Consider the following 56,306-nt stretch of genomic DNA (forward strand, 5'->3'; position numbering starts at 1 on the left):
GTTCCTGGTCCCATTGCAACTTTACTATGTTGAACAGCATTGTCCTAGATGCAACAGTATGGTCGGTAATTGGCCTGCCGGTAAGCTTGTATATAACATAGTCTTTGGGCTGTAGCCCCTTCTTTGCCCTTTTAAGTACTTCGGGTTCATTCTCCTTGTACCACAACAGCTTTGTAGCTGTAAACGTGGCGTCGACAACCAGGCCTGTCCTCCGGTAGATCTCCCTAACATCATTCTCATTCTTTATCCTCTCAGCCTGGGGAGCGCTACGCCTATCCATCCATATTGGGACTCTTCCTAAACTCTTTCCGTTTGAGTCTATTAAAGCTAGAGTCTCTCTCTGGCTACTAACATTGATACCTGCTATTCTTGAGGGGTCAATGTGGGACTTCCTGATAACAGTCCTTGTAACCTCTACTACAGTTTCCCACCAGTCTTCCGGGTCTTGTTCAGCCCATCCCGGTTTAGGATAGTACGTTGGGTATTCCTTACCATCTACAGCTAAAAGGTTTCCAACCGAGTCAAAAAGAGCAACCTTTACAGTTGTCGTGCCTATGTCTATTGATAGTAAAATATCTTTATCCACAATTATATTTTTTACATTTTTGGAAAATTAAACTTGAGTATTAACATACTGTAAAGATAACCGAGTTAATCTTTGCTATCCTTTGCCCTGGCGACTCTGCTGTGAAGCTCTCTCGATATAGAAACTTCCCTACCACAGTGCAGACACTTTAAAAGCACACTGTTTTCGGTCTCCCGTATAACCTCCTTGAGCGGCCTACCACAGTAACAGACAAAACCCACAAGTCTCGCCGGATTGCCCATGACGAGCCCGTGGTCTGGAACATCCTTTGTTACCACGCTACCCGCCGCCACCATCGCGTACCTTCCAATGGTAACTCCACACACAATGGTAGCGTTCGCCCCTATGGATGCCCCCTCCTTTATCGTTGTCTTTACTACTTCCCAGTCAGTCGAAAATGCCCTCGGATACTTGTCATTTGTAAAGACTGCGTAGGGGCCAACAAACACATTGTCCTCAATTATTACGCCCCGATACACGGATACACCGTTCTGTATCTTGACATTGTTGCCTACTACTGCTCCTTGGTCAATATATACATCCTTCCCTATGTTACAGTTCCTGCCTACCTTTGCTCCACTCCTTATATGTGCAAAGTGCCAGATACGTGTGCCTTCTCCTATTTCTGCGCCGTCCTCAATGATTGCAGTTGGATGAGCAAAGTACTTTTTGGATAGTTCGACCATGTTGTCGATATGAAAATACTTCCTTAATTGTTTTTCTGGTTTATAGCCATAACTGTATTGAGACGGCTACTTACCTAGGAGTTTTTTCCACGAGTCCCACTCTTTTCTTGCGATGGGTGGCGGCTCGGGGTTTTTCTTTAGCCATTCAACAGCAAATCTTTTTGTCTTAGGGTCGCTTGGATAGCCTGAGCCAAAGTCTCCATATGTCTTCTTTAGCTCCTCGATTATGCTGTCCCTCTCAACCTTTGCAACTATAGATGCGGCGCCGACGATTATGTATTTTTCGTCGGCATGGTTTTCAACCACGAGCCGGACAGGTATCTTTAGAAGGGATTTTACAGCTTCGGCGTATCTATCTGGGACGGGGTCTGGGCTATCTATGTAAACAGTTTCAAGGGGAATGCTTTGTGCCACTTTGTTTATGAGCCCAGCTGCCATAGCTGCCTCTAGGTAGTTTAGGTTCTGGTAGCATTCGCCCTTGACGGCGCAGTCTATTAGGTGTGGTTCAACTATGACCTTCTCGACGCCGCACCCGATACTTGGGAGGATTTTTGCCAGCCTTCTCCTGGTAGATGGTGCAACCTTCTTTGAGTCCTTGAATCCGAGGCTTGCGAGTAGCTTTAGCTTTTCTCCTGGACAGTAGACCATAGCTATAACCATGGGCCCAATCATTGGGCCGCGTCCAGCCTCGTCTATGCCTGCAATGAAAGACACAGAACCCAGTACAACTCTAATTATAAAAACTGTAATGGTTTGGGAACTGTATCAGCCTTGAACAAGAACCTTGACCGAGATTAGTCCTTTTGTTGCTAAGCTGTAAAGTGTCCTGAGAACTTCCTGCGTCGGCATATTTGTCTTGCGGGAAACATGTTCAAGTAGCTCGGTCAGGGGGATAGGTTTCCTACCCAAGATGTTTGTGTATCTAAGTGTTTCCTCGTAGACCTTTATTTCCAGCTCTGACAGGGCAGTGTTTAGGAGGCTCTGTGCTTCGTTCTTTATTTTCGCCAGCTCTTTGTAGATGGCATTTGGATCTATTGGCTGGGGGTCCTGTTTTGCCTTTGAGAGGTATTCTTCTATCTGTTTCAGCCGGGCCTTGGATTGTTCTATCTTTGCCCTGTCTTGGAGTGATGCGACGACTTCTGCTTTTGCCAGTACTTCTTGTGTTGTTGCGACCTCTCCTTGCAGGATCGATACTGTTTTGTTGTATTCTGTCTTAGTCTTAACATACATCTGGTATAGTTGCTGTTTTATTTCTTCGACGCGCTTATATAAGTCGTTGAAATCGTTGTAGTCTTCTTGTTGGATCTTCTCGGCTTTGCGGAGCAATCTGACCGCGTCGGAGTAAAGCGACGGGTTGAGATTCTGGATTACGTCTGTCCACTTTTCCAGTTCATGCCTGTTCTTCTCTATTTCATTCATGGAGCTTTCGATGTGGTCGATTTTTCTGAGAGCATCCTCGATAGTTGTAATTAGTGTATGAAGCCTGGTAGAGTATTCTTCAAGAGAGCGTGCTGTACGCTCAACCTCTTGGAGGGCTGGCGGCTCAGGAATATTTAGGAGAGTAAACGACTTGTTTAAGATTCTTTCTAGAAGTGGGTTTCTTGAGGCTCTTTCCTTCAGAGACTTGTACAGTGCTTCTAGACGCTCTATCTTTTCGGCCGTACTGGAAGAAGTTTTAGATAAATAGTATAGCAAGTCGTTTTTCTTTTTAGTTGTTAGAGCAACCGCTTCTTGACTCATATGAACATAGATAGGCGTATTTTGAAAAAATTATCATTGAAAATAACTTTTAGGGGCCAACTTTAGATTAACCCCTTTTCTTTTGCCTTTTCTATGACCTCTTTTACTAGGTCTTCCTTGGTCTTTCCCTCTGTCTGCACACCTAGTTTTTCTGCGAGCTTCTTTAGATCCTCATCTGAAATTGCAGTAGTTGTTTCCTGTTTCTTTGATGCTTCTTCTACTGAGGAAGTGACCTTTTGTGTTTCTTCTCGGAAGACTCTGACTGCTTCGCCTGCTGCCTTCGCAAGCTCCGGAAGCTTCTTGGGGCCGAAGAGTATAAGGGCGAGGATTATGAGTAGGATTATCTCAGTTGGTCCAATCTGGAACTGTAGTGTAACGACTTGCGGTGGGTATACGGGAAGCATCTTTTCGCCCAAAAAGATTGTTAACGCATATTAAAAAACTTTTTCAGACCAAAGAAATATCGAGAAGCAAAAGAAATTTTAATAGAGCATTATATTCATGGGTGTGAAACACAAGCCTATAATTGCTGTTCATGGTGGCGCCGGCAGAGCGCGAAGAATGAGCGATGAGGAAAGAAAAGAGATAGAAAATGCATTGATGGATGCTCTTAAATCTGGCCTAGATGTCTTGCGGAGTGGCACGGCTCTTGACGCTGTGGAAGAAGCTGTCAAAACAATGGAGGCTTCTGGACTATTTAACGCTGGGAAAGGCGCCGTGGTCAACCTCAAAGGGGAAATAGAGCTAGACGCTGGCATAATGTGGGGAAAAACATTGTCGGCAGGCGCCGTGGCCGCGCAAAAGTATACTTGGAATGCTATTTCCCTAGCAAGAATAGTCATGGAGAAGACGGACCACGTTCTCATCGTAGGTGAGGGCGCAGACTTCCTTGCAAAGAAATTTAATCTAGAGCCGCACCCGGGTCCTACAAGAAGAGTGCTGGAGAGATACAATGAGTACAAGACGCAGGTAAACGAGAAGAGATTCGAGCTCTGGAAAAATAATTACGAAGTTAAAGACCTCTATGCAGGGGACACTGTTGGGGCAGTTGCTTTTGATTCTGAAGGAAACCTTGCCGCCGCAACAAGCACGGGAGGCTTGTTCTTGAAGCTACCTGGCAGGGTGGGAGACTCCCCTATACCTGGGGCCGGCGTGTACGCTGAGAACGGCGTCGTAGCTGTGTCTGCCACGGGTGTTGGCGAGGTCATGATGAAGCTGTCCCTTGCGAGTAGAATAGCGTCCCTTGTTAGGAGCGGCTTGGCCCTGGAAAAGTCTTTAGATGAGGTTGTTTCGCTTGCAAGTAAGCTCTTTGGCGCAAACACTGTGGGCATCATCGCTATAGATGCTCAAGGTAACTATGCTGAAAACACAAATGCCGAGGTTTTCTTTCGTGGCTGGGCGTCTCCAAGCGAAGGCTTGCTGAGGTCGCCTTCGAAGTAGCTCATCTTCCTTTATACAAACAGTAGAGCGATTGGCAAAAACACGAATGTAGATATGAGTGTCGATACAAAGACTATTCCCGACGTGGTTTTCGGGTCTAGTCCAAGTTCACGTGCAATAACAACACATGAAACGGCGCTGGGCATAACTGACTCTATTATTGCTACTTTAGAGTCTATCCCGCCGATCAGCCCAAGCCAAATTAAGAGCCAAGTTATAGAGATGGCTACCACGAGCCTCAGGAAGTATGTTTTTATTCCGTCTAATAGTGAGAAGTCTAGATGCGAGCCAACCTCTACACCTAACTGTACAAGTGCGACTGTCGAGGCAACATTCCCAAGAGTGGAGATGGGTTCCAGAACTATTTCAGGTATTTGTAGCCTAAGAGACGCAAACAAAACAGCTAACAGTATTGCATAGGTGAGAGGGTACTTTAGCAACCTCTCTAAGGGGCTCTCTTTTCTATCATTCGCCAAATAAATTGGGGAAAGAATGTTCGAAGTGATATTGTTTCCCAATATATAGAAGCCAACACTTGCAACACCGGTATTTCCCCAGAGATTTTGCGCTATACCAAGAGGAATATATCCAGCGTTTGCATACATCGAGGTAAGTATGAGCTCTTTTCTCTTGAAGAGCTTTCTCCCTATAGCAAAGGTCACCAATACGAGAATAGAGCTCAACAAGCTTAGATTGACAACTGATAAGTCGTGTTTTCCGCTTAGCCTGGAATACGTAGAGGTGAATAAAAGAGGCGTAAGAAAAACATAGAGCACGATCTTTGCAAACAGTCCTACCTCGTTCTCTTTTGGCTTATAGAAATAGCTGAACAATAGTCCGGAAAACAGCGGGAGATATATGTCTAGCAATTCTTGAAGCATCGCTTGATAATAAGCAACTTTTTAATTTAAGCAGTGCTAATAAAAACTGATAAAAATGTTTGCAGTTTATTTTGCAAAGGGAAAGACAGCTTTTACAGCACACTTTCCCTGGAGGGTAAGCATAGTGGCCTTCATGGCTAATCCCCCTGTCCTTAAAGAGGATGTTCCAGCCCTTAAGGAGACATTCTCGGCTCTGACTAGTGACGGTTTCTTCGACATGATCGAGGTTCAAGCCTTAAGCCAGGAAGCCTGGCAAGCCGTCAGCCCAATCTTGTCCTCGAGCACCGTTGAAGTTGCGTTTGGCGTGCAACCACTCGTATTGATGCAGGGCTATAATCCTTCTTCACTCAAAGAAGAGGAAAGGAAAAGGGCTGTAGCAAAACTAGTCGAAGTAGTTAGGACTGCGGCTAGCAGGGGCGTAACAAAGGTTGCGTTTTCAAGTGGTCCTGACCCTGGGCCGGAAAACCGGGAGGCCGCAAGGGACTCTCTAGTTAAGAGCCTTAAAGAAATAACGGCAGAAGCGAAAAAACTAGGAGTCACAATTATTCTTGAGACGTTTGACAGGGACTGGGACAAAAAACAGCTTATAGGACCGATACGTGAAGCGGTAGAGGTAGCGAAAGAGGTCAAAGCTGACTTTGACAATTTTGGTTTATTGTGGGACCTAAGCCACGGACCCATGCTCAACGAGAAGCCAGGAGACATCAAGGTCGCGAAGGACTACCTTGCACATATACACATCGGCTGCACAAAGAAGTTGCCAGACGGCAGGCTGGTAGACTGGCATCCAGGCTTCTATAGGCCGGGAGCCATAAACGGGGTCAACGATGTTGCAGACCTGCTCAAAGTTCTCCTCGAGATCAACTATGGTGGAGCCATAGGCTTCGAAGTCAAGCCTGAAGAGGGCCAACACTGGCTTGAAACTGTGCAAGCCGCAAAAGGCGTCCTGTACTCTGCGTACCACAAGGTCTTGGGTGAAATGATCCATGGCTAAGCTTAGGATAATTTTTCCACAAAGCATAGGCGTAGTAGAAGTAGAGCTTACAGGCAAAAACCCGAAGACACTCCAAGCACTTAAATCAGCCGCACCGTTCGAGAGCAGGGTAAACCTCTGGGGAGAAGAGATTTATTTTTCGACGCCGGCACGTGTAGCCCAGGAAGTGGCACAAGATGTTGTTGACGTTGGAGATGTTGCCTACTGGCCACCCGGAAGGGCGCTCTGCATCTTCTTTGGGCCAACACCTGTAAGCAGGGGTAGCGAGATTAGACCAGCGAGTCCAGTCAACGTTATAGGAAAAGTGATTGGCGACACAGAGAGACTTAAAAAAGTAAAAGACGGGGAAGTCGTCAAGGTGGAGTTTGTAGAATGAGTGGAAAAAAGCTTAGATTAAAGAGGCTTTTTAGAAATGGAAGAGCCCTTATAGTTGCACTCGACCACGGAAGAAGACACGGACCCATCCCAGGTGTTGAAAACCTTGGAGAAACAATTTCCCGAGTCATGCAGGCAGAACCAGACGCCGTCATGGTTACGCCCTCAATGATTGAGCACTACTATGAACTTCTTTCTGGAACCTTTGTAGTTGCAAGGATAGATGGTACTGGGACTGTTAAAAGCCTAGACGAGACTGACGACAGACTTATCTCGACGGTTAATAGAGCTGTGAAAGCTGGGGCCGACGCTGTAAGCGTAATGGTTTATCCAGGTAGCAGGAACGAGAACTATCTCTGGGAGAAACTGGCAAGCGTAGTTGAAGAGGCAGATAGCCTAGGCATACCAGTAATGGCAGAGGTCGTGCCAAAGCCTCCACAATTCACCGAGTATGGTGCAGACGTCGTCGCCTATGGCGCAAGGATAGCCGCTGAGCTGGGAGCAGACATAGTTAAGACTGTGTACCGCGAAGACTTTAAACTTGTAACGAGGAGCGTCCCTGTTCCAGTAGTTGTCCTAGGCGGCCCAAAGTCCTCCTTTAAAGACACATTGCTTATGGTTCAACAGGCAATTAAGAGCGGTGCTTCTGGTGCGGCTATTGGCAGGAACATTTTCCAGCACAGCGACCCGGCAAAGGCGACAAAAGCATTCATGATGGCAGTCCATACAAATAAAACGATAACTGAAATCCTAGAGGAGCTGGCCATCCCAGAATAGTGACACAACTGCTGGGTTATCCTTTTTTCCCAACATGCTTTAAGGCTTTATGCTGAACAGGGTATTTACCAAGCATTTTCCTACATGACTCAATGTTTTCGCTTTGAGTTGAGGAAGTATTATGTAAAATAAACTTTATATATCAGTTCTGGATTAATAATTTGATGGTGAATGGCAAATGTTGAAGATGCAGAAAAACTGTCAGAGGTGTTGCAGGTGCTAGCGAACCCTATAAGGCTTAAGATGCTTGCCCTTATCGCTGTAAGGCCACGCTATGCCTACGAGCTCTCCAAGTACCTGAAGCTGTCTTACCCATTGACCCACTTGCATCTGAATCTTCTCGAGAAGGCAGGCTTTATATCCGGGAGCTATGTTGAGGGGCCTAGAACAAAGAAAGTGTATCGTCTAAACGACTTCCAGCTTGTTATCTCTGGAGAGATTTTAAGGAAAATAGGTGAGAAGCTTGAGAGTCCCTAACTATGCAGTTGTAGTCGGTATTATTATATCATTAATTCTGCTCGTTTGGATACCTTACAACGTTATCCAGGCTGTATCCAACAAGACACTTGACACGCTGTTCGGCGCGATTATAGTTTTAGTCAGCATGGGGGCCGGCGGGACCCTAGCATTTTTCTCGATTGCTTTCGGTTTCACAGAACCGTTTGTCTCCACTGGAGATGTTGACAGAAAGAGACGCGAATTAAGAGAAATTGAAGAGAAAATGAGAATCTATAGGGCTCGTCAGAGGGCTATGCTGGAAGAGCTTGACGAGATAAAGAGGCTTCTAGAGGAAATAAGAGACCTGCTAAAGGAGGGTATGGCTGTATGAGTTCAGAGAAAGAATTGAAGTATAAAGACTTGTCAGACGAGGAAGTTGAGGAGCTTATCCAGAAGAGGCTTAGAGAGATAAAGAATGTGCTCACGGAAATCAAGGAAATTCTGCAAGAGGCAGGTGTCAAGTGATGGCAGAGCTATTCGACAAGTATGAGAGGACTCTTCGCGGACAATCCACGGCTTCTAGCAAGGTTGACAGTGTTCATATTGCCGGTAGCGGTGTGGTTGCTGGCGGCAAATACAATAGGATATCCATCTCTGGCTCGGGAAAGGTGACAGGAAATGTAGAAGCGGAGGAAATAAAGGTTTCCGGGTCTGCACGCTTCATGGGAGACGTAACGGCACAATTTTTCAAGTGTGCTGGTTCGTGCAAGATAGAGGGCAATGTTAAAAGTGACCTTTTCAAGTCTGCCGGGTCTATTTCTATAAGCGGCTCCATCGAGGGAAACGAGGTAAAGATTGCTGGCGCACTGAAGTCCTATGGGATAAAGGCTAGAATATTACATGTCTCTGGGAGCTTTAAGGCAGAGAGCGTTGAGGCCGAGGAGGCATTCTTTGAAATATCAGAGGAAGCTGTTGCTGAAAAAATAGTTGCAAAAAGGATTACAGTTAGGCCTTCCCGAGGCGAAAATATGCTGTCTCTTGGAAAGATACTTAAATATGCTTTGAGACGCCATGCTCTACCAATATTGGAGGCTAGAGAGATCTCAGCGGACAGCGTTACCGTGGAAGACGTAATCATAAAGGGAAACATTGTAGCTAAGGAAATTGTCTTGAGGGGTAAAGCAGATATTGTTGGAAGCATTCAGGGAGAAGTAAAGAAAGAAAAATAATTTTTATTCTTTTGTAGTCCTTTTCTCTATCATTTCTTCGAAAGGCTTTAGGAACTTGAAGAGTTCTAGGGGTAGTACAAATTTGGTTGAAGGCGAGGAAGCAATATCCTTGAGGGTTGTGAAGTACTGGAGCATCAGGGTTTTCTCGTCTATGAGTTTTGCCTGGTCATCTAGATACTTCAGTGCCAGCGCTGCTCCCTCAGCCCTAAGAATCGCTGCCTGTTTCTCTCCTTCAGCCTTAAGTATCATTGCTTCTTTTTCTCCCTGTGCCACCTTTATTGCGGCTTCCCGTTTTCCTTCCGCCTCTGTAACCATTGCTCTCCTGTTCCTCTCTGCGGACATCTGCTTGATCATTGCGTCTTGGACTTCTCTTGGCGGGAGTATTTCCCGTATTTCCACCGCAGTTACCTTCACGCCCCACCGGGCGGTCACTTCGTCTAGTTTTTCGCGTAGAACCTCGTTTATGTATTCTCTCTTGGCAAGTACTTGATCCAGCTCTATATCCCCAACGACGGCCCTGAGGGTAGTAGTAGCTATTCCTACTGCTGCACCGCGGAAGTCAGAAACCTCTACGACGCTCCTCTTTGGATCTATTACTTTAAAATAGATGAGGAAATCTATGTCTACTGGAGCATTGTCCCTTGTAATACATGTCTGCTTTGTTACTTCTATATATTGTTCCCTAAGGTCGACCGTTATGCCCTGCTCTATAAATGGGACGAGGAATACTAGTCCTGGCCCCGCTATCCTGACTACGCGTCCAAGCCTTAGTACGACGAGGCGCTGGTACTCTGGAACTATTCTTATATAGCTTGCAATTATCCATACAAAGACGAAGAGCAAAACGAAGAGGAGTATTAGTGTTACTGGGTCCATGGTTTTTCGTTTTTTAATCTAGCCACTTTAATATATCTTTTATTCTTTAGTGGGTTCTTTTCCTTGCCCGCCTAAGGGCTCTACTTTGAGTATGAGGTTTTCTATGCCTCTCACAATAACTCTGCTTCCCTGGGGGATGTCGGTATCCGATTCGGCTGTCCAGTCTTCTCCCTCGACATAAACTATTCCTCTTCCTCCCCTGGGAATAGCTGTTTTGGCATAGCCAACTTTTCCCATGAGTTTGTCTTGAAGCGTAGGCGTCTTCATTTTTAGTGTTTCGAGCGCTTTTGCGATTACGAATGCTAGCAGGATAACTATGAGTAAGAGACCGATAGAGACAATTGTTATGCTGGGGGAAAACATTGGGTAAGGTCTCGACAAGTATTCAAAAATTAGTGCAATGATTATTAGGGCTATTCCTGATACGCCCGCAAGCTGAATGCCCGGCTTCTTGAACTCGAGAAATACTAGGGCTATCCCCAGTATGCTGAGGACAAATGTGGTAATATTTATTCCCGTGACGTTGAAGGTATAAAGTGCAATGATTATGAAGGCTGCTCCAAGTATGCCCCAGCCCTGGAAGCCTGTCACCTTTAGCTCAAGGAAAATAAGTAAAACTCCTAGTAGCAGGAGCAGGATCGCGACTGCCGGATCCAGAATTATGGATAGAAAGTCGCTTACAACGTCTCCTGAAACATAGACTTTTTCTGCTGTCTGCAGGTTTTCCTTTGACAAAAGCTCCTCAATACTGTTAGCATTACCTTGGGTTATCCCTAGTGCAGAGGCCTCACTCTCTGTAAAGCTTTCTGCTCCCTTTACCAGTCGTTCAGCTATACCCCTTGAATCATTTACGCCCTTCTTGGACAGAAGACTTGAAACCCTGGCCACCATGTATTCAACAGTTTTTGGATCGTCTGGGTAAGGCTTTATGGAGCCGATAACTGAGCCTTTACCCATGTAGAGTTTGTCTGTAGCCATCGCTATTACTGCGGCTGCGGATGCGGCTTTCCCTCCTGGTGGAATCCAGGAGATTGTTTTTATATCCGATGAAACTAACAGGTTGATGATTTTATCCATTGAGTCCAGGTAGCCTCCATAGCTATCGATTACAAGGATAAGTATGCCTCCTTTTGCCGACTCAACGCCTCTCTTTACAAGGTAGTAGGTCCCCTCGTCTATCCTGCTTTTTAACTCAACTATAACGACTGTTTGCGGGTTTTCCCGGGAAAGAGTTATAAAAACTAGAATAAATGTAATTAGAATAAAGAGGAACAGCCGAAAACTTTTCTTCCTCATCTTGCCCAAATTAATTTATGCCTGTGTATAATTAAACTTTTACCTTGAGTGCTTGTAAAAAGCTAGAGGAGCTCTAATGCTATGGCCACTATGCTTACTACAGATGTCGCGATGATGTTTGTAACCTCGTTCGTGATATAGGTGTATCCAGATACATGAATTGTTTCGCTTCCGCACCCGTGGATCCTCTTATCTGTCAATGTGTTGCACTTTGGACAATAGTATTTTACCTGAAGTGTCGCACCAACTAGTGAATCGACGACTTCTCCCAGCCACCCCAATATGAATATCACGGAAAATATCTCGATCTTTGCTAGCGTTGGATGCTCAACCATACTTATAACCATGGCTACAGCGGCAGTCAGAAATGACCCCAAAAGAGAGCCAAAGGTGCCCAGCAACGTCACACCGCCGGACGTGCCCGCCTCTACGACCTGTGAAGGCCTCGTGATTAGTCTCGGCTTTGATTTGGAGAGGGAACCTATTTCTGCCGCCCATGTGTCTGCATTTGAGGAAGCTATAGCTACGTAGACTCCGACAAGTAACGCGTTACCTATGTTATGAGGGGAGAATACGTAGAGAACAGAGAACAGAGCTGCAACTCCACCTGCACCAATTACTTGTGCCAGGCTTCTGCCGCTTTCCTTCTCAGAGGCGCCTATGCTTCTCTTATATTCGAAGTTGAGCCTGGTTAGCATAGATGAAGAGAAAAAGAAGAAGAGCGAGGTAATAAAGACACCAACACCCGCCAAGAGGTAGACACCAGAAAAAAGTATGCTTAAAACTGCCGCCTTCTTCTCGAGGTAGGACTTCTTGTATGCATAGGCCCCGAGGGGTATGCCGATCAGTATACCGATCAGGAAACGTGAGACTTCTTCAATTATCACAAACCTTGATGAAGATTTGCTGGGTATAAATAGGTGTGTTAGTTACTAGTCTTTACACAGTCAACAATATCTCTACATATCAAGAGATTCTACTCAAGAACTAAAGAGATTTTTATAGCGACTCGAGAAGAACAAGGCTCTTGACAGCATGGAATGTATAGTCTAGTGCCGATGCTCCAAGCTCTCTTGAGCGTCTAAACCCGCCGTTAGCGTTCTGAAGACTTGTTACGTATTCGAGATGGCTTGAGACGTACTTGGGCCTAGACCCAAGTATTTCTAAGGAACGCAACGCGTAGTAGAGGTTTTCAATAAATGCGGTCTTCGAGCCCGGTGTAGAGCTAAATCCTCCATCTATATTTTCACATGCATAGATCCACTTAACGAGATTACTTGTCTCTGGTAAATGATCAACAGTCGAGAGAGCCTCAAGTGCCCAGTAGGCCACCTCTAAGGAGACCGGCGTACCTAAGCCACCATTGCTCAATGCATCTTTTAATAATGGGTATGCTTTTTCTTCCGCTTCTCCATCGAGGCCTCCCAGCTTGTGAAGTGCGAGAACAATCATCGACGTCCTAATTGGGACAGGTGTCAAGTCTGCTGAAGTCAAAGTAAAAGTTGCATCTTTAGATTTGAGAACGCCTGACTCATCTATCAGCTGTTCTGCCTCGAAACTTGGGAGAATATAATCCCCATTCATGTTTGAGGCTAACGCCTTCATTAGATACTCTGATGCGCCCCTAGGGTCTCTCGGAGAAGCACCAAGCAAAGATAAAGCCATTATCGAATAAAATGCAACTTCGACACTACTATAAGTCCCATCCTCGTGCTGTAGGTGCCTCAAAAATTCTACCGCCCTATCTCTACGGGGAGGCTCTACGCCCAAAGTCTCTAAGATCGAAAGAGCGTAGTAGGTATCCTCAGCCGAGGACTCAAACATGTCTAGGTACTGGAAGGACAGGTAGCCCCCATCACTGCCCTGCTTTGATAAAACGTATTTTATAACAGCGTCCAGGTTAATTCTGGTCAACGACTTAGTCAGCATATATAGCCACCTCCAACGACTTCTAAAGCCGCCGACTTAAAATAAGGCTCACTTAATATGCTTTGTTAAATCTCTCTTTTTGTGCTTTCTTCCCGCCAGAACAAGATTATTGGCGGAAGACCATGTAACATGAACATAGCCTCTGATAATATTGGAACTTCAAATAATCATTGCTTTGAGTGTTTTCCTTTAGGCTTGAGCTGGAACAGTGCTGACCAGCCGGATCCAACCAGTGCCTCGATGGCTTTCGTCCACGACTTTGCCTCGTTCTCGGTAATTGTTCCAATGTATCTGTAGTCGTGCTTTTCTATGTAGGAACGAAGCTCGCCCAAAAGACTGTTTAGTTTCTTTAGCTGTATTTCTTTCAGTTTCTGAGCGGTTGCTTCGGGGAGCCTTGAATATATCTCCATAAAGTGTTTGTAGCAGAGTATCGATTCTGGGTTACTTTCGTAACGGCTAAGCAAGTTTGTCGTATCTAGCTTAGAGACAAAAGAGGCAATGTAAGACTCCTCAGTTTTCTCGAGCTCAGAGCATATGTAACATTTCGTTGAAAGTGGAGTATCCGTATTTATGCTTTCTACAAATCTGCTTAACAAGTCTTCCACTATGATTGCGGGTCCCAAGCCTCCTATTAGGGGGTCTTGCTTAGCCATCTCTATGACTTTTTTATAGTGATACCCGCAAAGACCGTTTCCTTTGTTTATTTTTTCCCTTACGTATGGGTCATTTACGTGCTCGTATAGGATTATCCATATGAGGTTGTTTTCAGATTTTTCTAGCGTTCTGCAGATGGGGCATCCGCCCTTTGATATTGAGTCGACAAGTGCCAAGTAGATTACGTCTTTTTCGCTCGTCCTAGGCTTTTTGAGAAGCATTTTGTCACCTTTCACTTGTGTTATTTTGCTCTCTTCCCAGAATACTCTTGTATTTTTGAAGAGTCTCTTCGATGGACTGTATTACTTCTGCATCATTTATTTCGGGGGAGTTTTCCTCTTTCCTAGAGGCAAGAACATATTGATCCAGATAATATTTGACAGTTGCATGCATCTTGTCCAAATAATTATCCATGTTTTGATCCTTAATACCGTACCGTTGGAGTAAATGTTCAAGGGTACTTACGACGCTAGAAAGAGTCATAGCTAGTGACTTCATTTCCTCGTAGATGTCTCTAAGTTTAAGCCTGTAATAGATGTATGCCGATTCGACTTTGAGAAAATAGTATCTTCTGTCCCATACTTCCCTGTCATGTATGTATTTGTCATATTTTTTCTCCAGTTCCGAGTATTCGTAGCCTTTTTTTAGTAGTTCTATAACAGCTTCTTCAAAGCCGATGTTGTTGCTTATTGAATAATTCGTCACTAGCTGATGAATATCTTCGGGGATCTTCAAGCTGACCTTCTTCTCTTTCTGGTTCATTTTCTCGACTGCCCTATCTTTGGGTTCATAAAAAATGTTGTGCGTTCTTCGTTAATTTGCGACTGAGAGCATTAAAAGCTCTTGGTATTTGTTCTGATTGTTTCGTGAAACTGGCCACATAGATTATTGAAGATGGAGGCTATGGGCAATAAAACCAGGGAAAAGGTTTGAGTGGTGGTGGGCTAGAGCTCGAACTCTATTTTTTCGTAGCCGTAGACCTTTTCTCCCTCGTTGAGTCTAAGTATCAGAATGTTTGAGCCTATTATTTCTACGGTTCCGCTCATTTGGACGTCTGTTATTCTGCTTTTCAATGGAAAGTACCAGTATGCTGTTATCGGGTAGTCAGCGACAGTATTTTCATAGATATTTTCATAGTAGTTTTTTCCTTTGAGGGGTTTTCCCTTGAAGAAAATAAAATAGGTGATGAACGGTTCTTCTGGGACAGATTTGAACCCTATATCTACTCCAACGACTCTGGGGCGTACCCTTTCGCCGTTAAGTATGACTTCTTCCTCGTCCAGGAAGCCCTGCATGTTGGAAGCCAAGAGTTTAAGTTCTTTTTCGAGCTTTTCTTCGTCTTCTACGAGCTCGTGGTAGACGCCCTCGCTGTCAAAATAGTCAAAAACGATTGTTTGGTAGACTTCTAGCCTTCTCGTCACAACGAATATGCCTGTAGCGCTCATTGGCTCTAGTTCTCCCACATACACCTACGATGAAAAGGCTCTTTAAAGACCTTTCTGTCTAGGCATCTTTTTTCCTTGGGTCCTCTATTTGTTTTAAAAATTTTAGAAGAGATAAAAATATCTAATTTTTGTTTCAAGACTAATATTAGTAGTAAAAAATGATCAAAACTGCTGTCATGCTTGCTGGGGGTAAGGGGACACGCCTAAGACCATTAACCTATACGACTCCCAAGCCTCTTCTTCCCGTGGGAAACTTGCCCATTATGGATCACATATTGACCCTTCTCCATCTACATGGATTCAAGAAAGTAGTGATCGCGGTAAACTACCTTGCAGAAAAGATAATCAACCACCTAGTAGCTAAGTGGGTCGATACAGACCTAGAAATCGTTGCGCCACTTATTCATCCTGCAGACACGGCCGACGCAGTCAGGAAACTCTCAAACTACATAGACGAAGACTTCATTGTAACCATGGGGGACGTCATCACAAACATAAATCTCAGATCGTTCGCTGACCATCACGAGAAAAATGGTACACTCGCAAGTATCGCTCTGATAGAGGTCCCCTCTCTGAGAGACTTTGGCGCAGTCCTCGTCGACCAGAACGGCTACATTTATCATTTCCTCGAGAAGCCCGATCTTCAAGAAATGTATGTGACCTCTATTGCTTTCGCAATGCTGAGCACTAGGCGTGTAAATCTCTTTGCGAACCTTGCCAATAGCGGTTTCTACGCATTCAAACACGAAATACTAGAGATACTGGAAGAAAACCCGCATCTTATGGACTTCGGAAAACATGTGTTTCCCTGGCTACTGGAAAATGGATACAGGATATCGGGATGGTATGCCTCTGATGTCTACTGGGTTGACGTTGGGCGCCCCGCAACGTTCTTGAGGGCAAACTTTGACCTCTTGGATGGATACGCTGAGCCGCTGAAGCCCTATGGTAAGGCTGTTGATGGAAACTTCTTTGGAGAAAACGTTGAGCTCCGGCATGGGGCAACGATAATTCCGCCCGTCGCTTTGGGGGACAATGTAGAAATAGATGGGGGCGCAGTTATTGGTCCCTATGCTGTTGTAGGTAGCGACACATTTATAGGAAAGAAGACAAAAATCAGGAACTCCGTGATAATTGGTAAGACGACGATCCTTGAAAACGTCTTAGTTGAAAATAGTATTTTGGCAAAAAATATTTTAGTCGAAAATGATACTGTTATAAAGGAAAATAGCGTGATTGGAGATGGTGTCGTCATTAGGAGAGGTAGTGTTTTGGGCCCTGGAGCTACTGTCTACATCTCGCAGAGGTGAATATACATGAGAACTGGTCCATTCCCAATATATAACAATAGGATCTATGGCATAGCTAATTCCCAGCTTACACCGGAAAACATGGCCGAACTTGGAGCTGTTCTAGGAACAATCCTTGGAGAGGGGGCTCTCGTAGTCGCTGCCCGAGACCTTTATCCGCCCTCGAGAATGCTTAAGAGAGCCTTCACATCTGGACTAATGTCTACAGGAAACTCTGTAATTGATTTCCACTCTGCGACTCTTCCAGAGCTGGCTTTCGCAGTAAAGCGTTTTGGTGCAAAAGCAGGTGTCCACTTCTCTGTGGCCCCGCACATGGACTCGGCTATCCAGGTGAAAATAATTGATGCTGGAGGCGTTGAGCTGTCCTATGAGAAGCTTAGCGACCTTATTGAGATGTATGAAACAAGGCACATTGTTCGAAGCATCCCGAACAGGATTGGGTGGGTAAGTTATGCCGAGTACATTCACGACATATATGTTTCTTCGGCTAGCAGTTTTGTGGACTCTTCCCCAATTGTAGCCAAAGAGCCACTCGTTGTCACCGACCTAAACCACGGGCCGGCATCTGACGTGTTGCCCAGCTTCCTTGGCAGTATAGGTGCCAGGTTAGTCGCGATAAAGGCTGGGAGACCACCCTCTGCCCTCAAGCCTCGACAGCTCCCACCTGTCCGAGACATATTCATGCTACAGGATATAGTTAATGCTTCTCAGCCGGCCTTCGGAGCGGCTTTAAGCACTGACGCTTCACAGGTATTCATCATAGATGATAAGGGAAGATACGTAGATCCAGACAAGCTCGTCGCCGCAATTGCCTTAATGCTTCCCGAGGGCTCACGCCTAGTAGTCACAGACTCTACAAACAGGCTTGTCGATCTAGCCGCTGAGAAAAATAGACTGTATCTTTTGAGGATAAAGGGGCAGGCAAGCGACGTTTCAAGGGGAATACGTAAAGTTAAGGCGAGCCTTGCGGCTACTGATTCAGGCGAGTTTATATTCTCACAGTTCTCGTTGTCCCCCGACGGAATGCTCTTTATAGGAAAACTTCTCGAAATACTCTCGACTGAGGAGGTAAAGCTTTCAAGCATACTAGATACCCTGCCAGAGATCCAAGAATACAGGCTTGATATAGACGTAGACGAAAATCAGGGCAGAAAGATAATCGACCATGTAGCCTCACTCTACACCGAGATAGTTGTCACACCTTTGTCGATAAAGTACCGCTCAAATGGTGTATGGGTAAAGCTAGAATACGACCCACAGAAATCCAGGCTAACAGTGTGCGGCGACGCAACGAATAAGGCGGCCATTGAGATAGTCAAGAAAGAGTACGAGAAGATAAACCAGCTTATTCAAAGCCTGAGCTAAAATGATATTTTTTGACTCTAAGAGAGTTGAGGAACTAGCCAGACTGCTCAGCCAGTCTGGCAATGATTTTTACGAATTCTTTATAGAGAGAGACCCACAATACACTGCCGTCAGAGAAATATTATCAAAAATGGGCTTCTCGGAGGGCGCCTTCTACATAGTTGGTGTAGCCATTGTAAGCTATATGCTTGCCACGAGGGGGGAAGATCACTGGATGACGGCCGCGAGCTATGCTTCAGGCGACCCAGACCAATCCTTGTTAAGCTTTGTAGAGTGCTCGGCCTCGCTTAGAAAATTTAGAACTGCAAGGATTAAACGTATCCAGAAATATATCCAAAACAAAGAGGAAATCATTGAAGCCTTTAAAGGTGAAGAAATAGACCTCGGAGAGTTCAGCTATAAACTTGCCGAGATTTTGGATGCAGATGTAAATGACAAAACGATTCTCTTTGCCTCTAAAATGCTTCTTTATACATGTCGGGCGGCAAATAAAGGCTTTAAAAACTTTGAAAAACTTCTAATCCCAGTCGACTATAGAGTTTCCCTTGTAACGCTTACTTCTGGCATAGCCAAGGGGTGGAGGTGCAACGAAAATCTAAGGAGCTTAGCTGGAGACCTAAGAAGTAGATATAAAAAAGAAGTCCAGGAGGCATGGAGACGGGTTGGAGAAGCTTCAGGAATACCTCCAATCCTATTAGACGCACCAATATGGCTTGTGGGAGGCTGTATTGATAAAGCAGAGTTTAACCCGCAGGAGATTTTGAGGTGTGTCCGAGAAAACTTGGCACCGAGTCCAAGCGTGTTAGAAGCCTTGAAGGAATTTTGGCGTGAACTTGACAATTGTAGAAACAATACGCGTCAATCCTTACTTTTCTTCGAGTAGATCGTAGTCTTCGGGCTCTAGGTAGAAATTATTTTTCCCCGTCTGCCAGTCCCGTATAATTATCCTTGCGGCTTCTTCAATTATTGGTTCGCCTCCCTTCTTTAAAAGCCCCCTTTTCTTTGCAAATTCCTCCAAGAACTGGTAGGGGTTATCCGACTCTATTCCGTACAGATCCTTTAAAAATGACGGCTTCTTTTTATAGATGAACTCGATAAGCTTCACTGCGGCTGGTACAGGGTCTTCTAGGGCCTCTGGCCTAAGTGCGCCCCGGAGGGCGAGCTCCTCCGCGGAAAGCCGTGGGACTATGCCGGGTGTATCGTAGACCCGTAACCATTTTGAGACCCTTAGCCTTGTCGTAGTCTTGGTGTAACCTGGGATTGGCGATGTACCCACGCTGTGAGACCCCTTGAGATAATTTATTAAGGTGGACTTCCCGACGTTTGGAATCCCTACCACGGCTACGAGTACTGGTTTGTTCTTGCTTTTCTTGGGGGCATGATTTCGTAGGATTTTCCACAGGTTTCTTGTTCCCAGCCTTTTGGCTACTGAAATAAATATAACTGGATGTCTTTTTCCTAGAACTTTTTTCCATTTGGCGAGAACTTCCTTTGGGACGAGATCGCTTTTATTTATAACGAGTATAATCGGCTTTCCAAGCTTCTCTGCGTATCTCTCTACTTCTATGCTTCTAGTCCCCCATGGGTCGCGTGCATCTACAACCTCTAGGACTAGGTCTACCTTCTTTATGAGCCGCTTAACCTGAGATAAGCTCATGTGAAGAAAAGAAAAAACATTGATTTATGGATTTTCCCTTTATATCATTTTGACTTTTTCTAGTGGTCTAATCTTTAAGACTTCCTTGTTTACTAGGGCTGGGGGCATTTCACCTTTTAGAACTGCAATGAGGTTTCTAGCCGCAAGTTCTGCCATTCTTTGTCTAGCCTCGATGGTTGCGCTTGCAATGTGTGGAGCAAGAACAACATTGTCAAATTTTGTCAAAGGATGAGTTGGAGGCAGAGGCTCCTGCTCAAACACGTCTAGTGCGGCTCCAGCGATCCATCCTTCCCTTAATGCTTTTACGAGGGCTTCTGTATCTACTACGGGTCCTCTAGCTGTATTTATAAGGTAGGCTGTCTTCTTCATTTTCTTCAATTTCTCTTCATTTATCAAGTGGTATGTATCCTTTGTCAGTGGAACATGTATTGACACGATGTCGGACTCGCTGAGAACTGTGTCTATGTCTGCGAACTGCATGTTTGGAAGTACTGTTTCTACGTCCCAGCGTCTCTCAAGGTCATAATACAGTATTTTCACCTCGAAACTAGAGAGTCTCTTAGCAGTGGCTACGCCTATCCTTCCGAGCCCTATGAGTCCAATTGTTTTTCCTTTAAGCTCTGGACCTGTCAGGAAATATGGGTTCCAGGGCTTGTCCCATTGTCCGCTCCTAATTATTTTGTCTGCCTCTACTATTCTCCTTGTAACAGCCAGGATTAGCCCTACTGTGAATTCTGCAACAGCATCAGTGAGGACGCCTGGAGTGTGCGTCACGTAGATCCCTCTCTTGGTGGCTTCTGGAATATCTATGTGGTCGAAGCCGACGGAATACGTGCTTATGACTTTAAGATTGGGGGCGGCATCCATTACTTCTGCGTCTATTTTGTCTGTCAAGAGGCATAAGAGGGCATCCTTGTCGCGAATCTTTTTGATAAGCTCTTCGCGGGACGGTGGATATTCTTTTGACTCGTGGAGCTCAATTTCACAGCATTCTCGAAGCATTGAGAGGCCTGGCTCTGGTATAATTCTTGTTACGTATACTTTTGGTTTTGGCACGAAATAATAATTATCTGGGAAAAGTATAATTGTTTTGCTATAAGTTAAAAATAAGAAAGATAATTTATAAACGAGTTATCTTTAGTACTTAAAGTCTCCAGGGTTAGGCCAGACCTGTGGAACTACTCCTGGAGGATAAGTTTTGTGTAGCCACTCGATGAACTCCGTTATTCTCTGGATCGCTGTTTCTACAACGACCTCTCCCTTTTCTCTGCTAGCCTTACTTGGGAAACCAACGCTTCCCTTCGGGTAATAGTGGATCTCCATGTAGGCGCTTATATCGTACCAGCCGAAGGGTCTTCCATAGACGTTTCCAGCCTTGTCTGCCCATTTGTCAGGGATTACTCCTACCATTTTTTCTGCGTCGCTTTCCTTTAGCTTTGCTGGGTCGACTAGTTTGGGTGCAACGTACCAGAGAACACTTGCCTCGAGTTCGTCGGCGTGTATGAATGGTGTCTCTAGGACAAGTCCTGGTTTGAGTTCTGTTCCCTGCCTTAGTATGTCTCTTACCCAGGCCCACCAGCTTGTAACTAAGATGAGGGCTTTTACTCCTTCCTCAATTATTGCCTTGTCCTTGACTATTGGTAAAACATATTCCTGACCGTGGCTGTTAAAGAGAATGATTTTTTTGAATCCTGCGTTGCTTAGCCATTTAACTACGCTTGTGACGTAATCGATATAAGCTTCTTTCTTAACGGGGATAGTTCCTGGCATGCCGTAGTGGTGCGATGGGTGCGAGCCATAGAATATCGGAGGGGCTACAGTTATCCCAGTCTCAAATGCTATACGTTCAGCAATGTAGGAACCGATGATTGTGTCCTCTCCGGTGGCTTGACCTAAACCATGTGATTCTGTTGATCCACATGGGACAAGTATAATGTCGTTCTTTTTTACTCTCTCAAGCAATTCAGCCATAGTCATTTGGTCTAGGTAGATTTTTTCGCCAAACTTGTTGTAATAGGGCTTTGAGAAACGTGCTTCGTATTCAACCATCCTTATCACCTATTTTATGCCATTGTCATATTTATTTGTTACGGCTTTATCGTTATCTTTCCATCTATCCTCTGGTGTGCACGTTCAAAAGCCTTGTAGACGTCGTCTAGGCTGAATCGAGAAGTAATTATCTGTGTCATATCTATCCTGCCAGCGGCCATAAGCCTTATCACGTTGCCGAAGTTCCCGAAGCCGCTGTGCCCCTGGCTACCAAATATTTGACCGCGTCTCACCTGGAAAACTTCGAGGTAAATTGGCACTTCTTGCGGGGCACGGCCAATCTGGATAATTTTGCCATTTATTGCCAGGCTTTTCTGCATGTGGGGAACTGTACGGTGTGGTGCACCCGCGGCCTCTATGTGGACGTCTGCTCCTTGCCCGTCAGTTATCTCCATGATTTTCTCCCATGGCTCTGTGCCATTCTTAGAGAGGTCAACTGGGTTAAACACGTAGTCGGCTCCAACTTTCTTTGCAAGTTCACGTCTTTCTGGGCTGACCTCGAAGGCTATAATTTTCCCGGCTCCCCCGGCCTTGGAAAGAGCAATAGCTGCTAGGCCTATTGGCCCAGCTCCCCAGACAACAACGTATGCTCCTGGTTTGAAGCCGCCGGCTCTCGTGAATATAGCGTGATAGGCGACGCTTGTTGGCTCTACCAGGCTTCCGGCTTCGAAGGCTTTTTCTTCGCTACCATACCTGTCTACTAAAGAATCTATTTTCCATGCATACTTTGCTTTTACAACAACAAAGTCAGCCATTGCGCCGTCGTGGGTGAAGCCGAGTTCACCAAATTCTAGGTCTGCCGGGTCATTTAGCCGTATGCAGTGGTTAAAGTCGACGCTTCTGCACGCGTCGCATTCACCGCACCAGAACATTTCTTCGCTTGTCACCATGTCTCCTGGCTTGTAGTTTTTCACGTTTGTCCCGACCTTTTCTACTACGCCGCTGAATTCATGTCCTATGACTACCGGGAATCTTGTGAGACCTGGGTAAATAATGTAGCCATCGTTGTCTGTCTCGAGGAAGTGGATATCACTCCCACATATGCCTACAGCTTTTACTCTTATAAGTATCTCGTCTGGCTTTGGCTCTGGGACTGGGTAGTCAGTCCTCAGTACGAGTTTTGGATTTTTCCATACTTTTGCACCTTCCCTTACCTTTCTCGTCCGAATTTCATCCTGTGATATTTTGTAGCCTGGGCGTGGAGCAAATTCTGCTGTTACTAAAGCAGCTCTCATTGTTGTCATTTTCTTTCGCCGTCTATGTCTGTCTAATAACTCTTAATATTTGATTCGGAAAATGTTTAAAAAAGGGAACTATAAAGGATATAATAACTCAATAATAACAATCCTTATTAAGATAGGTAACCACCTTAGAACATCATGCCGTCTAAACCAAAATTATCCATGGTTATTGCATACGCTAGGGCACGTTTCGAAGCAGTCGCCAAGGTGGATCCTGAGCCTGCTGTACGTCTTTTGAGCGAGCTGGGATATGATGGGGTAGAAATTTCTGTCCTTGAGCCAGAGGAAGTAGGAGAACTATCAAAAATAGTTAAAGATCATGGGCTAGAAATTCCCGCAGTTGGGACGGGGCTTAACTACCTACATTTTGGGCTTAGTCTCACTTCACCTGACGAAAGCCTTAGGACGAGAGCCAGAGAAAAAATAGGAAAAATAATCGACGCCGCTTCACGTAGCGATATCAAGGGCGTAATCATAGGGCTAATCAGGGGAAAAGGCGAAGAGTGGGAACAAATCGACCAACCAATTAACCTCCTGCTAGAAGAAATGAAAAAAATTGCCGAAGAAGCCTCCAAAAAGAATGTACTCGTGTACCTCGAGCCACTCAACAGGTATGAATCAAAGCTTATCAACCGAGTAGAGGAAGGATTAAGGTTCCTAGAAGAGCTGGGAGCAGACAACGTCTACTTGTTGCTAGACACCTTCCACATGAATATAGAGGAAAGAAGCATAGAAGAAGCAATAAGGCTTGCCGGGGAAAAAATTGGGCACTTTCATGTAGCTGACAGCAACAGGCTTGCGCCCGGAATGGGCCACCTAGACTTTGTTAGAATCCTGGGGGCATTGAGAGACACTGGTTACATGGGATACGTATCAGCCGAAATACAGACAAAGCCAGATTTTGAGGCTGCCGCGAAGATCACTATATCGACTCTGAGAAGAGCATTAGAGGTGCTAGAGTAATCTTAATTAAACATTCTTTATTCTTATGAATGATTATAGATGGTTGAAATAGTCTTTTTGGGAACCGCTGGAAGCACTTTTTTCGGGGACAATTTTACTCCCTCGATCCTTGTAGACAACATTCTGCTTGACTGTCCCTCACCCTGCCCATACACTCTTTCCAGGCTAGGCTGGCTGGATAAAATCCAGTTAATTTTGCTGACACATGTACACCCGGATCATTCTCTCGGTGTTTTAGAGCTTTTGTGGCACTTATGGATAGAGGGTAAAGGAAGACGCATCCAGGTAATTGGTCCTACAGGAACCCATAAATTCTTTGAAAATCTTCTAAGAGAAATTCATCCATCCAAGTATCAAGACATACTTTCACACGGTGTTTTCTTCGAGGCGGAGCCCTCCACAAAAATTGGTAATATCAGCTTTTACCGTGCAAAACACACAGTTAAAGCCCTAGCCGCTAGACTGGACTTCCGAGACGCTTCAGTATGTTACACGGGGGACACCTCTCCCACTCGTGAACTCGAAGAGGGCTTCCGGGACTGCGACCTCCTAATACATGAGGCAACTTACCCTCCAGGCATGGAGGAAGAAGCAGAAAAAGACGGCCACTCAACACCTATACAAGCGGCGAATACTGCTAGAAAAGTCAACGCAAAGTATCTGGCGCTGATACATTTGCCGTATGCTAGGCTTGGTCCTCAAATCGAAGAAACATACCTTTCTTCGGCAAAGAAGATTTTTAGCAACACGTTTATCCCTAAACCCATGGATAAATTTATCCTGGAAGGTGGAAATCTTGGATATAAAAGTTAGAAAAATCGAGCCAGGAGACCTTTTCTACATCGCTGAGATCGAGGAAAAAGTATTCGGCCTAGACGCGTTCCCATTCTACTACCTGTTTGAACTCTACGAGAAGTGCCGAGACTTTTTTCTGGTGGCAGACTACAAGGGACTAACGATCGGATATATCGTCTCCTGCATCGAGAACCAGAGCCTACATATACACAGCGTGGCAGTTATTGAGGGATTCAGAGGAAAGGGTATCGGAAGAATGCTTCTCGAAGAAACTATAAAACTAGCCAAAAGCATGGGAATCGAAAAGATCCTTTTAGAGGTCAGCACCCAGAACACTGTAGCTATAGCGCTCTATGAAAAATTCGGCTTCAAGAGGGTAGGTATGAGAACAAACTACTATGCAGATGGTTCCGACGCGTACATCTACATGCTTGACTTAAAGGAAAACAATTCACAACACGTGCGCTAATACGCCTTGGCCACATATACTATTTGTCTTGCAGGTGCTCCGCACCAGGCACACTTGCCGTAGTCTCCCTCCTTGAAATCTATCTCGGTCCCCCTTATCTTTCCACCGTCTGTGGCCTCCTTCAGGTCGTTTGCACATTCCTCCCGTCCACAGAACGGCATCTTAACTATTTTTCCGCTTCTTAGGGCTTCCTTCACCTCTTGCCTGCTTGTAGCATTTACGATTCTGCTTTCAAAGAAGTTCTTTGCCCTATTTTTGAGTTCTTCTAAGATGGCTCCCTCGAGGTATTTAATATGTTCTAGGAGTTTTTCGTCTGGGACTTTCTCCTTTCGCAACAGGTCGCGCCTAAAAACAGTCACGGTGTTTGTTTCAACCTCTTTGACCCCTACTTCGAGACGTATTGGTACTCCTTTAAGTTCCCATTCGTTGAACTTGTATCCTGGCGTGTACTCTTCGCGCGCGTCTACTTGAACCCTGTAGCCGGCTCCTTTTAAGAGTTCTTCTAGACGTCTGCATTTCCCCAAGACTTTTTCTTTGTCTGCATCTTTGTAATATATCGGGATGATTATTACCTGAACTGGTGCAACTTCTACTGGCAGAACAAGTCCCTTGTCGTCTCCATGGATACTAATGAGGGCTGCAGCTATTCTCCATACTCCTGGACCATAACAGGTCTGCCAAACATATTTTCTCTGGCCATCTTTGTCAAGGAAAGTGACATTAAAGGGTTTTGCAAATCTCTGACCCAGGTCATGCGTTGAACTAATCTGGAGAACTCTTCCATCCGGCATAATGGTGTCCGCGGCGTAGGTGTCCTCTGCGCCGCCAAACTTGTCCCAAGGCGGACGTCTAAGGAACAAGAACGGTATACCAAGCTTCTCCCAGATCACCTTCCTGGAATTCTCCATGTCCTCCCGTATCTGTTGCAAAGCCTCCTCGTGCGTTGCGAAGGCATCATGAGCTTCGATCCAAAGAAACTCGCGTCCACGCATTAGTGGACGAGTATTCTTCTCGTACCTATACACGCTTACACTTTGATAGAGTTTTAGAGGTAGGTCTCTCCAGCTCTGAATCCAATAGGAATACATGTAGTAAAAGGCCGTCTCACTTGTCGGTCTTAGAGCGAGTTTGCGGTCAAGCTTCTCGCTTCCATCCCCCACCTCAGTTATCCAGAAAACCTCGGCCCTAAAGCCCTCCACATGCTCCTTTTCTTTTTCGAAGTTCTCCTCCGGTATAACGAGTGGGAAGAGAACCGGCTCATGACCAGTCTTCTCTAGCTCCTCCTCGAACATTCGGTAAATCGCCCTGATTATCCTCATGAGCCACGGCCTGTGAACAATGAAACCCTGCACATTATAGCGCAGGTCTACTAGGCCGGCCTTTATAAGTACCTGGGAGTACCACTCTGAAAAGTTCTCACTCTTTTTAACGGTTATTCCCTGCTCACTCATATGGTTTCATTCATGAAAGTACCCAAAAATAAATTTCGCGCATCGGAGCCCACATTAGAACTATTTATCCACTTAGCCGGCACAAGAGCACGAAAACTATTTAAAATCTCTAGTATTCTAAACATAAAACGGGGGCCGGTCGTCTAGTGGGAGGATGTCCGCTTGGCATGCGGGTGGTCCCGGGTTCGAATCCCGGCCGGTCCACCATTCTGGTTCCACTGTATGCCTTACGTAAACGTTTTATTTTACACGTTTCCATGTATCATGTATGGCTAAAACTTCATTCATATTTGTGTTGCATTTCCACCAGCCCATTGGGCAGTATAGGTTTGTTCTTGAACGTGTCCAGCGTAACAGTTACGAGTTGCTTCTTCGGATTTTAAAGGAATATCGGGACCTACATTTGACCCTTCATTTTAGCGGCCCTCTTTTGATGTATTGGGAAAAGTATTTTCCTGAATATTTGAGCGAAATGCGCGAATTAATCAAGAACAGCAACTTCGAGGTGTTGGGGGGGACTTTTTCTGAGAGCATACTGGCTATCCTCCCATGGGAGGACAGGGCCCGACAGCTTAGGGAAGGAGTTAAGCTAGTCGAAAAAAGCCTAGGTGTCACTCCTAGGGGTCTCTGGCTACCCGAGAGGGTTTGGGACCCTACGCTTCCTCCTTTCCTGAGAGACGCAGGCTATAGATACGTGATTGTTGACGATGAGGTTGGCTATAGGTCTGGGCTTTGGAGAGATGATGCCCACCGGGCTGTGCTCACAGAGTACGGCGGCAAATCCATCGGTGTGTTTTTTATCGATGGGCCTATAAGGTATATTCTCCCCTGGAAGCCACACGGAGAAGTCTTCAACTATCTTCGTAACTATGCCACGGACAATGGGTCCCTGTATGTGTTGTGGGGTAGCGACGCTGAAAAGTTCGGCGAGTGGTGGGACCCCTATGCCGCGGAGCAGTGGCTGAGGATCTTTTTCTCGTCACTGCGAAGCGACCCGAGTGTGGAGCTAATTACCCCAAGCGAGTATATCAAGAGACATGGCTTTAGCGGTCTCGCCTATCTGGCTCCGGGTAGCTATGACAAGATGATGGAATGGAGTGGGGGGTATTTTCCAAACTTCCTTAGAAAGTACAGGGAAGTCAACAACATGCACAAGAAGATGCTGTATGTCAGAGAGAAACTGGCCTCGCTGGGCGCATCTGAATCAGCTTGGAGGGAATACATGCTTGGACAGTGCAACGACGCCTATTGGCACGGGCTATTTGGCGGAGTCTATATCCCACTACTAAGGCAAGAGGTTTACAGCCACCTTATCCGTGCAGAGCGCATAGCAGAGGAAGAGTCCAGCTATTATTTCGGAACACCCTCTATAATAAAGAGCTTTGACTTCGACATGGATGGGAAAGACGAGATAATCATCGAGTCTAAAGAAACAAACGTATACATCAAGCCAAGTGATGGCGGCTCTGTATTTGAGCTAGACGTTAAGGCTCCCGGCGCCGAGCACAATCTGGTATCAACCATGTCGCGTTACCCGGAGCCATATCTACAAGGAGAAAAAAGCCTAACCCCTGACTGGTATAGACGTGTATCCTTCAGGGAACACATATGGCGCAGGGATGCAAATGTCTATGACTGGATAAATAATAGGCCCTTCATCGACACAAGTGACTTTGCATTGGGGGAGTACATTGTCGAAGGTGTGGGAGACGGCAAAATTGTTCTCTCTTATACTGGTCGGGACTGGAGCGATAGACGGAGCCCAGCTAGGATCCACTTGGTAAAGATCTATGAGCTTGTAAATGAAGGTAAGGGCCTCAGGGTGGCATATAGATGGAGGAATCTTGAAAAAAGATTTATCGAGCCAAAACTCTCAGTGGAACTCCACCTTTTGCCTAGGCTTTCACCCGCTAGCCAGGAAGAGCCCCTGTTCGTAGTTGATGACAACTACAGCCAGAAAGCCACTGAATATTTCTCTTCTCCATGGTCTAGGAAAGTAGACTTTAAGACCTCTGTGGGACATCTAAGTATAGCCTCGACCAAACACGCAGAAGTATGGGTGGCACCAATACTTACATGGTTCAGGACAGAGAAGGGTCTAAAGAGCGAGTTCCAGGGCGCAGGAATAAGCTTTAACTATACTGTCGCACTGAATCCAGGCGAAATCTTTGAGACCGAGGTGCTACTGGCTTGGCAGTGAACGGAAAATCCGTACTAATGGTTACGTTCGAGGCTACTCCCTTCGTAAAGGTAGGCGGCTTGGCAGAGGTCCCAAGCAACCTTGCAAGGTATCTCTCAAGTCTAGGGTGGAGAAGCCTTGTTGCTCTGCCCTCACATGCGCCGACTGGGTCCCGGGGCGAAAAAATAATTGATTCGTTTACTACTCCAATGGGAGAAGTCTCCGTCGGAATAGGGACATGGCACAATGTCACATTTCTACTTTTCTCCGGCTCTGTCTTGAGCAACTCGGCAGTGTATTCAGAAGACGTCATGGAGAGCAAGGTTAAGCTTTTCGCCACTTCTCTATCCATTTTCTTGTCGAGGGCAGATGAGTTGCTAGGCGGATTCCCAAATATTATTCACTTCCACGACTGGCACAGCGTCTATTCGCTCATAAAGTTGAAGCATGATTTTCCCTCCGGGAACTGGTTCTCTGCTTTCCACATACATCTACTTGTGAAGAGAAGAATCAAGCCAGAGATTTTTCCAGAGCTTGGAGTCCCACTAGACTGGGTACACGAAATACATATAGATGGAAGAAAAGAGACATATACCCTTGAAGAAGTCCTCGCGCGCTCAAACTTTATTGCCGAGAAGGCAGGGGCCTACGAGGCTGACCGATTAATCACGGTAAGCAAGGCATACCTACATGACGAGGTTTTACCTTTTCTGGGACACGGCTTCTCTGAAAAATCACGCGTTATCTATAACGCGACCGACTGGACGTTTGAAAATGCAAAAGCAGAAGTCCTTCGGGAACATGGAAATAATATTATCGAGTTTTCTGGAGAGACAAATCTCAACAGGCGGCTGGATCTTAGAAAATACTTTCTACTGAGGGGGATAGCATCGCTTAAAAATGAAGAGCCAGTGATTCCAGACGAGAGGATAAAAAAGATTATTCAAGACATTTCGCTGCCTCCTCTCCGTGAAAATGGAAAGCCGGAGCCATTTCTCTTTGACGGTCCCTTGGCGATAACAACAGGTAGACTGGCGAGACAGAAGGGCTTTGACTTGATGGTTGAGGCTGTCCCGCGTGTGCTAAGAGAGCTCGGCAACGCAAAGTTCGTGTTTCTAGTTTTGCCTGTGTGGGGAGGAGAAGATTATATTTATCAGCTAGCTGATCTCCAGAGGAGCTATCCAGAAAATGTACGCGTGATATATGGAGTTGCGCCTTCAATCTACAAGCTAGCGCACCTAGCATCAGACGTGTTTTTCGCCCCCTCGAGGTGGGAACCCTTCGGGATAATGGCACTCGAAGCCATGGCTACTGGTAACCCACTTGTAGCATCCCGCACTGGTGGACTAAAAGAAATCGTCCTAGACGTAAATAATCATGGAGACAAAGGCACAGGGCTACTTGTTCCTCCGGGCGACCCATATGAGCTAGGCGAGGCCTTGAGAGACATGCTGGCGTTCATGGAGGCTTCAAATACCGGTAACCTGGGGTGGTATTTAAAGAAGATTGGCAATGAGAAGCTTGTTAGGTTGCTAGAGGAATACCCTGACGCTGGCGAGATTCTGAGGAAGAACTGTATAGAAAGAGTAGAAAAATACTTTAGTTGGAGCGCGTCTGCAACGACAGCGTCAGCTATATACGGTGAGCTTCTAAAGGGTTGAAAGTAAGCTTTGAAGGGCTTGCTTCACGTTTTCTATTTTCTTTTTGAGTTCCTCGTTTTCACGTCTCAGTTTTTCGATTTCTTCGCCTCCGGGCATCAGGAACTCTAGCTTGCCGCCGTTCTTAACGAGTAATTCGTATGTTTCTTTGACTATTTTGCCTGCCTCAGTTTTCCCGGTCAGGTGGTTTCTAATTGTGGCCTCGGTTCTGCCGAGCTCCTCTGCTATCTTTGTGACTGGCATGCCCGCTCTCTCCCTAGCTAGCGCCCCGGAGGCTATGATCAAAGAATCTAGCCAGGTTATCTTGTCCTCTGCGTTCCTTATTTTCTCTAATACGTCTTGCCTCATTAATGTGCCAAAAATGAGTGCAAGTTCTAGTTTCCTGGTGTCTTCTTTACCTAAGGGCTTCAGGGGTACCTCCATTTTACTCACCACTATACATTGTTCCTCTCAGCTTTATTACTTTATCGCTATAGACAACTATGCCCTTGTCCGTTATGTCGAAGGGCCGCCTCTTCATGTCGTGCTTTGTTCCCCTCATCTTCCAGACAATTAGAGACCTCACTAGTTCGCCGTTTACCTCGTCGAGATCTAGCCTTACTATTCCGTCGGCCGCGTGTTCAACGCCTGGCCCGCCAAAGCCTCTCTCAGTGACGCTGACCTGAGACACTAGAATTGATGTTGCCCCCAGACCCGAGAGAACCCTTTTAAGTTGCATCATTACTGACCTGGCCACAGCTGGCTTACTCATGTAGAGCGTCGAAACAGAGTCTATGACCACTCTTTCCGCCTTTACGTCTCTTATCGCTGTTTTAACTACATCTACCAACTCTCCAACATCGTCTATGCTCGTCACCACGTATTTTTCTCTCTTGGCAGCTTCCCCAATACCACCAGTAAATGCATCAACTATTGCAAACTGTCCGCTGTCCTCGTACTTCTTTATGTCCCAGCCGAAGTGAGCCATGTTTCGCCTTACTTGGACAGGGTGTTCTTCAAGTGCTACTAGTACGCCGGGCTCCCCCTGCTGCAAGCCATAGTACAGGTATTGCTGACCAAATATGGACTTGCCTGTGCCGGGGCCTCCTGAGAGTAAAACAATGTTTCTCTTTGGGATACCTCCAAAAAGGAGATCATCAAACCCTGGAATTCCAGTTTTAACTTTTTCAATTACACTCATGTTTATGCACCAAATAAAATAGGCTTTTTGGCTATAAATTATTTTCCATTGATGATAGACAAAAGCGTTGATATGGCTACGGCGACGTTTTGTATCCGGTATTTCTTCTCGTAGTATGCCTCGTAAAGTGCTCTCTCGACCATCCATGGGAAAACAAGTTCTAATGCTTCGACAGGTGAAGTCGTAGGGGTAAGCCTCTTGGACAGCGTTCTTAGATATTCTTCCACTATCTTTTCAATGACCTCTTGTGCCCACTCGTTTAGTTGTTTTGCTGGCCTTTCTTTTTCTTGAAATACTTTGACTGTATTATCTAAAGATAGACCATAATAGTCCTTAACAGCATAGAAAGAGATGTAAGAAGCTCCCCTAGCGATGCTGGCAATGTCGCGTAGGGCTGGCTCTAGTACTGTGTTGTATTCAGGTGGCCTGCCTGGCTCGCCCTCAAAATCTACGATGTAGATTTTTCCTGATGGCTTGTATATCATCTGTGAGAAATGCAAGTCCTGGTGTATCCTTATCTTATATGTATCCCCAAACGCTTCAAATCTCTTGGAATATTTTTGCAGAGAAAGGTTAAGTATTTCAAGCCAAGGGGAAGGTATTACGCCCTCAATTTCGTTCAAGTAATGCTTCATCCTCGCTCTCCAAACGCTAATGTCTTGTGCATCGATGTGTGACGGCTTGCACCATTCTTCCATGCATTCCAGCATGGCGTTATGAAAAATGGAGACGGCTTTTCCTATGCTTTTCAAAATGTTCCAGTCTAAACCCGTAATTGATTGTGCTGCGAGAGTTTCTTTTGCAGAGCTGTAGAGGGGTGCTCCAGGGTCAATACCTCCCTCGATATATTCAACTAATATGCCTAGTGGGACGCTCACAGCGTTGTAGCTTGCAACCAGCCTCGGAGCGACGTTGTAGTGGATGAGGTATCTCAAGAAAAGGACTTCTGGATTGTCTCGCCTGTAGAGCCTATACCCCTTAAGCAATAGCTTCCCATTTTTTGCACTGTATAAAACGTGGGGGTTCGTTGCGTCTTCAGCGACGGAACCCTCGAATACGAGGCTTTCGGGATCAAGTTCCTCATAGTTGATTAACTCTAGGGATGTTTTTCCAGATAACACTTCTCTGAGAAAAACTGGAATGTATTCGGCCTCGCAGAAGGTAGATCCGTCAATTTTTACCATCTGTTTTTCACGACAACCGAAACTCATTATGGGTAAAATGTACTGGGTTTCCCCGTCAGTAGCTATTACAACACCGATGGTGTCGCAGACTTTTTTCCACGATAAAATATCGAGGCTACTTGTATTCCCGCCACGTACCCATCTTTTTGGAGACACAAGTACAAGTTTGCCTAACGTTTCTCCTTCGCCAATTTGTCGCGTAATTTCTCTATCACCTCTTCTAATGTGCCCCCTTCAATAGATGACACGTTTTCAGGCATCTTTGCCACCTGCGTGGGGGTTTTTACCCCGAGGATAAGATGATTGAAAGCTCCGTCCAGTGCCGCTCCCAAAGCATTGAGGACTTCTCTCCTGGCCTCTTCAACATTTCCCTCCCTTGGGAAAATGTTATAGACTAGCATTTTTTCGCCTTTTCTTTCAGCCAAAAATGTAGCACTTTTCGGGATGCCGCTTACTCCTTTGATTTCGGCTACCGGGGTAACGGTCCACCCATATGCCGCGAGAACCTCGCCTACTCTCTTACTGAATGTTTGTGCATAGAGGTCTGAAGCTATCTTCTTGTCAACCTTGTACCTGTAAACCTGCCTATATTCTAACTTGTTTTCATCTGCCTTTGCCCCGCATGCCACACATTCCAATAGAGGCTTTGGATATGCGAATGTAGTTCCACAGTCTCTGCATCTCCAGTTTACGCCTATCTTTACCCAGTCTTGCCCCTCCTTAAGCAATTCTTGTTTACACTTTGGGCAAAAAATTCTGCCCCTAGAATCCCTAGGGGCTTCTTCGAGCACGCCTATGTAGCCACATGTAACATGGCTGAAGAGAGTGTTCCTGGTAACGTTTAGGGATCCACAGTTTGGACATTTTAGACGTAGCCGGAAAGTTGAAGAGCCACATTTCGGACAGAAGACAAGCATGTCGACTGGGTAAGGCTTGAGCAGTCCTCTCTTTATGCTTTCATCTATGAGGACGTCCAGCGCTATTCCATGCTTCTCTGCGATGACCTTTACAGGGTTTTGGCTACCATTTTTTGGGTTAATTTCTAGTTCATCTAGATTGTTTTCAACTAGGTAGGTTACCAAAGAGCGAAGCGCCTGGGCTATGTTACGTAGACTTTCAAGGCTAGCTGTGTCCTTGCTTTGCACATTGCCCGCCCTATATTACTTCTAATAAAAAATGTGTGACAATTTGTATTAAATTTAACTGATACTATAGATGTGAATGTTCACACAATGAGCTTCTCGGTATGTAATCATGATATGTAGTGCTTGTTTACATTATATTCGAGCTTGGATAGTTTTACAACATCTCATGCATTAGATATTTTTACAGAGTTAAAGTACACTTGCATATCTAGGCGCCAGTAATAAATATTAGGATAGTCATAAGGTTTATTCTAGATGTCTGTGCAACATGTAGGAGAAATACCCATAGTTTCTGGCGTTAAAGATAAAGAGATTGTCCTAGAGTTCTACCCCATTCAGCCCCCCTATGCCTATGCTTTGATTGTTAAGAGCGCAGAGGGCGCAGTCGAGTATAGGCTTGTTGAGCCGCCTCTAACTAGAAACGACCTAGAAACATTGAATGCTCTAAGGACAAGGATGCTTGAGAGGGTTCCTGCAAGGGTCGACGAAGCTGTCAGGATGCTGGCTACTTCTCCAGAGGTTTTCCTAGAGAAAGAGGTACAGGACGTCATAAAGAAATACAAGATAAAAGTTCCGCCTGAGAGCCTAGACAAGTATCTCTACTATATTAAACGCGATACGATAGGCTATGGCCGTATAGATGCCCTGCTAAAGGACCCCAACATTGAGGATATTTCCTGTGACGGCCTAAATGTTCCAGTATATGTTTGGCATAGGAGGTACGAGTCGATACCAACAAATATAGTGTTCCGGGATCCCGAAGAACTTTCCAGCTTGATACTCAAGCTGAGTTTTAGGGCTGGTAGGCACATTTCTGTGGCCCAGCCTATTGCTGAAGGCTCATTGCCTATGGGGTTTAGGTTGCATGCAACACTAGAGGAGGTATCGAGGAAAGGCGGGACGTTTACCATTAGGAAGTTTAGAGAGGTACCCTACACCATAATTGATTTGATACAAAATGGCACGCTTAACGAGGAGGTTGCAGCCTACCTTTGGTACCTTGTAGAAAACTATCGAAGCATACTGATAATTGGCGCAACCGCTGGCGGAAAGACAACTACCCTCAACGCGGTGGCCACATTCATAAGGCCAGAGGCAAAAATTGTGACAATAGAGGATACGCCCGAGCTTAGACTCCCACACGAAAACTGGACCCCTCTGGTTACACGTCCAAGCTACGAGGAATGGGTGAGAAACGTGGACCTATTTGATCTACTCAAGAGCGCTATGAGGATGCGGCCAGACTACCTCATTGTGGGAGAAATTAGAGGCGAAGAGGCTTTCACATTGTTCCAGGCGATAGCTACAGGTCACTCGGGCATGAGTACTCTACATGCTGAGAACATCGATTATGCCGTGAAGAGGCTTATCTCGCCGCCCATGAATATACCGCTATTCCTTGTCCCCCTGATGAACGTCTTCATGTTGATTAAGAGGATAAAGATAGGAGAGCAGATAGTGCGAAGAATCGTAACTGTTGCCGAGGCTGTTGGGATAGACGAGGATAAGAAGCAGGTTAAGCTTAACGTGGTTTTCAGCTATAATCCCGTAACTATGAAGATAGAGAAGGTTGGCGAGAGCGAGCTAATAAAGGCTATTGCCCAGGAGAGATATATTCCACAGAAGAACCTAGAGGAAGAGCTCCAGAGAAGAAAAGCCATCCTAGAGCTACTAGCTAAGAACAATGTTAACAAGTTCGAGGATGTCAGCCACGTTATTAGGGAGTATTATCTGCGTCCAGAGCAAACATACTTCCTGCTCGCAAGCGGCTCTTATCCGTTTCCAAGCCTTGCCAGGAGCACTAGCACTACTTAGTGAGTAGGACGTCTACTGCTACCTTGTAGATTCTTGGCGCATATGGGGACACTTTCCTAGCCCCCCTAAGCTCCGCAGTAAAGCCCCTTTTACGAGCAGCTTCACTCACGAGCCTGAATGCTTCTGTAAATAGGTCTTCTTCTCGGGACCAGTGGTAAAAATGGATCCAGCCGCCAGTCTCCTTTAGGCAGTTTACGGCTTCGTCGAGGAAGAGGTAGGCCCCTTTTGGAAGCGGCATAACGACCCTGTCGCACTGGTTGAAGAATCTTGGAGCCTCTATCTTCACGTCTCCAAGTACGGGATACACTAGGTGTTCTACCTTGTTTATCTTTATGTTTTCGACCATGTACCTGTATGCGTCCGGGTTTATCTCGATAGCAATGATCCTGCCTACTGCTGGCTGTTTCTTCGCTATGGCGATTGCAAAGGGTCCAACCCCTGCAAACATTACCATCACTGTTTCGCCGGGTTTAACTTGGCTAGCTATTCTCTGTCTTTCTGTGGCTTCTCTAGGAGAAAAATATACCTTCGTCACGTCAAGCTTTATCTTGTATCCATGCTCCATATGAATGACCTCAGTGATGTTTTCACCCTTGATAAGCTCAAGCTCCCTCACTCTGTACTCGCCCTTCCTTTCACTCGCCTTCCTGTAAACTGCCCGCACATTTTTGTGAACCTCGAAAATTGCATCTGCGACAAGCTCCTTGTAAGGCAAGAGCGCGTCATCCAGCTCGACAATCGCAACGGCCCTTTCACGTGAACCAATTATGTCGAAGCTCGAAGGAACTAGACGAAGCAAATCTTCTGGAATCTTGCCTCTTAACACGTCTCGGATATGCATAGGTACTACAAGGACAAACAATAACAGACAAAATATATTCTTTGGTTCTATGCCCGAAAAGTATTTAGGAGCAAACATTACATGTAAAATAGCTGGTCAAGGGGCCGGTCGTCTAGTGGGAGGATACAGACCTAGAAGCCTCAAGCCACCTTCGCAAGGAAAACATAGAGGTACCGAGAACGGTGGTGGTCCCGGGTTCAAATCCCGGCCGGTCCACCATTTTTGTTGTTCTTATACATTATAGACGGGTTCTAGCTAAAGTTTAATTACAGTGTTGTAGAGGTGTGTGTTGGTGGAGCATCTTGGAGATTGACGTTAGAAAGGTTGCCCTCAAACATGCACTTGCAAATGCAGTTAAGTTTGGGGGAAAAGCTAGGCTCGACGCTGTCACAAGCAAAATTTTCGCCGAGATCCCCGAGCTCAGGAGAAACGCAAAAGAAGTCGTAGATATCGTTAGACAAGTTGTAGACGAAGTCAATAGTATGGATAAAGACCAACAGGCCAGGCATCTCGCGGAAATCTGGCCAGAGGCGCTTACAGCCGAGAAACGTGTAGAGGTGAAACGTCTCCCTCCCTTGCCCGGAGCTGATGAACTTGGAGGCAGAGTGGTAACGAGGTTTGCGCCGAACCCAGACTTTGTGCTACACCTTGGCAGTGCCCGTCCAGCAATTCTCAACTATTACTATGCTAAGAAGATGTACAGTGGGAAGTTTATCTTGAGATTTGAGGATACAGACCCAAAGACAAAGCGCCCCCTCAAGGAAGCCTACGACCTTATTAGAGAGGATCTAAAGTGGCTTAACGTCCTATGGGACGAGGAATACATTCAGAGCCAGCGCATGGAGATCTACTACGGAGTCGCAGAGGAGCTAATTAGGAGGGGAAAAGCCTACGTGTGTACCCATAGCCAGGAAGAAATAAAGCAATTTAGGGATCAAGGCATCCCAGACCCCTGCTCACAGCTACCCGTCGAGGAGCACGTGGAACGCTGGGAGAAAATGCTCTCAGGAGAATACCCAGAGGGCGCTGCCGTTCTACGTATCAAGACAGATCCCGCGCATCCCAACCCGTCTGTACGGGACTGGATAGCTTTCCGTGTCCTCGACACTGAGAAGTCACCGCATCCACTTGTGGGTAGCAAGTATATCGTGTGGCCTACATACAACTTTGCCTGCGCGGTTGACGACCACATGCTTGGCGTAACACATGTTTTGAGAGGAGAGGAGCACGCCGTCAACACCTTGAAGCAGAACTATATATATGAGCATATGGGGTGGAAGCCACCTATAAGTATACATTTTGGAAGGATGAACCTCGAAGGAATGATACTCAGCAAGTCGGTAATTAAAAGAGGACTCGACAAGAAACTCTACGCTTCGTACGACGATATAAGGCTGGGAACTTTGGCCGCTTTAAGGAGGAGAGGCATCCTTCCAGAAGCAATCTGGGACATTGTCTTAGAGGTGGGCATAAAGTCGTCCACAGCCAAGATAAGCATAGAAAAGCTACATGCATTCAACAGGAAATACTTAGAGCCGCGAGCAAACAGGTACATGTTTGTTCCAGAGCCCGTTAGAAAAGTTGAGCTAGTTGGGCTTCAGCCACCAATAACTGCTGAGGTCATCGTTCATCCATCTTTCCCAGAACGTGGAAAGAGAAAAATAACTCTTAGCCAGCCATTCATTTATGTAAGCGAAAAAGACCTAGAGGACAAAGTCCTGAGACTGATGGGTCTTGGGAACTTTGAGGTGGTAGATGGCTCGAGTCTTAGGTTCCTTAACAACGATATTGTATTTGCCAAGGAAAATAGGCTACAGATCATACAGTGGGCGCCTGTGGAATCCTCCGTTAAAGCCACAATTCTAAAGGCTGAGGGAAACACCATACAAAGGATTGATGGCTTTGCTGAACCTTCTACTAGCGACCTTAAAATAGGAGAACAGATACAGTTTGTAAGGATAGGCTACGTGAAAAAAGATCAAGAGAATACCTATATCTATACGCATGACTAGCTATTTTTCAGAAAGATTGAAAGGTTTTCCCTGCAACCAGATTTTTTCTGGAATCCTGTCTTTAATCTGCATTAGGAATTTCAGGTCTTCGTCCTTTTTTCGTAGATCGTCAGGTAACAAGACAGGTATCTCGTCTTTTATCGGGTACCATCTCTGGCAAGTCGGGCAGTAGAGCACGCCAGTCTTCACCTCGTATTTTATACATTCGTCACAGCCAGGATCCTTGCCGCCGAATTCCTTGACCTCCTTCCCCCTGAAGGCACAATAAAGCTCACATGCTGGCTTCGACCTGAAAGACACATTTCTCTCTTCGTATTTGTTGACCTCTACAACGTAAAGCTCTAGGGGGAAGTGTTTATCGTATGGACATGCAAGCAGGTCCATCAACCTGTACTTAATAGGAGGTCACCTAGAGTTTTTAGGATTTGAAAAACTTATAAAGATAGTGCAAATAGCTATGAGAGTAATATGCCCAGCATGAGAATCGCAGCCATAGTATTTAGAGACCTCGAGGATGCCTTAAAGGCCGGAGGAGCTGATATTGTTATTGCAGTCGAGAACCCATCCGAGGCAATTACACACATAGAGAACATTATTAGAGAGAAGAAGGCCGACCTTATCCTGGTAGACGACAAAATAGTTGCGAGAATAGGCAAAGGGAAACTAAAGGAAATAAAGTACAAGTACCCTGTCCCAGCTATAGTAGAGCTTGAGACACAGAACAGGAAATAGTTCCTAGATTGTAATGTAGAACTATTTTTTCGAGAGTTGTTCCATAATCTTGGGAAGGACTGATTCTCTTACCTCCTTGATCTTTGCTTCAAGAGTTGCATTGTAGATTTCTCTACCATCCCTCGAAGTGATAACTGCGCCTTCCCTACACTCTATAGGCGTTGAAACCTCAATCCTCAGGTTTGGCTTCAAAGAAAGTAGCTTTGGTTTGACTTCCTCTAGCACGTCAGGTATAATGTCTTTTGAACCGTAGCACGGATTTATAACTAGGTCGCTGGAAGCCATAGAAGCTACCGCATCGATTAGTACTTTAACTAGGAATGCTTTTCTTGTATCGCTTGACCCTGTTATCTCGTTCACCACTTCCATAATCAACTCGTCAACTTGGTTCTCTACTAGTCTATACTTCTCCTGTATGTATTTTCTCTTTAGCTCGAGTCTCATCGGCGCAATCTCGCTGAGTAGCTTCTGCCTATACTCGAAGACTAGTTGGTTAAGTTTTTCCTTTCTCAACGACTCTGCCTTGGCTCGTGCGTCCTCGAGGATCTTTTGGGCCTCTGCCTCGGCCTCTTTAAGTATTTTTTGTGCCTCTTCCTCGGCGGCAGACCTCATCTCCTTGATAATTACTTCCAAGAGACTCTTGTGTTCTCCCATATTTATCTCCCCAGGAACATTTCGGCTATAATTTTTTTGAACTGTTCCCTGTTGCTTGTAAGTTTTTCCTTGATACTCTTCAAGTCCTCGTCTAGCTGTCTCTCGTATTGGGAAAGAGAGTCCTTTATCTTTCTTTCCTCCTCCTCAAGCATCTTTTTGGCCTCTGGATCCATTTCGACTTGCTGTGCCTTGCCTAGGATTTCTCTTGCAGCCGACCTGGCCTCTTCAAGTATGGCTTCTGCCTTTTTCTTTGCCTCCTGCACTATTTCCTCTGCTTTTTTCTGCTCCTCGAGGATGACGGTAATATCTAGCTCTTCGCTTAGAGCCATAGGGTCTATTCTTCTTTCTTCACCCATTTGAGCCTCACCCCAACTGCCATAGATAATTTACCATACAATTCTTCTAGCCTGTGTGTAGAGGCTTTTTCTGAGGATGGTATGACTACCAGGAGAGGGGGCTCCTTTAAGTAGGACAATGTGCGACCCAGACGTTCCGAGAGGTTTGCATAGATTTCTCCCTCTATTAGGGCCACTTTGCTTTCTAGAATTTTTGACACTATTTCGTCTTCCTCTGTTTTGCCAATTTTCTCGGGTACCTTGAAAATCTCGAACCCCAGTAGACGTAACGCGTCGATGGTTGGCGATGCCCCAATTGCTACCACGCTCAAGCATTTCACCCTGTTACGAAATTGTTATTACATTTTATTGCTATTTATTTCTTAGCTTGGCCACTTCCCAGGCTTTTCATGGCTTGTTCTATGTCTTTCCTAACCATTTTCTCGATTCTGTCAAGCCCCTCGGTATTGTTTGACTCTATTGTTACGCGTATAGCAGGCTCAGTGTTGCTTGCTCTTACAAGGAACCATCCGTCCTCCAGGTCTACACGTACACCATCTATCGTTGACACTTTCTCGTATTTGGATAGATAGGTGTTCTTGAGCCAATCCACAACTCTGAATTTTACTTCGTCGCTAATCTCGATCTTTATTTTTCTCAGCAAAGGCATTGGTACAAGCAGACTTGAGATTGGAGCGTCTAGTGTTCCCAAGGCTTCAACTAACTGGAGTACAGCGAGAATTCCGTCGTCGAGGTTTACACCGCCGTAGGGAATATAGTGTCCACTACTCTCGACCCCAAGGACGATATTCGACTTCATGGCCTGAAAGATCATGTGAATCCGTCCTACAGGTACTTTGACTACTTTCCCGCCCCTATCTTGGACAAACCTCTCGACCACACTGCTACACTCGACGTTTGCAACCACGTCTCCCGGCGGGGCCGCCTTCAGCATAACTAGTGCCGCTTGCTCTGGGGTCACGGTGTTGCCTTTTTCGTCGAAAAAGAGTGCCCTGTCCCCGTCACCGTCAAAGCTGACCCCCAAGTCTGCGTTAAAGTCTCTTATGAGCTTGCCCATGAAGCTTGTTGTTTCAGGTGTGGGCTCCGAGCCCCTAACCCGGAAAAGTGGATCAACGTCACAGTTTATCCCAATAACGTCGTGGCCGAGGTCGCGTAGAAGCCTAGGGACAACAAGCGAGGCAGCGCCGTTACCACAGTCTACAACTATTTTGAGCTTGCGGCTAGTTTTCTTGGGAACCTTAAGTAGAAAGTCATAGTATTCGCTTAGAACATCCCTTGTAACATATTTCCCTTCTCCCCCGGCCTTTACCCAAAATTCCTCCCTCTCGACTGTCTCAGCGAGTTTTTCAAGGTCTTCTTCGCAGATAGGGAGACCATTAGGCTTGAAGAGTTTTATACCGTTCCACTCTGAGGGGAGATGGGACGCAGTTACATAGGCAACATGGTATCCAAGGTGTTTCGTTGCATAGATAGCCATTCCTATTGGACCGAAGCCGGCGTCGACTACGTTTTGCCCGCTACCTAGCAGTCCAGAGGATAAAGCCATTTTTAGTGCCTGCGAGCTGGACCTAAGGTCGCTACATGTACAGTATACGCCTGGAAAATGCTTGGACAGGGCGCCACCAATCTTGACTGCCACTATAGGTGTCAGGTCTTCGCCGAAAATTCCCCTGATGTCGTAGGCCCTGAATATGTTTCTATATTTATCCATACATTGCTATTGTAAGAGAATCTAAATATATATGTTAGCACATGCAAGACGAGACATGCTTGTAGAAAACTTAAAAAATAGAGACGGTATTCATATGAAAGGTAAGCCTAAATTCCGCATGCTTAGAGGCCCCGGTAGCTCAGCCGGTGGAGCGTCGGCCTCGTAAGAGGCATGGAGAGGTTCGAGATAGCCGAAGGTCCCGGGTTCAAATCCCGGCCGGGGCTCCATTTTTTCCGCGTTGTCCATGCTTTTTTGCATGGATGAAGCATAGAGTTTTTATGGTTATAAATGTAGGAAATAAGTAGGTGTTTACGTTTGCCGTTTATTGAGATGAGTCTACAGAGAAAAGTTCTCCTGGTCGCCCTAGGGGCACTGTTGTCAGCGATTCCATTTGTTTATCTTGTTTTTTTCCTTCGAGGCGAATTATTGGAAAGTATCCGAAACGTTGGGGGCGTCTATGTTGTTACCTCTGTAAAGGTCAACGTTCTCTGGACCATCTCGCTGGTGCTCGCCATGCTGCCTTACGCTGTAGTTGACTATTTTAATAGATCCTTTATCGATAGGGTACACAGGGAGCTACCGGAGATATTTAAGGGCCTAGCAGAGGCTTTGAGATCAGGGCTTACAATTGCCGAGAGCCTGCGCCATGTTGCCGAGACCTATGGTGGAGAAATAGGCAAGATTCTTAAGAACGCCGTTGTGCTTATAGAGCTGGGTCTTCCACTCCCGCAGGCCCTTGAGAAAAGTGTTTCTAGGTTCCGGCTACCTGCTCTCGAGAGAGCGGCGTCCATAATCTCTACTGCATATGAGAGCGGTGGTAGGCTCATAGACGTTCTAGAGTCTTCTTCACAGATATTTGGCGCTCTGAGGGCTTATGAGGACGAGAGGCTTACTGCTCTTAGACCACACATGATGACAATATATGTTTCGACAATCCTATACGTGGTGCTGGCGCTAACAATCCTATACGTGTTTGTTATCCCTCTAAGCAAGTTGCAGGGAATACCTGGGGCGATTGGAAAAATAGACCCCGGAGTATATACAGCCATAATGTATTTCGCGGGAATAATCGTTGCCTTCTTCGGGGGGATGCTTGTTGGCAAGATGCGGTATGGAAAAGCCTCTGCGGGCCTAATACACTCGGCCGCCCAAATATCCATTGTGGCATTTAGCTTTTACATGGCCGAAATGTTCCTTAGATAAAAATAAAATATTTTGACTTTTCAGTCCTTATACTAGTGGCTCGTATTTTTCTCTTCTGTATTCTAGTTGGCAGTATGGGTCTCCTCTGGCTATGCATTTTGTCTCTTCTGGCCTAATGTGGTATACGTCTGTGTTCCAGTAGCCAGAGAGAAATCCAGCCAATAGACCTCTGAGCATTGCGTTTTCTGCCCCCTCTACTCCCTTGAGGCTCATGCACTCAACATTGTCGTATACCCTGAAGACGGCCCTGTCATCGGTTAACTCGACGACCTTTAACACACCGTAACCCATAAGCCTAGTCATGTCTTCGACAAGCTTTACAAGCTCCTCCCTGCCCCTGGCCAGCCTAGAATAAAACCTGTCGTAGGCCTCGCGGCCGGCCTCAAAAAAAGCCCTATACAGGATCCCGCCAAACCCCGCACCGATTTTTTCCCATCCCCATCTCAGGAAACGACCTATAATGAAAGTCCTGAATATGATTGCTTGGTCGTTCCAAATCATTATGGGATAGCTCCACTTGTCTACGCCTATCCCTTTAAAGAGCGGTGGCGCAAAATCTACCTTTGTAACGAATTTAGATCGCTTCAGCTTTGAGACTATCTTTTCGGCTTGTTTAGAATCTTTGAGGTCTGCTGAGACAATAATTCTTATTTCGCCACTTGTCTCGGTCGGAGGGACAGATGCCTTGAAGAAAAGTATAGGGACGTTTTCTTCTAGAAAAACCCTTGCTATCTCGTTTATGACTCCGACTGCCTTTATTGCTTCTGGGGTCAAAACTATGTTGAAAAAGTATGGATTTCCATCCTGCTTAACAACTACTGTCCCCAAGAAATATGGCATAAGGTTAAATTTTTCCACAGTATTTTTTTGCTTGGACTCTTATTTAAATTTTTTCATTTTTTCCAAAAAAAAGATTAATTTTTAAAAACTTTTTCCAATAGAAAATATGTATTGCAGAGGTATTTTTTGTTTTTGAGAAGACTTGTTCCCTATGGAGAAAGTATAATCCACAAGGCTAAAATTATTAAGGCTAAACCGAGGAGCAGGGAAGTATATTTTCTTAGCTGATTTATTTTGATAGATGCCATGTCCATTGTTGCTAGGAGTTTTCCGCCGAGGATTATCGCGGCCGAGATTAGGATTAGTGGCAAAACAAATATCATATTATAGATAAGGAGACATACAAGCGTAATGTTAAAGGGCAGTTTTGACACCATGAGAGCAGCTACTAGGTAGGGCCCGCTACTGCATGGGAGAAGTGTGAAGCTTACCAGTGTTCCGGCTAGGAAGCTTAATATTATGCTTCCTTTCTGGGCCCGAGTGAGTAAGGTGGCTTGCAGTGTGTTGAGCTTTGCTTGTATGTTTGAGAAAGTTTTTGGCAACTTTAGGGTTTGGGCTAGGCCTTTCATCTTGTGTAACTGTGTAGTGTTTGTTATTTCGTATATTCCGGCGATGAGTACGAGGAGGGCTAGGACGTATCTGAGCTGGGTAAACATAGCGACAAATCTTATTAGTCCTATTCCTAGGAGGAGGTAAGACAGGTAGACTGCTCCGATAAAGGAGGCCGAGGTATAGATGGCTTTTCTTGTGCCAGAGAAAGATGCTACTGCCAAGACTAGTGCAGAGAAGACCATGAAGGTGCATGGGTTGATCGAGTCTGCAAGGGCAAGTGTAGCTATTACTGGTAAGACATGATAAACATCTTGGGGGGTTGGTGTTGGCGTAGTTGTGCCTGTATTGTTTTTGGGGGGCTGTGGTAATGCGTTGCCAGTAGTGTTGAGTAGAGAGATCCCTCTAGTTGCCAATGTGTAAAATACAGATGAGTCTAGTGTGACTTCTTGTTTTTGGTCCCCGAGATATAGCCACGTAGAGTTGACGTTCATCTCGTTTAGTATTTCTTTAAGTGATTGGCTGCTTGGCAAGCCGATTATTATGGCCTGGAGGTGTTTTCCCCTGAAAAGTAGTGTGAAGGGTATTTGATAGATTGTTTTTGTTGGTAGCATGTCGTAGAGTGTTTGGTATTCTTGTAGGTATGTCTTGTTTGAGATGTCTTTAAAGGTGAAATTTATTCCAAGGAGTTTCAGCTGGTTTTTTAGTGCTCTGCACTCGGCACAGGTGTCTGAGCCATAGACGATCACTATTGTGTTGTTTTCGTTGATGGCTGTTTGGTTTTGGGTGTTACCGTGGAGGTTTGGTGGGAAAATGGGACGTTCTTCAATGTTTAGGATTATGTATACTTCTGTGTCGTTTCGGACCTTTACTGGGGCTTGGTACGTGTTGTTGAGGAGCATCGCTAGGACAGTATAGTTTCCGGGCAATACTTTGGCCTCGGCGTAGCCTATCCCTCTGCATAGGGCCCTTGTTCCGTCGAGAATGTAGATTTCTGGCTGCCCAGCGTTGGAGGACGCATGTACCCTTAGAGTGTACCTCGTCTTTTGTAGTATGATTCTACGTGTCTCGTTGGACGTGAGCTTTGTGGTGAATATGTATTGCTGGTATCCTGGCTTGGATATGATTATTTTGTATGTGCCTTCTTTTAGGGTTAGTGTGATAGTATTTGTTTTGCTTGTGTATTTTGTCCCATTTATCTCAACAGTGAAGTTTGCTATTGATGCGCCTGTTTCGTCAGCTACTTCGAGTGTCAACTCGTAGTTTTGTACTTCTCGGGCTGTCTTCTTGTAGAGTTCTATAGTCCTGTAGTCGTAAACTACGAGGGTGTCCCGGCCTCTGGAAATACCCACAATCGTAGAGGTAGTTGTGTTCAGCAGGTAGGGTGGATCCCTCGACGTGAAGTTGCCGAGGGCTATTTGGTTTTGGTTCTTGTTTGCTACTAGGTATAAGCCGTCGTCGTAAACATAAGTGGCTAGACTGTCTCCTTTTGTGTTCGTCACGGGAACCATGACTTCATATAGTGTATCGTGGGGGACGTCAAATATTGTAAGCTTAGTGGGGGTTCCTGTGCTTGTGGAATAAAGGAACTTGTAGTCTGGCAGAGATACAGCAGAATAGTTTACTGCTAAGTTGTGTATGGCAGATGTTCTGTTTAGTCCAGTGTTTATCTCGTAGATGCCTATTGTTCCATTATCAAAGAGAACACCTAGGTAGGGATCCAGGTTAACTATTGCAAGCACGTGGTAGTACTCGAAGGATTGATATGTAAATGGGGTCCACTGGTATATGCGTATGACCTTTTCATTAAGGGATAAGCATATGTGGCAAAACGTTTCTATCGTTAGGAACACTATGCCCCTAGACGTCTCCACCATTTGGAGGCCCTGGTTTATAGGTGTGTCTGGAACAGCCGTGTAGGTTGCTGCCTTTATGTCGATCCAGAAGATGTATTTTTGTGTTAGTAACAAAAGATAGTTGCCTGTGACGAGGGCTTTCCTTATTTCATTTATTGTGGTGCCTGGCAAGTCTACTTTGAGTATTGTCTTGTCTATCTGGGGATTGTAGATGGCTATCTCTGTGTGAGGAATAGTACCGTAGAGATTTTTAGCTAGTATAAGAAGGCCGTCGCTTAGGAAATAGGCATCGCCTGAAAAGGTGTTTTCGAGCGTTACTTGTTTTACAGGTTTGAGGCTTGAATTGTAGATAGCAAGTTTGTTAATGCCGTTTTCCTGGTAGATAGCGGCTATAAAATTGCCGCTTGGAGAAGAGACCACCTTTGTAATTGACCACGTGTTAGAAGTTATTCTGTTTACTAGTCTCCATTCTTCGTTCGGACTAGCTTCCACCAAGATAGTCAGTATAGTTGCAAATATGAGGACAGAGAGCAAGAGGATTCTCTTCTTCAACTAGACCACTTTTTTAGATATCAAGACTTAGACTTATTATGCTTATTGTTGCCCCGTAACGAAAAGCTTTTCACAATGGTTGGATAAGAATAGCTAGACACATGTATCTCGATAAAATCGAAGAGAAAATGCTTGACGGTGAGTTTGGAGAGGCAGTTTCCCTAGCCATGAGAACAGTTGTGAAGATGGGCGAAGTGTTTTCGGCAGAGAGACTTGTAAAGATAAAGCATGCACATGTCTCCGGCATCTCCTATGAAAACATAGGGGACGAGGGGCTTAGCTTTCTAGAAGAGATAGCTTCTCTAGGGGGAAGGTTCTCAGTCCCCACAACTGTTAACCCGGGCGCTATGGACACTGAAAAATGGCGAGAGATGGGGATAACTCCTGAGGTTTTCGAGAAACAGGGCAGGATTTTGAGGGCGTTTATGAGGATGGGTGCAAAAATAACCCTTACGTGTACACCCCACCTCTATGAACAAATCGGTTTCGGGGACCACTTAGCCTGGTCTGAGAGCAACGCCGTGCTCTACGCGAACAGCATTATTGGGGCTAGGACCAACCGTGATGGTGGTCCCCTAGCCCTTATGGAGGCCATTGTTGGCCGCGCACCTCTTTCTGGGCTACACCTGGACGAAAATAGGAGACCCACGTTGACTATCGACTTCAGTATAAGTGAGCAGTTTATCTTTGACAACTACCTTTTCTCGGTTGCTGGGCTTATCGCTGGAAGGATTGCAGGTAACAGAGTCCCGTATGTGATAGGCTTGAGCAGGCTCAACGGAGACGTTGAGAACCTGAAGCTTTTCCTCGCTGCCGTCGGTGCCTCTGGTGGAACAGGTCTAGTGTTGATTGAAGGCGTTTCGCCAGAGAAAGTAGATGATATCCCAAGTGAACGTGTAGAGGTAGATGCTGGAATGTTAAAAGAAGAGATGGAAAAATTCAATGAAGATGGGGAGGGCATCATAGTTCTGGGCTGTCCCCACCTAGGCCTGGATGAGGTTCAAGAAATTGTCGAGTGGATTGGCAAGAGGGGTCGGGCTAAAAGGAAAATATATCTCTATACAAGCAGAGATGTTGCCCGCATGTACGAGGACAAGAGGAAAAAGCTTGAGGAGCTAAATATATACATGTTTGCAGATACATGTATGGTTGTCTCAAACTTGTTTGCGTATGGTTCAAGAAGCGTTATCACGGATTCGGGTAAGGCGGCCTTCTACCTTTCCTCTAAGGGGTATAATGTTTCCCTTGTTCCCAGAAAAATCATATTGGAAAGAATCGCTGTTAGTGATTGAAAATGAGGATAAATGGTAAGCCGGTAGTTGAGGGTAAAGCTTCCGGAGAGATCTTGTTCTCACCTGAGCCGATAACCTTTTTTGGCGGCGTGGATCCCTCTTCCGGGAAAATTGTGGAGAGAGGTCATCCTCTATATTCTCAAATAATTGCCGGGAAGATTCTAGTCTTTCCTCATAGCAAGGGTAGCACAGTTGGATCCTATATACTTTTGAGGCTGGCTAGGAAAGGTCTAGCCCCTGCAGGAATCGTGAGTTTGCGCCCAGACGAAGTGACTATCGTGGGGGCAATAATTGGAAAAATACCCATGATGACTTATGTCGACATAAATAGGGATTCTCTCCCGTTGAATGGTAAGAGAGGATTTCTCGAGGTCTCGTCTTCAGGAGCGTATCTAGATGTCTTTTGAGGGTGGTTAAACGGTGTTCTTGAAGAGACGGGCTGACTGTGAGAAGGTGATAGAGGAGCTTTCTAGGATAAGTGAAGAAATAAAGACATGTAAGAAGTGTCCTTTGGCCTCATCTCGGACTAACACTGTTCCGGGGGACGGGGATCCATGTAACGGTATAGTGTTTATTGGAGAGGCTCCTGGACGCAACGAAGACATTCAGGGTAAACCATTCGTTGGCGCGGCTGGAGCTTTTCTCACGGAGCTTATTTCTATGGCTGGGCTTAGAAGAGAAGAAGTGTATATAACGAATGTTGTTAAGTGTAGACCCCCAAACAATAGGGATCCACGTGAAGAAGAAATTTCTGCATGTTTACCTTTCCTCATAAGACAGCTCTCCGTGATTCAGCCGGTGTTAATAGTAACTCTTGGAAGGCATAGCACAAGGACAATTTTCAGGCTTCAAGGTGTAAACGTGGAGTCAATTACAAGTGTTAGAGGAAAAATTTACAACTTTAGGTTTTCTTGGGGTGAATGCAAGGTATTCCCAACTCTTCACCCCGCAGCCGCACTATATAATCCTCAGATGAGGAAAGTGCTTGAAGAAGACTTCACAAATCTTGGGAAAATTCTTTCAGGAAAGAGTACACAGAGCACACTCGACAGCTTCTTTTAATAGAATTTGTACTTGGACAGCAAGATTTTCATACATGAATGTATCCTTACCATGGAGATTTATGTCCGAGTCTCCACGTGAAAAGGCACGTAGAAGAGCAAAACAGCTAAAGAGGCTCGTTGAAGACCTGGACGCCGTTAGGGCTATGAGACTCTTCAATGTTACCGATACTCTGAGACTTATTAGAGTCCTTGGCTTAGAGGACGAGGTGTGGCAAAAAGTTTCTGAAGCATTGACAAACATCTCGACAATATTGATTAAGCATCCGAGGTTTCCCAGGATCAAAAAGGTCGACAGCTTCTCTACTTATCTTTTCGTATTCTCATTTATTGCGTCACTTGTCTCGCTTGTCTTGCTCCTCTTAAATATTGAACTTTTCCTTGCATACATCGTTCTCCTCATATCTCTAGTCATATTGAATATCTCTTATCTAACTAAGCTATATGTGAGTGTCTCCGTCCATAGAGTATACCTTGAGAACAGCAAAGAAATTGAAAAATACAGTGAACTATTCAAGAAGGCTGTTGAAAACGGCCTGGCGAAGCTGAGAGGCGAGCTAAGAAAGGCAGGCATAGATCCTACAGGTATAGAGTTTAAGCTTTATTACAATGACTATTCGCCGCTTGTAGAAGTAAAATCGAGGGGCCGGATCCACGTGTTAAAGTTTAGGTAGTCGTGTTCCAGTAGAAAGTTTTTGCAGGCATTCTCTGCATACCAGAGCCGCGCCTTCCTCTACTGAGCACTTGTAGCATACGAGTCTCCCACAGTACTTACAGTTACCAATCGCCAAGTTTTCACCGCATAGCTGGCAGAGCGTCTCTTCGCATGCCGTGCATATCCCTTTGGAGGCAATATAGTGTTCTTCGCATACTTCTCTACCGCATTTGGAACATTTGTAGCGGGCAGGACGGGAACGACATATTTCACACTTCGTTTTCTCCATCTCTCCAATTTGCTTCTTCCCAAGTATATTAGCTTTAGCATTGGAACTTCGAGATAGAAAAATTTTAAATTAAGTAAAACTAGGGTCTCTAGGTGATATTTTGTCTAGCAGATCCTTAGAGGCACGTCAAAAAAAGTTGCTATACCTAGTCCAGGTCTATGGAAAGCCTATTTCTAGAAAAGGCATACATAGGCTCGTAAAGCTACTCCAGGAGGAGCACGGCGTCGATTTTGGTTTTAGTTTTCCTGAAGGTGTCCAGTTCAGCCGCGAGCTAGACGACGAGATAAATGCTCTAACAGAAAAGGGCTACCTAAAGGTTCTCTATGCTGCAGGGGGCAGATTCCTCCACCTCTATCGTCCCTTCTATGTTTTGACTGACAAGGGTAAGAGCGCGATTTCAAAGAAAGATTTTTCGAAGACAGATGCCGAGAAGATAGAAGAGGTTGTTTCAAAACTTGTTAAGACAAAGGAAAAGAGAGAAGAAAGTGCTGTTTAGGAGCCTTGGGGAGCTTGTTCACTGGCTTCTTTTGTACGTCCTTCTTTAAGCATCTTCTCTATGCTTCCCAATCTTAGTGATAATTCTTGTAATTGGATCGAGAAATCGTGAAGCGTTGTTAGCTGTGTTTCCTCAAGCCTAGAAACTTTTTGGGATAATTCATTGAGGGCAAGCTCTATGTTCGTGATTCGTGCACCAAGACTTTTTACTTCTCCTTTAACGGTCATAGATGTGTCTGTAGAGATTACCTCAACCTCGTTAAGTTTTGACACGATCATATTGACGTCTTGGTTTACTGTCGTGATGAGATCTTGCATTGCCTGAAGCTGGTTAGAGAGCTTCTCTACAAATAAGTCTAGTTGCAGACGCAGGTTGCTGAGAAGCTCTTGATTTTCCTTTTTAATGTTTTCTTCGTGTTTCTGTAGGCTTTCCGTAAACTTCTTGCTCTCTTGGTTGAAAAACTCTTCATGTGTCTTTAAAGCTTCCTCCATTTCTTTGACCCTGTCGGGCAGTGTGGATATTCTGCTCGTCAAAAAGTCTAGTGTGACTTTTAAAGCGTAGACGCCGTTGTTGAGTCTTTTGAGGGCGGCAAGGAGGACGGCTATGTCTCCTTCTCCAATTTCAACAACTTCTATGTCGTCGCTTATGGATTTATCACTTTCACCCATAAGTCATCTTAGTTTTTTGTGTGATATATTGTTAATGCTTGCATTTTTCCACGTATGGTGAAAAATCAAAAATCTTGTGACCTTTTTCCCAACTATTTAAGCGTTTAAAATTAATACCCGTAAACTACACTATTTATTTCGGGTGGAATAGTTGTCGTTTTTCAGGGGCAAGAAGGAGGAAAAAGGAACAACAATCGATGAACTCACAGAAGAAATCAGAACGTCTCTTTCAACTCTTGACCGAAAGATTTCGACACTTCCAGAAGTCTTACAGGAACCAATAAGGACAAACATAAGAAGCTCCCTTACCCAGCTGATAGCTTCAATCGACGAACTTCGTGCAACACTTGCAGATGTGCTCGAGTTGGCACAGCGCGCCGCTACCCAGAGCCAAGTCGAGGAACTTGGGAAAAATCTAAGCAGCTCAATAGAGCAACTAAAGAAGTGGCTTAGCAGTCTCGAAGAGGCAAAGACAACACTAAGCAAGATTCTTGAACTTGTACAGCAGACCGCTACACAGAGCCAAGTCGAAGAGCTTGGAAAAACTCTAAACGCGACCCAGAGCCAAGTCGAGGAACTTGGGAAATCGATAATCGAGCAATTAGATGAGACAAGAAAATTGATAACTAGCATCGATATAGAAAGGCTAAAGGGTATATTTGATAACCTGGGAGAAGTTGCCGAGACTCACAACCTTCTGCGTGAATCACTAGACAATATTGCAAAGCTTATTGAGGGTCTTAGCACTAACATTTCAACTGTAGAAAACATTACTAAAACTTTGCAAGAACAAGCCGAGAAATATGCCAAGATGGTTGAAGAGTATTCACAGCTGTCAGCCAAGGCAGAAACCCTGACCCGCCAGATAAAGGAATTAGAAGAAAGAAAAATAATGCTGGAAGAACAAGCCAAAAAGCTACAGGAACAAGAGAGAACCTTGCTAGAAAGAGAGAAAACGATTACTGGTCTCTTGGAAAATATTAACAAGGCTGTTTCAAGGATACCTGAGGTGGGCGACTTAGTAAAGTATATTGAGTATTTAAAGCAACGAGAACAAGAACTAAGTACCAAGTTTATAGAGCTTGAGCGAAGAGAGGCAGAACTAAAAACATTCGCCAGCAGGGTTGCCACAGAATCTGAAGAGCTCAGAAAGTTAAAGCTTTCCTTGCAGGAAATGGAGCAAAAGTTGAAGGCTTGGGAAAGCGAGCTTTCAACAAAAGAAAAAGAGCTTTTGAAGAAGTTGGAGGCATTGACTGAAAGAGAGAAAGAAGTTGCACAAAGAGAAGCTAAAACCGAAAAACTCGAGCTCTTAATTAAAGAAATAAATGAAAAAGAAGCATATCTACAGAAGCTAAAAGCCGAAATTGATGAAAAAGAAAGAATGTTGAAAGAAGAGCTGGAGCCTGTACGAGAAAGACTATTGAAGGAGAGAGAAGAACTAGCAAGCTGGGAAAAGAGGCTACTAGAGAAAGAAAGGGAACTCGTGGGCTATCAGAGAATGCTGGCCACTAAGGAAAGCGCGCTTGTCGAGCTTAGGGAAAGGTTGGAGGCTCGAGAAGCCCAGCTAAACGAGCGTGAAAAACAGCTTGAAGAGAAGCTGAAGAGGCTAGAAGAGCTCCAGAACAGGGTTGCAGCGCTGGAGAGGGAGAATGTGAGCCTCAAGGAACAACTCAAGAGATGTGAAGATAGATTAAAGATTTAAAATTCGAAGAAAGATCTCCTTAAGCCACGCGTAGCAAGTATACAAAGACGAGCATGAGAGCAAAGACTATTGAGAGAAGTACCCACAGAAGGTTTAAAGCTTGTATTATTTTGAATTGAAGCTTGCTCCCCCATTCTGGCTCTTCGTCTTTAGCCATCGTGTATCCGATAAATGCGACGAATGTCGCTATGACGAGCATAACGAAGGATCCTATGAGGTATATGAATGGAGAGGTGAGGTGTGGATGTACATTGAATCCGTCGGTCACTATAAATACAAGGACGTTTAGGATTATGGGTATGAAGGTAACTATGAGAAGAGTTTTGCTGGGTTTTGTTTTTTCACCCATATAGTCAGCCATCCTGTTCACCTTTAGCCGAGTTTGTAACTTCTGCTAGGCGTTGAATTACGAAGTCTTTATTAAGCATTGCTAGGTATGGGGCCAGGCGTGGCCCATATTCCTTGCCGAAGAACGCTAGGTATAGAGCCTTGAAGAACTGTTTCTCTTGTTGGGGCGTTTTTTTGATGTTCATCATTGTTTTCTTTATTTCTTCTTCGTTCCACTCCTGTAGTCTGTAGAGTTGTTCTCTTAGTTCGATTAAAAGCTCTCGTACCCCGTCACCGAGGAGTTTTGAGATCTCTTTGACTGGTGGTGTTTCTACTATTGTTATCCTGAACTGGGCTGGGGCATAAAGCTGTAGCCATTTCTTTGCCAACGTTATTCTTGTTTTGATCCTGTGTATATCGTAGTCGGTTAGATCTTGTTTTAGTTGCTTTGTTTCTCTGAGCCTCGCTATAACCTCGTTGAGGTCTTCGCCCTTGCTAGGCAAGACTTGGGAAAGTATCATGGCATTAATGTAGCGGAGCTGGAAGGGCATTTTTTCTGGTAGAGGCTTTAATGCAGAGAGAGTGTAGCTCTTTGCAAGTAATGGGTCTCCCTCTTCGACGCCGTAGTAAACCCTTTCGGCTTTGTCGTATTCGTCATAATAGCTGGGAACCTCTTCAAGGCTCAAGACGACCCGTCTCATAGGGGGCGCAGATAGGTAGATAAGTCTTAGAACTTCTCCTTCTGCGACTTCTAGCCATTGTTTCGGCGAGAAACCGATAAAGTCACTCGAACCCATGTCTCCTAGGTCCTTGCCCTGCCTTCTGTATCCAACCCACTCATAGGCAAGCCCTTCTGGTGGCTTGAATCCATAGACTTTTTCTGCTAGCTCGTTGCAACTGTCCCGCGAGCCGCCAGGGGTTGCATGGTCCTTGCCGTAGGGCTCGAAGTCCACGTTTAGGGCGTACCAAACCCCAACCCATTCAACTCTCCAGTTAAGTTTGCCCTTTGTTAGGCTCTGCCACCCCTCGTGTCCACAGTTTTTGCATACATATTTTACGCGGTAATTGACTGGGTCAACCTCGATTGCCTCAGTTGCGTCTACGCGTCCGCATTTTTCACATATGGGCTGGAAAGGAATATAGTCTTTGTGGAGCTTCTTTTCACCCCTATACTTGTTTATCGTTGAAACAACTTTTTCACGTAGCTCTGTGACAGATAGCAGTACAAAGCGTTTCATTCTCTCGTCTTTTTCATATAGATCCTTCGTAGTGACAACCTCGACTTTCTCTGAAAACTGGTCAAGATAGTTTCCAAAGTCAGCCCAGTAATGCTCTACCCAGTTAGAGTGGCACCCGTAGGGGTCAGGAACCATATAGAGAGGCCATCCTTTGTAGGTTTTTGCCTCTTCTGGATCTCTGAACTGGCTGAGCTGTGTGTCCTTGCCCTTCCAGGCATCGACGGTGTAGAGTGTGAGCTTGTGGTGTGCATTTATGCCTCTTTTCCTTAGTAGCCTAACAACGGTGTCAACTATTGTTATTTCTCCCCTTAGACGCCCCACATGTTGTAGGCCAGAGACGGACAAGCCACCATTAGCTACGAAGAATTCTTTGCCCTCTGCCCTTGGGGCCAGTTTTTCTACGATTTCTTCTATCCAATGCGTCATGAATGTGTCTATGATTCTATGATATACCTGTTCTTATAGGTTTTCTTGACTGCACGATAAACATTATTTTCTTATCCATGTTTGTAAATTTTGACAATTGGTGGACTCGTTGTCTAGCTATCGGAGGATATATCTCGTGCTTGGCCTCGTGATTTGTCTAGCATTGTTGAGGAGTATTTACTCCCTGCCTATTGCGGAAAACTTCTACGCTGAGATCTTGGAGTATTCAAATGGAAACTGGACAAGCAGGTATCTGCTGGTTAACGACTATACACTGAGCTTTAATACAGTTGCCAATGTAATTGTGGTAAGAACCGACCCATCCTCAGGGCTCCAGCCCATGACCGTTTTTATAGATGGTGTTCCCTACAGACCCTCTATTAAAACGGGTACTCTGTGGTTTTCCTATATAGTTCAGCTAGATGGCAAGCCACATACAATAACTGTATCTTTCCAGAGAAGAACGCAGCTAACAAGCATGAATGGGATAATTGGATTAAAGTCGGCTTCTCCCTTGTCCGCAGGCACAAACCTGACGATACCCATTGTACCTGGATTCGTGCCCGCGGGATACCGCGTTGAGCTACTCCTAAGCTCTAGCAACGATTTAGCGACACTTTTCAACAAGCCTTTCTTTGTTCTGAATGCTTCTATTATAGACATTCTTAGCCAGAGGCTTGTGGCTGTAGATATACTGATACCTTTTACAAACGTCACGATTGGACAAAACTTTATCAGTGGAACGCTCTGGTACCTCTATTTTCTACCCAGCAAAGAGGGAAGTGTGACTTTTCCACCATATGATTTTAGAGCTATATATGTAAATTATCCAAGCTATAAAAGTAAAGGAGGAAACTTTATTCTTGCTAATCCTCCCCATGTCGCTCTATATTTTCCTCCGGGACTTTCAGCTTCTGAGAGCTTGGGTCGATACTCCGTCAATGTGGCTGTTGCTCTACCCGACACACTCTGCAACATCAAGGACTATACATTCAAAATTATACCTCCTCAAGACGGCTACGTGAATGAGAACACGGTA

The 56,306-nt window shown here is 45.3% G+C and carries 61 protein-coding genes and 3 tRNA genes (2 of these 64 only partly in view); 30 read left to right on the forward strand and 34 right to left on the reverse strand.

Annotation, left to right across the window (positions count from 1 at the left end):
* From QXT17_RS00295 to QXT17_RS00315, 5 genes are all read right to left on the reverse strand, one after another.
* Positions 1-586: the start of an FGGY-family carbohydrate kinase gene (locus QXT17_RS00295; protein WP_342814417.1), read on the reverse strand. The gene continues 1,022 nt to the left of window position 1, outside the view; 586 of the gene's 1,608 nt are visible here — the first part of the coding sequence; its start codon is at positions 584-586; its stop codon lies beyond the left edge, outside the window.
* A gap of 65 nt (positions 587-651) precedes the next feature.
* Positions 652-1,272 carry an acyltransferase gene (locus QXT17_RS00300; RefSeq protein WP_342814416.1) on the reverse strand — a complete coding sequence of 207 codons (621 nt, stop codon included), beginning with the start codon at positions 1,270-1,272 and terminating at the stop codon, positions 652-654.
* 66 nt (positions 1,273-1,338) lie between these two features.
* Positions 1,339-1,986, reverse strand: a complete 648-nt coding sequence (gene rnhB / locus QXT17_RS00305) for a ribonuclease HII (protein WP_020962801.1) — start codon at positions 1,984-1,986, stop codon at positions 1,339-1,341.
* Between the two features lie 51 nt (positions 1,987-2,037).
* Positions 2,038-3,012, reverse strand: coding sequence for a hypothetical protein (locus QXT17_RS00310; RefSeq protein ID WP_020962800.1), 975 nt, complete (start codon positions 3,010-3,012; stop codon positions 2,038-2,040).
* Between the two features lie 62 nt (positions 3,013-3,074).
* Positions 3,075-3,416, reverse strand: coding sequence for a twin-arginine translocase TatA/TatE family subunit (locus QXT17_RS00315; RefSeq protein WP_020962799.1), 342 nt, complete (start codon positions 3,414-3,416; stop codon positions 3,075-3,077).
* A 97-nt stretch (positions 3,417-3,513) separates the two neighbouring features.
* On the opposite strand from QXT17_RS00315, the gene QXT17_RS00320 reads away from it, so the two are divergent.
* On the forward strand, positions 3,514-4,452 hold the full coding sequence (locus tag QXT17_RS00320) for an isoaspartyl peptidase/L-asparaginase (RefSeq protein WP_020962798.1): 939 nt from the start codon (positions 3,514-3,516) through the stop codon (positions 4,450-4,452).
* Positions 4,453-4,463: 11 nt separating this feature from the next.
* Here QXT17_RS00320 and QXT17_RS00325 read toward each other — a convergent pair whose 3' ends face one another.
* Complete coding sequence (locus QXT17_RS00325; RefSeq protein WP_020962797.1) at positions 4,464-5,333, reverse strand: AEC family transporter; 870 nt, start codon at positions 5,331-5,333, stop codon at positions 4,464-4,466.
* A gap of 55 nt (positions 5,334-5,388) precedes the next feature.
* Between QXT17_RS00325 and QXT17_RS00330 the strand changes: the two genes are divergently transcribed.
* From QXT17_RS00330 to QXT17_RS00360, 7 genes are all read left to right on the forward strand, one after another.
* Positions 5,389-6,327, forward strand: coding sequence for a sugar phosphate isomerase/epimerase family protein (locus QXT17_RS00330; RefSeq protein WP_020962796.1), 939 nt, complete (start codon positions 5,389-5,391; stop codon positions 6,325-6,327).
* On the forward strand, positions 6,320-6,703 hold the full coding sequence (locus QXT17_RS00335) for a cyclophilin-like family protein (RefSeq protein ID WP_020962795.1): 384 nt from the start codon (positions 6,320-6,322) through the stop codon (positions 6,701-6,703). The genes QXT17_RS00330 and QXT17_RS00335 overlap by 8 nt, the downstream gene beginning before the upstream one ends.
* A complete protein-coding gene (locus tag QXT17_RS00340; RefSeq protein ID WP_020962794.1) occupies positions 6,700-7,479 on the forward strand; it encodes a class I fructose-bisphosphate aldolase in 780 nt (259 codons plus the stop codon). Before QXT17_RS00335 ends, QXT17_RS00340 begins: the two co-directional genes overlap by 4 nt.
* A 171-nt stretch (positions 7,480-7,650) precedes the next feature.
* Positions 7,651-7,956: a winged helix-turn-helix domain-containing protein gene (locus QXT17_RS00345; protein WP_020962793.1), complete on the forward strand. Its 306-nt coding sequence runs from the start codon at positions 7,651-7,653 to the stop codon at positions 7,954-7,956.
* Positions 7,943-8,308, forward strand: a complete 366-nt coding sequence (locus QXT17_RS00350; RefSeq protein ID WP_052885531.1) for a hypothetical protein — start codon at positions 7,943-7,945, stop codon at positions 8,306-8,308. Before QXT17_RS00345 ends, QXT17_RS00350 begins: the two co-directional genes overlap by 14 nt.
* Positions 8,305-8,442: a hypothetical protein gene (locus tag QXT17_RS00355; RefSeq protein WP_020962791.1), complete on the forward strand. Its 138-nt coding sequence runs from the start codon at positions 8,305-8,307 to the stop codon at positions 8,440-8,442. The genes QXT17_RS00350 and QXT17_RS00355 overlap by 4 nt, the downstream gene beginning before the upstream one ends.
* Positions 8,442-9,146 (forward strand): polymer-forming cytoskeletal protein, encoded by a 705-nt coding sequence (locus QXT17_RS00360; protein ID WP_020962790.1) that lies wholly within the window; start codon positions 8,442-8,444, stop codon positions 9,144-9,146. The genes QXT17_RS00355 and QXT17_RS00360 overlap by 1 nt, the downstream gene beginning before the upstream one ends.
* A 3-nt stretch (positions 9,147-9,149) precedes the next feature.
* Here the strand turns inward: QXT17_RS00360 and QXT17_RS00365 are convergent, their stop codons facing one another.
* From QXT17_RS00365 to QXT17_RS00395, 7 genes are all read right to left on the reverse strand, one after another.
* Positions 9,150-10,022 carry an SPFH domain-containing protein gene (locus QXT17_RS00365; protein ID WP_020962789.1) on the reverse strand — a complete coding sequence of 291 codons (873 nt, stop codon included), beginning with the start codon at positions 10,020-10,022 and terminating at the stop codon, positions 9,150-9,152.
* 39 nt (positions 10,023-10,061) lie between these two features.
* Entirely contained in the window at positions 10,062-11,318 is a 1,257-nt protein-coding gene (locus QXT17_RS00370) for a nodulation protein NfeD (protein WP_020962788.1), read from the reverse strand.
* Between the two features lie 62 nt (positions 11,319-11,380).
* On the reverse strand, positions 11,381-12,205 hold the full coding sequence (locus QXT17_RS00375) for a DUF92 domain-containing protein (RefSeq protein ID WP_020962787.1): 825 nt from the start codon (positions 12,203-12,205) through the stop codon (positions 11,381-11,383).
* Positions 12,206-12,317: 112 nt separating this feature from the next.
* The gene (locus QXT17_RS00380; RefSeq protein ID WP_148682095.1) at positions 12,318-13,247 is read right to left on the reverse strand and encodes a prenyltransferase/squalene oxidase repeat-containing protein; all 930 of its coding nucleotides are present in this window, start codon (positions 13,245-13,247) and stop codon (positions 12,318-12,320) included.
* 167 nt (positions 13,248-13,414) lie between these two features.
* Positions 13,415-14,122: a DUF6062 family protein gene (locus QXT17_RS00385; protein WP_148682094.1), complete on the reverse strand. Its 708-nt coding sequence runs from the start codon at positions 14,120-14,122 to the stop codon at positions 13,415-13,417.
* A gap of 4 nt (positions 14,123-14,126) precedes the next feature.
* A complete protein-coding gene (locus QXT17_RS00390; protein WP_020962784.1) occupies positions 14,127-14,663 on the reverse strand; it encodes a hypothetical protein in 537 nt (178 codons plus the stop codon).
* A 182-nt stretch (positions 14,664-14,845) separates the two neighbouring features.
* On the reverse strand, positions 14,846-15,364 hold the full coding sequence (locus tag QXT17_RS00395) for a hypothetical protein (protein ID WP_020962783.1): 519 nt from the start codon (positions 15,362-15,364) through the stop codon (positions 14,846-14,848).
* Between the two features lie 140 nt (positions 15,365-15,504).
* On the opposite strand from QXT17_RS00395, the gene QXT17_RS00400 reads away from it, so the two are divergent.
* Genes QXT17_RS00400 through QXT17_RS00410 form a run of 3 tightly spaced genes read left to right on the forward strand, consistent with a single transcriptional unit; the run spans position 15,505 to position 18,904 of the window.
* Positions 15,505-16,656, forward strand: a complete 1,152-nt coding sequence (locus QXT17_RS00400) for a sugar phosphate nucleotidyltransferase (RefSeq protein WP_020962782.1) — start codon at positions 15,505-15,507, stop codon at positions 16,654-16,656.
* A 6-nt stretch (positions 16,657-16,662) separates the two neighbouring features.
* Positions 16,663-18,021 carry a hypothetical protein gene (locus tag QXT17_RS00405; RefSeq protein ID WP_342783001.1) on the forward strand — a complete coding sequence of 453 codons (1,359 nt, stop codon included), beginning with the start codon at positions 16,663-16,665 and terminating at the stop codon, positions 18,019-18,021.
* Between the two features lies 1 nt (position 18,022).
* Complete coding sequence (locus QXT17_RS00410; RefSeq protein WP_020962779.1) at positions 18,023-18,904, forward strand: N-glycosylase/DNA lyase; 882 nt, start codon at positions 18,023-18,025, stop codon at positions 18,902-18,904.
* Here the strand turns inward: QXT17_RS00410 and QXT17_RS00415 are convergent.
* The 4 genes from QXT17_RS00415 to iolM all read right to left on the reverse strand — a co-directional run bounded on the left by QXT17_RS00415 (position 18,887) and on the right by iolM (position 22,971).
* Positions 18,887-19,678, reverse strand: coding sequence for a GTPase (locus tag QXT17_RS00415; protein WP_020962778.1), 792 nt, complete (start codon positions 19,676-19,678; stop codon positions 18,887-18,889). The two genes, QXT17_RS00410 and QXT17_RS00415, sit on opposite strands and share 18 nt — an antisense overlap.
* A gap of 39 nt (positions 19,679-19,717) precedes the next feature.
* The gene (gene gyaR / locus QXT17_RS00420; RefSeq protein ID WP_020962777.1) at positions 19,718-20,734 is read right to left on the reverse strand and encodes a glyoxylate reductase; all 1,017 of its coding nucleotides are present in this window, start codon (positions 20,732-20,734) and stop codon (positions 19,718-19,720) included.
* An 81-nt stretch (positions 20,735-20,815) separates the two neighbouring features.
* Positions 20,816-21,727, reverse strand: coding sequence for a 3-dehydro-scyllo-inosose hydrolase (gene iolN, locus QXT17_RS00425; RefSeq protein WP_020962776.1), 912 nt, complete (start codon positions 21,725-21,727; stop codon positions 20,816-20,818).
* A gap of 38 nt (positions 21,728-21,765) precedes the next feature.
* Complete coding sequence (gene iolM, locus QXT17_RS00430) at positions 21,766-22,971, reverse strand: scyllo-inosose 3-dehydrogenase (protein WP_020962775.1); 1,206 nt, start codon at positions 22,969-22,971, stop codon at positions 21,766-21,768.
* Between the two features lie 135 nt (positions 22,972-23,106).
* Here iolM and QXT17_RS00435 point away from each other — a divergent pair, with 135 nt between their 5' ends.
* Genes QXT17_RS00435 through rimI form a run of 3 tightly spaced genes read left to right on the forward strand, consistent with a single transcriptional unit; the run spans position 23,107 to position 25,195 of the window.
* Entirely contained in the window at positions 23,107-23,931 is an 825-nt protein-coding gene (locus tag QXT17_RS00435; protein ID WP_052885530.1) for a sugar phosphate isomerase/epimerase family protein, read from the forward strand.
* A gap of 39 nt (positions 23,932-23,970) precedes the next feature.
* Entirely contained in the window at positions 23,971-24,744 is a 774-nt protein-coding gene (locus tag QXT17_RS00440) for an MBL fold metallo-hydrolase (RefSeq protein ID WP_020962773.1), read from the forward strand.
* A complete protein-coding gene (rimI, locus tag QXT17_RS00445; RefSeq protein WP_187147001.1) occupies positions 24,728-25,195 on the forward strand; it encodes a ribosomal protein S18-alanine N-acetyltransferase in 468 nt (155 codons plus the stop codon). The genes QXT17_RS00440 and rimI overlap by 17 nt, the downstream gene beginning before the upstream one ends.
* Here the strand turns inward: rimI and proS are convergent.
* Positions 25,192-26,646: a proline--tRNA ligase gene (gene proS, locus QXT17_RS00450; RefSeq protein WP_020962771.1), complete on the reverse strand. Its 1,455-nt coding sequence runs from the start codon at positions 26,644-26,646 to the stop codon at positions 25,192-25,194. The genes rimI and proS overlap by 4 nt on opposite strands.
* Before the next feature lie 132 nt (positions 26,647-26,778).
* Here proS and QXT17_RS00455 point away from each other — a divergent pair.
* From QXT17_RS00455 to QXT17_RS00465, 3 genes are all read left to right on the forward strand, one after another.
* A tRNA-Ala gene (locus tag QXT17_RS00455) sits at positions 26,779-26,853 on the forward strand.
* A gap of 61 nt (positions 26,854-26,914) precedes the next feature.
* Positions 26,915-28,846 (forward strand): alpha-amylase/4-alpha-glucanotransferase domain-containing protein, encoded by a 1,932-nt coding sequence (locus QXT17_RS00460; RefSeq protein ID WP_342814415.1) that lies wholly within the window; start codon positions 26,915-26,917, stop codon positions 28,844-28,846.
* A complete protein-coding gene (locus tag QXT17_RS00465; RefSeq protein WP_342814515.1) occupies positions 28,843-30,486 on the forward strand; it encodes a glycogen/starch synthase in 1,644 nt (547 codons plus the stop codon). Before QXT17_RS00460 ends, QXT17_RS00465 begins: the two co-directional genes overlap by 4 nt.
* On the opposite strand, the gene QXT17_RS00470 is transcribed toward QXT17_RS00465, so the two are convergent.
* The 4 genes from QXT17_RS00470 to QXT17_RS00485 are packed head-to-tail and all read right to left on the reverse strand — an operon-like array spanning position 30,475 to position 33,992.
* Positions 30,475-30,906 carry a transcriptional regulator gene (locus QXT17_RS00470; protein WP_287911670.1) on the reverse strand — a complete coding sequence of 144 codons (432 nt, stop codon included), beginning with the start codon at positions 30,904-30,906 and terminating at the stop codon, positions 30,475-30,477. The genes QXT17_RS00465 and QXT17_RS00470 overlap by 12 nt on opposite strands.
* A 1-nt stretch (position 30,907) precedes the next feature.
* Complete coding sequence (locus tag QXT17_RS00475) at positions 30,908-31,663, reverse strand: KaiC domain-containing protein (RefSeq protein ID WP_342783005.1); 756 nt, start codon at positions 31,661-31,663, stop codon at positions 30,908-30,910.
* A gap of 38 nt (positions 31,664-31,701) precedes the next feature.
* A complete protein-coding gene (locus QXT17_RS00480; RefSeq protein WP_342783006.1) occupies positions 31,702-33,003 on the reverse strand; it encodes a hypothetical protein in 1,302 nt (433 codons plus the stop codon).
* 14 nt (positions 33,004-33,017) lie between these two features.
* Positions 33,018-33,992, reverse strand: coding sequence for a hypothetical protein (locus QXT17_RS00485; protein ID WP_342783007.1), 975 nt, complete (start codon positions 33,990-33,992; stop codon positions 33,018-33,020).
* 255 nt (positions 33,993-34,247) lie between these two features.
* On the opposite strand from QXT17_RS00485, the gene QXT17_RS00490 reads away from it, so the two are divergent.
* The gene (locus QXT17_RS00490) at positions 34,248-35,807 is read left to right on the forward strand and encodes a type II/IV secretion system ATPase subunit (RefSeq protein WP_342783008.1); all 1,560 of its coding nucleotides are present in this window, start codon (positions 34,248-34,250) and stop codon (positions 35,805-35,807) included.
* Here QXT17_RS00490 and QXT17_RS00495 read toward each other — a convergent pair.
* Entirely contained in the window at positions 35,800-36,648 is an 849-nt protein-coding gene (locus tag QXT17_RS00495; protein WP_342783009.1) for a class I SAM-dependent methyltransferase family protein, read from the reverse strand. The genes QXT17_RS00490 and QXT17_RS00495 overlap by 8 nt on opposite strands.
* A 101-nt stretch (positions 36,649-36,749) precedes the next feature.
* On the opposite strand from QXT17_RS00495, the gene QXT17_RS00500 reads away from it, so the two are divergent.
* Both QXT17_RS00500 and QXT17_RS00505 read left to right on the forward strand, forming a co-directional pair.
* Positions 36,750-36,867 (forward strand) — tRNA-Ala (locus QXT17_RS00500).
* Positions 36,868-36,956: 89 nt separating this feature from the next.
* The gene (locus QXT17_RS00505) at positions 36,957-38,660 is read left to right on the forward strand and encodes a glutamate--tRNA ligase (protein ID WP_342783025.1); all 1,704 of its coding nucleotides are present in this window, start codon (positions 36,957-36,959) and stop codon (positions 38,658-38,660) included.
* Here QXT17_RS00505 and QXT17_RS00510 read toward each other — a convergent pair whose 3' ends face one another.
* The gene (locus QXT17_RS00510) at positions 38,661-39,044 is read right to left on the reverse strand and encodes a Trm112 family protein (RefSeq protein WP_020962760.1); all 384 of its coding nucleotides are present in this window, start codon (positions 39,042-39,044) and stop codon (positions 38,661-38,663) included.
* 84 nt (positions 39,045-39,128) lie between these two features.
* On the opposite strand from QXT17_RS00510, the gene QXT17_RS00515 reads away from it, so the two are divergent.
* On the forward strand, positions 39,129-39,392 hold the full coding sequence (locus QXT17_RS00515) for a hypothetical protein (RefSeq protein WP_020962759.1): 264 nt from the start codon (positions 39,129-39,131) through the stop codon (positions 39,390-39,392).
* 21 nt (positions 39,393-39,413) lie between these two features.
* On the opposite strand, the gene QXT17_RS00520 is transcribed toward QXT17_RS00515, so the two are convergent.
* Genes QXT17_RS00520 through QXT17_RS00535 form a run of 4 tightly spaced genes read right to left on the reverse strand, consistent with a single transcriptional unit; the run spans position 39,414 to position 42,113 of the window.
* Positions 39,414-40,046, reverse strand: coding sequence for a V-type ATP synthase subunit E (locus tag QXT17_RS00520; protein WP_342783010.1), 633 nt, complete (start codon positions 40,044-40,046; stop codon positions 39,414-39,416).
* Positions 40,047-40,048: 2 nt separating this feature from the next.
* Positions 40,049-40,402 (reverse strand): hypothetical protein, encoded by a 354-nt coding sequence (locus QXT17_RS00525; RefSeq protein ID WP_342783011.1) that lies wholly within the window; start codon positions 40,400-40,402, stop codon positions 40,049-40,051.
* On the reverse strand, positions 40,381-40,713 hold the full coding sequence (locus tag QXT17_RS00530) for a hypothetical protein (RefSeq protein ID WP_148682088.1): 333 nt from the start codon (positions 40,711-40,713) through the stop codon (positions 40,381-40,383). Before QXT17_RS00530 ends, QXT17_RS00525 begins: the two co-directional genes overlap by 22 nt.
* A gap of 44 nt (positions 40,714-40,757) precedes the next feature.
* Positions 40,758-42,113 (reverse strand): phosphomannomutase/phosphoglucomutase, encoded by a 1,356-nt coding sequence (locus tag QXT17_RS00535; protein WP_342783012.1) that lies wholly within the window; start codon positions 42,111-42,113, stop codon positions 40,758-40,760.
* Between the two features lie 128 nt (positions 42,114-42,241).
* Here QXT17_RS00535 and QXT17_RS00540 point away from each other — a divergent pair.
* Together QXT17_RS00540 and QXT17_RS00545 are read left to right on the forward strand one after the other, a co-directional pair.
* Positions 42,242-42,340, forward strand: a tRNA-Thr gene (locus tag QXT17_RS00540).
* Positions 42,341-42,428: 88 nt separating this feature from the next.
* The gene (locus QXT17_RS00545; protein WP_342783013.1) at positions 42,429-43,316 is read left to right on the forward strand and encodes a type II secretion system F family protein; all 888 of its coding nucleotides are present in this window, start codon (positions 42,429-42,431) and stop codon (positions 43,314-43,316) included.
* A 27-nt stretch (positions 43,317-43,343) separates the two neighbouring features.
* On the opposite strand, the gene QXT17_RS00550 is transcribed toward QXT17_RS00545, so the two are convergent.
* A complete protein-coding gene (locus tag QXT17_RS00550) occupies positions 43,344-44,174 on the reverse strand; it encodes a V4R domain-containing protein (protein WP_342783014.1) in 831 nt (276 codons plus the stop codon).
* 131 nt (positions 44,175-44,305) lie between these two features.
* Positions 44,306-47,113, reverse strand: coding sequence for a PEGA domain-containing protein (locus QXT17_RS00555; protein ID WP_342783015.1), 2,808 nt, complete (start codon positions 47,111-47,113; stop codon positions 44,306-44,308).
* 101 nt (positions 47,114-47,214) lie between these two features.
* Here QXT17_RS00555 and QXT17_RS00560 point away from each other — a divergent pair, with 101 nt between their 5' ends.
* Genes QXT17_RS00560 through QXT17_RS00575 form a run of 4 tightly spaced genes read left to right on the forward strand, consistent with a single transcriptional unit; the run spans position 47,215 to position 50,140 of the window.
* Positions 47,215-48,405 carry an aconitase X catalytic domain-containing protein gene (locus QXT17_RS00560; protein ID WP_020962751.1) on the forward strand — a complete coding sequence of 397 codons (1,191 nt, stop codon included), beginning with the start codon at positions 47,215-47,217 and terminating at the stop codon, positions 48,403-48,405.
* Positions 48,406-48,407: 2 nt separating this feature from the next.
* Positions 48,408-48,812, forward strand: a complete 405-nt coding sequence (locus QXT17_RS00565; protein WP_052885528.1) for an aconitase X swivel domain-containing protein — start codon at positions 48,408-48,410, stop codon at positions 48,810-48,812.
* A 49-nt stretch (positions 48,813-48,861) separates the two neighbouring features.
* The gene (gene udg, locus QXT17_RS00570; RefSeq protein WP_052885663.1) at positions 48,862-49,467 is read left to right on the forward strand and encodes a type-4 uracil-DNA glycosylase; all 606 of its coding nucleotides are present in this window, start codon (positions 48,862-48,864) and stop codon (positions 49,465-49,467) included.
* A gap of 34 nt (positions 49,468-49,501) precedes the next feature.
* Positions 49,502-50,140, forward strand: coding sequence for a hypothetical protein (locus QXT17_RS00575; protein ID WP_148682087.1), 639 nt, complete (start codon positions 49,502-49,504; stop codon positions 50,138-50,140).
* A gap of 59 nt (positions 50,141-50,199) precedes the next feature.
* Here the strand turns inward: QXT17_RS00575 and QXT17_RS00580 are convergent, their stop codons facing one another.
* On the reverse strand, positions 50,200-50,451 hold the full coding sequence (locus QXT17_RS00580) for a hypothetical protein (RefSeq protein WP_052886414.1): 252 nt from the start codon (positions 50,449-50,451) through the stop codon (positions 50,200-50,202).
* Positions 50,452-50,510: 59 nt separating this feature from the next.
* Here QXT17_RS00580 and QXT17_RS00585 point away from each other — a divergent pair, with 59 nt between their 5' ends.
* Positions 50,511-50,906 (forward strand): hypothetical protein, encoded by a 396-nt coding sequence (locus QXT17_RS00585; protein ID WP_052885527.1) that lies wholly within the window; start codon positions 50,511-50,513, stop codon positions 50,904-50,906.
* Here QXT17_RS00585 and QXT17_RS00590 read toward each other — a convergent pair.
* A complete protein-coding gene (locus tag QXT17_RS00590; RefSeq protein WP_020962745.1) occupies positions 50,903-51,574 on the reverse strand; it encodes a hypothetical protein in 672 nt (223 codons plus the stop codon). The genes QXT17_RS00585 and QXT17_RS00590 overlap by 4 nt on opposite strands.
* 151 nt (positions 51,575-51,725) lie before the next feature.
* On the opposite strand from QXT17_RS00590, the gene QXT17_RS00595 reads away from it, so the two are divergent.
* Positions 51,726-53,276: a hypothetical protein gene (locus tag QXT17_RS00595; RefSeq protein WP_342814414.1), complete on the forward strand. Its 1,551-nt coding sequence runs from the start codon at positions 51,726-51,728 to the stop codon at positions 53,274-53,276.
* A 19-nt stretch (positions 53,277-53,295) separates the two neighbouring features.
* On the opposite strand, the gene QXT17_RS00600 is transcribed toward QXT17_RS00595, so the two are convergent.
* The gene (locus QXT17_RS00600) at positions 53,296-53,637 is read right to left on the reverse strand and encodes a hypothetical protein (protein ID WP_020962743.1); all 342 of its coding nucleotides are present in this window, start codon (positions 53,635-53,637) and stop codon (positions 53,296-53,298) included.
* Positions 53,630-55,267 (reverse strand): lysine--tRNA ligase, encoded by a 1,638-nt coding sequence (gene lysS / locus QXT17_RS00605; protein WP_342783674.1) that lies wholly within the window; start codon positions 55,265-55,267, stop codon positions 53,630-53,632. Before lysS ends, QXT17_RS00600 begins: the two co-directional genes overlap by 8 nt.
* A gap of 109 nt (positions 55,268-55,376) precedes the next feature.
* Between lysS and QXT17_RS00610 the strand changes: the two genes are divergently transcribed.
* Positions 55,377-56,306, forward strand: partial view of a hypothetical protein gene (locus QXT17_RS00610; protein WP_148682085.1) — the 5' portion only. Its footprint extends 957 nt past the window's final position; only the first 930 of its 1,887 coding nucleotides appear in the window; its start codon is at positions 55,377-55,379; its stop codon lies off the right edge, out of view.

Origin of the sequence: Thermofilum sp. (assembly GCF_038871435.1) — an archaeon.
GTDB lineage: Archaea > Thermoproteota > Thermoprotei > Thermofilales > Thermofilaceae > Thermofilum > Thermofilum adornatum.

Bases quoted from the DNA above. Each gene is read 5' to 3' on its own strand.
- QXT17_RS00300 (WP_342814416.1), bottom strand. From the start codon at position 1,272: ATGGTCGAACTATCCAAAAAGTACTTTGCTCATCCAACTGCAATCATT.
- QXT17_RS00310 (WP_020962800.1), bottom strand. From the start codon at position 3,012: ATGAGTCAAGAAGCGGTTGCTCTAACAACTAAAAAGAAAAACGACTTG.
- QXT17_RS00315 (WP_020962799.1), bottom strand. From the start codon at position 3,416: ATGCTTCCCGTATACCCACCGCAAGTCGTTACACTACAGTTCCAGATT.
- QXT17_RS00320 (WP_020962798.1), top strand. From the start codon at position 3,514: ATGGGTGTGAAACACAAGCCTATAATTGCTGTTCATGGTGGCGCCGGC.
- QXT17_RS00325 (WP_020962797.1), bottom strand. From the start codon at position 5,333: ATGCTTCAAGAATTGCTAGACATATATCTCCCGCTGTTTTCCGGACTA.
- QXT17_RS00330 (WP_020962796.1), top strand. From the start codon at position 5,389: ATGTTTGCAGTTTATTTTGCAAAGGGAAAGACAGCTTTTACAGCACAC.
- QXT17_RS00335 (WP_020962795.1), top strand. From the start codon at position 6,320: ATGGCTAAGCTTAGGATAATTTTTCCACAAAGCATAGGCGTAGTAGAA.
- QXT17_RS00340 (WP_020962794.1), top strand. From the start codon at position 6,700: ATGAGTGGAAAAAAGCTTAGATTAAAGAGGCTTTTTAGAAATGGAAGA.
- QXT17_RS00345 (WP_020962793.1), top strand. From the start codon at position 7,651: ATGGCAAATGTTGAAGATGCAGAAAAACTGTCAGAGGTGTTGCAGGTG.
- QXT17_RS00355 (WP_020962791.1), top strand. From the start codon at position 8,305: ATGAGTTCAGAGAAAGAATTGAAGTATAAAGACTTGTCAGACGAGGAA.
- QXT17_RS00360 (WP_020962790.1), top strand. From the start codon at position 8,442: ATGGCAGAGCTATTCGACAAGTATGAGAGGACTCTTCGCGGACAATCC.
- QXT17_RS00365 (WP_020962789.1), bottom strand. From the start codon at position 10,022: ATGGACCCAGTAACACTAATACTCCTCTTCGTTTTGCTCTTCGTCTTT.
- QXT17_RS00370 (WP_020962788.1), bottom strand. From the start codon at position 11,318: ATGAGGAAGAAAAGTTTTCGGCTGTTCCTCTTTATTCTAATTACATTT.
- QXT17_RS00380 (WP_148682095.1), bottom strand. From the start codon at position 13,247: ATGCTGACTAAGTCGTTGACCAGAATTAACCTGGACGCTGTTATAAAA.
- QXT17_RS00385 (WP_148682094.1), bottom strand. From the start codon at position 14,122: ATGCTTCTCAAAAAGCCTAGGACGAGCGAAAAAGACGTAATCTACTTG.
- QXT17_RS00390 (WP_020962784.1), bottom strand. From the start codon at position 14,663: ATGAACCAGAAAGAGAAGAAGGTCAGCTTGAAGATCCCCGAAGATATT.
- QXT17_RS00400 (WP_020962782.1), top strand. From the start codon at position 15,505: ATGATCAAAACTGCTGTCATGCTTGCTGGGGGTAAGGGGACACGCCTA.
- QXT17_RS00405 (WP_342783001.1), top strand. From the start codon at position 16,663: ATGAGAACTGGTCCATTCCCAATATATAACAATAGGATCTATGGCATA.
- QXT17_RS00410 (WP_020962779.1), top strand. From the start codon at position 18,023: ATGATATTTTTTGACTCTAAGAGAGTTGAGGAACTAGCCAGACTGCTC.
- QXT17_RS00415 (WP_020962778.1), bottom strand. From the start codon at position 19,678: ATGAGCTTATCTCAGGTTAAGCGGCTCATAAAGAAGGTAGACCTAGTC.
- iolN (WP_020962776.1), bottom strand. From the start codon at position 21,727: ATGGTTGAATACGAAGCACGTTTCTCAAAGCCCTATTACAACAAGTTT.
- iolM (WP_020962775.1), bottom strand. From the start codon at position 22,971: ATGACAACAATGAGAGCTGCTTTAGTAACAGCAGAATTTGCTCCACGC.
- QXT17_RS00435 (WP_052885530.1), top strand. From the start codon at position 23,107: ATGCCGTCTAAACCAAAATTATCCATGGTTATTGCATACGCTAGGGCA.
- QXT17_RS00440 (WP_020962773.1), top strand. From the start codon at position 23,971: ATGGTTGAAATAGTCTTTTTGGGAACCGCTGGAAGCACTTTTTTCGGG.
- proS (WP_020962771.1), bottom strand. From the start codon at position 26,646: ATGAGTGAGCAGGGAATAACCGTTAAAAAGAGTGAGAACTTTTCAGAG.
- QXT17_RS00460 (WP_342814415.1), top strand. From the start codon at position 26,915: ATGGCTAAAACTTCATTCATATTTGTGTTGCATTTCCACCAGCCCATT.
- QXT17_RS00470 (WP_287911670.1), bottom strand. From the start codon at position 30,906: ATGGAGGTACCCCTGAAGCCCTTAGGTAAAGAAGACACCAGGAAACTA.
- QXT17_RS00475 (WP_342783005.1), bottom strand. From the start codon at position 31,663: ATGAGTGTAATTGAAAAAGTTAAAACTGGAATTCCAGGGTTTGATGAT.
- QXT17_RS00490 (WP_342783008.1), top strand. From the start codon at position 34,248: ATGTCTGTGCAACATGTAGGAGAAATACCCATAGTTTCTGGCGTTAAA.
- QXT17_RS00495 (WP_342783009.1), bottom strand. From the start codon at position 36,648: ATGCATATCCGAGACGTGTTAAGAGGCAAGATTCCAGAAGATTTGCTT.
- QXT17_RS00510 (WP_020962760.1), bottom strand. From the start codon at position 39,044: ATGGACCTGCTTGCATGTCCATACGATAAACACTTCCCCCTAGAGCTT.
- QXT17_RS00515 (WP_020962759.1), top strand. From the start codon at position 39,129: ATGCCCAGCATGAGAATCGCAGCCATAGTATTTAGAGACCTCGAGGAT.
- QXT17_RS00520 (WP_342783010.1), bottom strand. From the start codon at position 40,046: ATGGGAGAACACAAGAGTCTCTTGGAAGTAATTATCAAGGAGATGAGG.
- QXT17_RS00525 (WP_342783011.1), bottom strand. From the start codon at position 40,402: ATGGGTGAAGAAAGAAGAATAGACCCTATGGCTCTAAGCGAAGAGCTA.
- QXT17_RS00535 (WP_342783012.1), bottom strand. From the start codon at position 42,113: ATGGATAAATATAGAAACATATTCAGGGCCTACGACATCAGGGGAATT.
- QXT17_RS00560 (WP_020962751.1), top strand. From the start codon at position 47,215: ATGTATCTCGATAAAATCGAAGAGAAAATGCTTGACGGTGAGTTTGGA.
- QXT17_RS00565 (WP_052885528.1), top strand. From the start codon at position 48,408: ATGAGGATAAATGGTAAGCCGGTAGTTGAGGGTAAAGCTTCCGGAGAG.
- QXT17_RS00575 (WP_148682087.1), top strand. From the start codon at position 49,502: ATGAATGTATCCTTACCATGGAGATTTATGTCCGAGTCTCCACGTGAA.
- QXT17_RS00580 (WP_052886414.1), bottom strand. From the start codon at position 50,451: ATGCTAAAGCTAATATACTTGGGAAGAAGCAAATTGGAGAGATGGAGA.
- QXT17_RS00590 (WP_020962745.1), bottom strand. From the start codon at position 51,574: ATGGGTGAAAGTGATAAATCCATAAGCGACGACATAGAAGTTGTTGAA.
- QXT17_RS00600 (WP_020962743.1), bottom strand. From the start codon at position 53,637: ATGGCTGACTATATGGGTGAAAAAACAAAACCCAGCAAAACTCTTCTC.
- lysS (WP_342783674.1), bottom strand. From the start codon at position 55,267: ATGACGCATTGGATAGAAGAAATCGTAGAAAAACTGGCCCCAAGGGCA.